Source organism: Paenibacillus eucommiae, from assembly GCF_017874215.1.
GTDB classification, from domain to species: Bacteria; Bacillota; Bacilli; order Paenibacillales; family NBRC-103111; genus Paenibacillus_AI; species Paenibacillus_AI eucommiae.
The window spans coordinates 173,015-220,691 of record NZ_JAGGLB010000014.1; the positions used below are offsets into that span (position 1 = coordinate 173,015).

40 protein-coding genes (1 of these 40 only partly in view) are annotated in these 47,677 nt (G+C 47.2%); 28 read left to right on the top strand and 12 right to left on the bottom strand.

From position 1 onward, the window contains the following. The 9 genes from J2Z66_RS20580 to J2Z66_RS20620 form a co-directional block, all read left to right on the top strand. Nucleotides 1-28, top strand: the 3' portion of a protein-coding gene (locus tag J2Z66_RS20580) for a YitT family protein (RefSeq protein ID WP_245375697.1). The gene continues 848 nt to the left of window position 1, outside the view; 28 of the gene's 876 nt are visible here — the last part of the coding sequence; its start codon lies beyond the left edge, outside the window; its stop codon occupies nucleotides 26-28. A gap of 110 nt (nucleotides 29-138) precedes the next feature. Continuing rightward, the gene (argC, locus tag J2Z66_RS20585) at nucleotides 139-1,188 is read left to right on the top strand and encodes an N-acetyl-gamma-glutamyl-phosphate reductase (RefSeq protein WP_209973837.1); all 1,050 of its coding nucleotides are present in this window, start codon (nucleotides 139-141) and stop codon (nucleotides 1,186-1,188) included. Between the two features lie 54 nt (nucleotides 1,189-1,242). Next, a complete protein-coding gene (gene argJ / locus J2Z66_RS20590; RefSeq protein ID WP_209973838.1) occupies nucleotides 1,243-2,469 on the top strand; it encodes a bifunctional glutamate N-acetyltransferase/amino-acid acetyltransferase ArgJ in 1,227 nt (408 codons plus the stop codon). Nucleotides 2,470-2,546: 77 nt separating this feature from the next. Beyond that, nucleotides 2,547-3,338 carry an acetylglutamate kinase gene (gene argB, locus J2Z66_RS20595; RefSeq protein ID WP_209973841.1) on the top strand — a complete coding sequence of 264 codons (792 nt, stop codon included), beginning with the start codon at nucleotides 2,547-2,549 and terminating at the stop codon, nucleotides 3,336-3,338. Nucleotides 3,339-3,393: 55 nt separating this feature from the next. Beyond that, entirely contained in the window at nucleotides 3,394-4,584 is a 1,191-nt protein-coding gene (gene argD / locus J2Z66_RS20600; protein WP_209973843.1) for an acetylornithine transaminase, read from the top strand. A gap of 16 nt (nucleotides 4,585-4,600) precedes the next feature. Further along, entirely contained in the window at nucleotides 4,601-5,557 is a 957-nt protein-coding gene (gene argF, locus J2Z66_RS20605) for an ornithine carbamoyltransferase (RefSeq protein WP_209973845.1), read from the top strand. A gap of 52 nt (nucleotides 5,558-5,609) precedes the next feature. Further along, nucleotides 5,610-6,848: an argininosuccinate synthase gene (locus tag J2Z66_RS20610; RefSeq protein WP_209973847.1), complete on the top strand. Its 1,239-nt coding sequence runs from the start codon at nucleotides 5,610-5,612 to the stop codon at nucleotides 6,846-6,848. Nucleotides 6,849-6,920: 72 nt separating this feature from the next. Continuing rightward, a complete protein-coding gene (gene argH / locus J2Z66_RS20615; protein ID WP_209973849.1) occupies nucleotides 6,921-8,336 on the top strand; it encodes an argininosuccinate lyase in 1,416 nt (471 codons plus the stop codon). A 180-nt stretch (nucleotides 8,337-8,516) separates the two neighbouring features. Next, a complete protein-coding gene (locus J2Z66_RS20620) occupies nucleotides 8,517-9,023 on the top strand; it encodes a hypothetical protein (protein WP_209973851.1) in 507 nt (168 codons plus the stop codon). Between the two features lie 1,093 nt (nucleotides 9,024-10,116). Here J2Z66_RS20620 and J2Z66_RS20625 read toward each other — a convergent pair. The 3 genes from J2Z66_RS20625 to J2Z66_RS20635 all read right to left on the bottom strand — a co-directional run bounded on the left by J2Z66_RS20625 (nucleotide 10,117) and on the right by J2Z66_RS20635 (nucleotide 13,474). Continuing rightward, a complete protein-coding gene (locus J2Z66_RS20625) occupies nucleotides 10,117-11,154 on the bottom strand; it encodes a DUF4097 family beta strand repeat-containing protein (RefSeq protein ID WP_209973852.1) in 1,038 nt (345 codons plus the stop codon). Continuing rightward, the gene (locus J2Z66_RS20630) at nucleotides 11,155-11,850 is read right to left on the bottom strand and encodes an HAAS signaling domain-containing protein (RefSeq protein WP_209973854.1); all 696 of its coding nucleotides are present in this window, start codon (nucleotides 11,848-11,850) and stop codon (nucleotides 11,155-11,157) included. Between the two features lie 154 nt (nucleotides 11,851-12,004). Next, a complete protein-coding gene (locus J2Z66_RS20635) occupies nucleotides 12,005-13,474 on the bottom strand; it encodes a VanW family protein (protein WP_209973856.1) in 1,470 nt (489 codons plus the stop codon). Between the two features lie 229 nt (nucleotides 13,475-13,703). Between J2Z66_RS20635 and ftsE the strand changes: the two genes are divergently transcribed. The 8 genes from ftsE to J2Z66_RS20675 all read left to right on the top strand — a co-directional run bounded on the left by ftsE (nucleotide 13,704) and on the right by J2Z66_RS20675 (nucleotide 21,311). Next, nucleotides 13,704-14,390, top strand: coding sequence for a cell division ATP-binding protein FtsE (gene ftsE, locus J2Z66_RS20640; RefSeq protein WP_209973858.1), 687 nt, complete (start codon nucleotides 13,704-13,706; stop codon nucleotides 14,388-14,390). Then, nucleotides 14,380-15,297, top strand: coding sequence for a permease-like cell division protein FtsX (ftsX, locus tag J2Z66_RS20645; RefSeq protein WP_209973861.1), 918 nt, complete (start codon nucleotides 14,380-14,382; stop codon nucleotides 15,295-15,297). The genes ftsE and ftsX overlap by 11 nt, the downstream gene beginning before the upstream one ends. 33 nt (nucleotides 15,298-15,330) lie before the next feature. After that, the gene (locus J2Z66_RS20650) at nucleotides 15,331-16,602 is read left to right on the top strand and encodes a murein hydrolase activator EnvC family protein (RefSeq protein WP_209973862.1); all 1,272 of its coding nucleotides are present in this window, start codon (nucleotides 15,331-15,333) and stop codon (nucleotides 16,600-16,602) included. A gap of 97 nt (nucleotides 16,603-16,699) precedes the next feature. After that, nucleotides 16,700-18,166 carry a S41 family peptidase gene (locus tag J2Z66_RS20655; RefSeq protein WP_209973864.1) on the top strand — a complete coding sequence of 489 codons (1,467 nt, stop codon included), beginning with the start codon at nucleotides 16,700-16,702 and terminating at the stop codon, nucleotides 18,164-18,166. A gap of 123 nt (nucleotides 18,167-18,289) precedes the next feature. Then, the gene (locus tag J2Z66_RS20660; RefSeq protein ID WP_209973866.1) at nucleotides 18,290-19,573 is read left to right on the top strand and encodes a PDZ domain-containing protein; all 1,284 of its coding nucleotides are present in this window, start codon (nucleotides 18,290-18,292) and stop codon (nucleotides 19,571-19,573) included. A gap of 209 nt (nucleotides 19,574-19,782) precedes the next feature. After that, entirely contained in the window at nucleotides 19,783-20,208 is a 426-nt protein-coding gene (locus tag J2Z66_RS20665; protein WP_209973868.1) for an SRPBCC family protein, read from the top strand. Nucleotides 20,209-20,210: 2 nt separating this feature from the next. Next, nucleotides 20,211-20,606, top strand: a complete 396-nt coding sequence (locus tag J2Z66_RS20670; protein ID WP_209973870.1) for an ArsR/SmtB family transcription factor — start codon at nucleotides 20,211-20,213, stop codon at nucleotides 20,604-20,606. Nucleotides 20,607-21,128: 522 nt separating this feature from the next. Beyond that, nucleotides 21,129-21,311 (top strand): hypothetical protein, encoded by a 183-nt coding sequence (locus J2Z66_RS20675; RefSeq protein WP_209973872.1) that lies wholly within the window; start codon nucleotides 21,129-21,131, stop codon nucleotides 21,309-21,311. A 275-nt stretch (nucleotides 21,312-21,586) separates the two neighbouring features. On the opposite strand, the gene J2Z66_RS20680 is transcribed toward J2Z66_RS20675, so the two are convergent. Then, nucleotides 21,587-22,375 (bottom strand): flagellar motor protein MotB, encoded by a 789-nt coding sequence (locus J2Z66_RS20680; RefSeq protein WP_209973874.1) that lies wholly within the window; start codon nucleotides 22,373-22,375, stop codon nucleotides 21,587-21,589. Continuing rightward, nucleotides 22,359-23,156, bottom strand: a complete 798-nt coding sequence (locus J2Z66_RS20685) for a flagellar motor protein (protein WP_209973876.1) — start codon at nucleotides 23,154-23,156, stop codon at nucleotides 22,359-22,361. Before J2Z66_RS20685 ends, J2Z66_RS20680 begins: the two co-directional genes overlap by 17 nt. Nucleotides 23,157-23,446: 290 nt before the next feature. Here J2Z66_RS20685 and uvrB point away from each other — a divergent pair, with 290 nt between their 5' ends. From uvrB to J2Z66_RS20700, 3 genes are all read left to right on the top strand, one after another. Beyond that, nucleotides 23,447-25,444, top strand: coding sequence for an excinuclease ABC subunit UvrB (gene uvrB / locus J2Z66_RS20690; protein WP_209973940.1), 1,998 nt, complete (start codon nucleotides 23,447-23,449; stop codon nucleotides 25,442-25,444). Nucleotides 25,445-25,490: 46 nt separating this feature from the next. Then, nucleotides 25,491-28,373 carry an excinuclease ABC subunit UvrA gene (uvrA, locus tag J2Z66_RS20695; protein WP_209973878.1) on the top strand — a complete coding sequence of 961 codons (2,883 nt, stop codon included), beginning with the start codon at nucleotides 25,491-25,493 and terminating at the stop codon, nucleotides 28,371-28,373. A 331-nt stretch (nucleotides 28,374-28,704) separates the two neighbouring features. After that, complete coding sequence (locus tag J2Z66_RS20700) at nucleotides 28,705-28,917, top strand: hypothetical protein (RefSeq protein WP_209973880.1); 213 nt, start codon at nucleotides 28,705-28,707, stop codon at nucleotides 28,915-28,917. A gap of 125 nt (nucleotides 28,918-29,042) precedes the next feature. Here J2Z66_RS20700 and J2Z66_RS20705 read toward each other — a convergent pair whose 3' ends face one another. The 6 genes from J2Z66_RS20705 to J2Z66_RS20730 all read right to left on the bottom strand — a co-directional run bounded on the left by J2Z66_RS20705 (nucleotide 29,043) and on the right by J2Z66_RS20730 (nucleotide 37,078). Then, nucleotides 29,043-30,011, bottom strand: coding sequence for a sugar phosphate isomerase/epimerase family protein (locus J2Z66_RS20705; protein ID WP_209973882.1), 969 nt, complete (start codon nucleotides 30,009-30,011; stop codon nucleotides 29,043-29,045). 66 nt (nucleotides 30,012-30,077) lie between these two features. Next, nucleotides 30,078-31,235 carry an MBOAT family O-acyltransferase gene (locus J2Z66_RS20710; protein ID WP_209973883.1) on the bottom strand — a complete coding sequence of 386 codons (1,158 nt, stop codon included), beginning with the start codon at nucleotides 31,233-31,235 and terminating at the stop codon, nucleotides 30,078-30,080. Between the two features lie 102 nt (nucleotides 31,236-31,337). Continuing rightward, nucleotides 31,338-32,231, bottom strand: a complete 894-nt coding sequence (locus J2Z66_RS20715; protein ID WP_209973885.1) for a hypothetical protein — start codon at nucleotides 32,229-32,231, stop codon at nucleotides 31,338-31,340. Nucleotides 32,232-32,264: 33 nt separating this feature from the next. Beyond that, entirely contained in the window at nucleotides 32,265-33,461 is a 1,197-nt protein-coding gene (locus J2Z66_RS20720; RefSeq protein ID WP_209973888.1) for a hypothetical protein, read from the bottom strand. Nucleotides 33,462-33,467: 6 nt separating this feature from the next. After that, nucleotides 33,468-33,725 carry an acyl carrier protein gene (locus J2Z66_RS20725; RefSeq protein WP_209973889.1) on the bottom strand — a complete coding sequence of 86 codons (258 nt, stop codon included), beginning with the start codon at nucleotides 33,723-33,725 and terminating at the stop codon, nucleotides 33,468-33,470. A gap of 80 nt (nucleotides 33,726-33,805) precedes the next feature. Beyond that, nucleotides 33,806-37,078: an FG-GAP repeat domain-containing protein gene (locus J2Z66_RS20730; protein ID WP_245375698.1), complete on the bottom strand. Its 3,273-nt coding sequence runs from the start codon at nucleotides 37,076-37,078 to the stop codon at nucleotides 33,806-33,808. Between the two features lie 225 nt (nucleotides 37,079-37,303). On the opposite strand from J2Z66_RS20730, the gene J2Z66_RS20735 reads away from it, so the two are divergent. Both J2Z66_RS20735 and J2Z66_RS20740 read left to right on the top strand, forming a co-directional pair. Beyond that, nucleotides 37,304-37,771, top strand: coding sequence for a GNAT family N-acetyltransferase (locus J2Z66_RS20735; RefSeq protein WP_209973891.1), 468 nt, complete (start codon nucleotides 37,304-37,306; stop codon nucleotides 37,769-37,771). A 119-nt stretch (nucleotides 37,772-37,890) separates the two neighbouring features. Then, nucleotides 37,891-40,437, top strand: coding sequence for a U32 family peptidase (locus tag J2Z66_RS20740; protein WP_209973892.1), 2,547 nt, complete (start codon nucleotides 37,891-37,893; stop codon nucleotides 40,435-40,437). Nucleotides 40,438-40,959: 522 nt separating this feature from the next. On the opposite strand, the gene J2Z66_RS20745 is transcribed toward J2Z66_RS20740, so the two are convergent. Further along, nucleotides 40,960-41,280 (bottom strand): hypothetical protein, encoded by a 321-nt coding sequence (locus J2Z66_RS20745; RefSeq protein ID WP_209973894.1) that lies wholly within the window; start codon nucleotides 41,278-41,280, stop codon nucleotides 40,960-40,962. 348 nt (nucleotides 41,281-41,628) lie between these two features. Here J2Z66_RS20745 and J2Z66_RS20750 point away from each other — a divergent pair, with 348 nt between their 5' ends. The 6 genes from J2Z66_RS20750 to J2Z66_RS20775 all read left to right on the top strand — a co-directional run bounded on the left by J2Z66_RS20750 (nucleotide 41,629) and on the right by J2Z66_RS20775 (nucleotide 47,177). Continuing rightward, nucleotides 41,629-42,717: an ABC transporter ATP-binding protein gene (locus J2Z66_RS20750; RefSeq protein WP_209973897.1), complete on the top strand. Its 1,089-nt coding sequence runs from the start codon at nucleotides 41,629-41,631 to the stop codon at nucleotides 42,715-42,717. After that, entirely contained in the window at nucleotides 42,710-43,426 is a 717-nt protein-coding gene (locus J2Z66_RS20755; protein WP_209973899.1) for an ABC transporter permease subunit, read from the top strand. The genes J2Z66_RS20750 and J2Z66_RS20755 overlap by 8 nt, the downstream gene beginning before the upstream one ends. Nucleotides 43,427-43,430: 4 nt before the next feature. Next, nucleotides 43,431-44,822 (top strand): GldG family protein, encoded by a 1,392-nt coding sequence (locus J2Z66_RS20760; protein WP_209973902.1) that lies wholly within the window; start codon nucleotides 43,431-43,433, stop codon nucleotides 44,820-44,822. Beyond that, nucleotides 44,819-45,748 (top strand): DUF4340 domain-containing protein, encoded by a 930-nt coding sequence (locus J2Z66_RS20765; protein WP_209973904.1) that lies wholly within the window; start codon nucleotides 44,819-44,821, stop codon nucleotides 45,746-45,748. The genes J2Z66_RS20760 and J2Z66_RS20765 overlap by 4 nt, the downstream gene beginning before the upstream one ends. 150 nt (nucleotides 45,749-45,898) lie before the next feature. Next, nucleotides 45,899-46,120, top strand: coding sequence for a hypothetical protein (locus J2Z66_RS20770; RefSeq protein WP_245375699.1), 222 nt, complete (start codon nucleotides 45,899-45,901; stop codon nucleotides 46,118-46,120). A gap of 34 nt (nucleotides 46,121-46,154) precedes the next feature. Then, nucleotides 46,155-47,177, top strand: a complete 1,023-nt coding sequence (locus tag J2Z66_RS20775) for a spore coat protein (RefSeq protein WP_209973908.1) — start codon at nucleotides 46,155-46,157, stop codon at nucleotides 47,175-47,177. Nucleotides 47,178-47,677: the final 500 nt, after the last annotated feature.

Sequence of the window (47,677 nt, forward strand, 5' to 3'; positions counted from 1 at the left end):
GGGTGAAGGCTTCAAGCGTCATGCTTAGCATAAGTGGATGTGATTGGAAATAGAATGGAAAAGGAATGGATTGAATTATTATGCTTTTCTATGTATAATAATGCATATATATAAAGGGGCGTATGGAGGGATTTTAAAATGGGATATGAGCTTAGAGCGGCTATTGTTGGAGCAACGGGATACGGCGGAGTAGAGTTAATTCGGCTGCTGCAGGCCCATCCTTATGTGAGAATTACTTCTGTTATTTCAACTTCGAGTGCCGGAGCTGCTATTGCAGAGGGATTTCCTCACTTGCATGAAATTGTGGTTGGCGTATTGGATGAATTGGACATTGATCTGATTGCTGGCAAGGCGGACCTGGTGTTTCTTGCGACACCTGCTGGAGTAAGCAGTGAGCTATCGCCAAAGCTGCTGGCAGCCGGACTTAAAGTTATTGATCTCTCAGGTGATTTCAGACTGAAATCTCCAGAGGTGTATGAGCAGTGGTATAAAAGGAAGCCTGCTTCCCAAGAGTATTTGGACCTTGCTGTTTACGGCTTGTGTGAAGCATTTGGCGAAGATGTACGGGGCGCAGATTTCATCTCCAATCCGGGCTGTTATGCAACATCAGCGTTGCTGGGACTTATCCCAGCGGTTAAGGCAGGCTGGATTGACCCGTCGACGATAATTATTGACGCCAAATCGGGTGTATCAGGAGCGGGCAGGGCAGTGAGCCTTGGCGTGCATTATGCAGAAGTGAATGAAAATTTCTCTGCATATAAAGTGAATAAGCATCAGCACATTCCGGAAATCGAGCAGACGCTTGGACGCATTGCCGGTCAAGAAATCATGACTACTTTTACCACACATCTGGTGCCGATGACACGCGGGATTATGTGCACTACGTATGCAAGTGTAATAGGTGAGAGATCGGAAGAGCAATTTATAGATCTTTATAAACAGTATTATGAAGGAAGACGTTTCGTCAGGGTGCGGCCGCAAGGAAAATGGCCAGCGACGAAAGAAGTTTCCGGATCGAACTTTTGCGATATAGGCTTTGCCGTGGATGAGCGAACTGGCCGGGTTACGATTATTTCGGTAATCGATAATGTGGTGAAGGGTGCAGCCGGGCAGGCGATTCAGAATTTAAATTTGATGATGGGCTGGGACGAGACGACTGGACTGCTTTTTGCCCCTGTTTATCCATAAATGCACCGGACATAGGACGGATTATTCATAGAGTAGGATAGGTGAAGTGTACAAATGAAGGATACGGGGAATTTTGTAGTTGTTCCTGAAGGCTCGGTTACGACGCCCAAGGGGTTTCGTGCAGGCGGCCTGCACTGCGGGTTAAAAAAGGTGGAGCGCCACGACCTGGGCGCGATTGTGTGTGAGGTTCCTGCGACAGCGGCGGGTGTGTATACGCTGAATGCTTTTCAGGCGGCGCCACTGCGCGTGACGCAGGAAAGCATCGCTGCAAGCGGCAAGCTGCAGGCGATGGTCGTCAACAGCGGCAACGCTAACGCGTGCACAGGCCAGCAGGGCGAGGACGATGCACGGGCGATGCGGGCTGCCGCCGCCGAGGCACTCGGCGTTGCCGAGCACCACGTGGGCGTCACGTCCACGGGGGTGATCGGCGAGACGCTGCCGATGGCGAAGCTGCTCAGCGGCATCGCGCAGCTGCCAGAGCGGGTGAAACCGGACGGGGGCGACGACTTCTGCCAGGCGATCCTGACTACGGATCTCGTGCAGAAGATGACGTGTGTCCGGCTTAACGTGAACGGCAAAGAAGTGCACATTGCCGGAGCGGCCAAGGGTTCGGGGATGATTCACCCGAACATGGCAACTATGCTCGGATTCATCACGACCGATGCGAAGATTGAGAGCGAATTCCTGCAGCAGCAGCTAAGCAGGATTACAGATAATACGTTCAACATGATTACAGTTGACGGAGATACAAGCACCAACGACATGGTCGTGGTGATGGCCAGTGGCCTGGCGGACAATGAGGCGCTGCATCCGGAGCATCCGGATTGGGAGGCTTTTGCCGCGGGTTTTCAATACGTTGGCGAGTATCTCGCCAAGGCGATCGCGCGCGATGGCGAAGGTGCAACGAAGCTGATCGAGGTCAACGTCGTTGGAGCGGAATCCGACAACGCAGCGCGGGCCATTGCCAAGACCGTCATCGGATCCAGCCTCGTGAAATCCGCCTGCTTTGGAGCAGATGCGAATTGGGGGCGGATTATCGCTGCAGTTGGGCGTGCGGGTCAGCCAGTGAACACGGAAACCGTGGATATCAAGCTGGGGGATATCAGCGTATTGGAGCAGTCCCGTCCTGTCCGTTTCGATGAGGAGCAGGCGGAAGCGTACTTGAAGGGTGAGCTAGTGAACATTCATATCCATTTACATATGGGCAAGGGTCAGGCAACCGCTTGGGGCTGCGACCTCACTTATGATTATGTGCGCATTAATGCCGCTTACCGTACGTAAAAAAGCATCTATGGATCTTATTTTGTCTTATTTTTGTGTTATTTCTGTTTATTTATTATAAAGGAGAGCCTCAAGCCATGAACAACAAATGCTTTGTGATGAAATGCGGCGGGAGCACATTGGCTGCGCTGCCGGAGAGCTTCTTCGCCGATATGCGTGAGCTTCAAGCGGAAGGTATCGTTCCGGTTATCGTGCACGGAGGCGGTCCGGCGATTTCGGAGACTTTAACGAAGCTCGGAATTGAGACCGAGTTTGTCCACGGCCTGCGCAAAACGAATGAAGCGGTGCTGGATGTGGTGGAGATGGTGCTGTCCGGGCAAATCAATAAGGAGATTGTGCGACGAATTCAGCTGGCCGGCGCTAAAGCGCTTGGTTTGTCTGGGGTAGACGGACATTTGATCGAAGCGCAGCCGGTCAGGAATAGCGACGAAGTGGGCTTGGTTGGAGATGTAAGCCATGTCAATGCCGGGTTGATTGAGGGTATTGTGGAAATGGGCTATATCCCTGTCATTGCCCCGGTAGGACTGGGTTCCGACGGAGGCCAGCGTTACAATATTAATGCGGATACGGCCGCGGGAGCCGTTGCTTCCCATTTAGGTGTGGAACAGATGATTGTTGTTACGGATGTTCCGGGCATTTTGCAGACGATAGATGGGGAGAAACGGGTGCTTCCTTCTGTGACAGTAGCGGAGATTGAACAAATGATTGCGTCAGGCGACATTTATGGCGGGATGATCCCGAAGGTTCGCGCAGCTATCCAATGCATCCAAGGTAAGGTGCAGGAGGTAGTTATCGTGAATGGCACGGAGTCTAATGTGCTGAGCAAGGTTCTTAAAGGGCAGAACATTGGAACACGGATTATCCGTTAATATAAGCAATTTATTTTATATATTTTTATTTATAAGCTGAAGGAGTGAAAAGAAGATGAGTGAACCGGAAAAAAGCTCACTGTTTCCGACCTATGCCAGATATCCGCTTACGTTTGTAAAGGGTGAGGGCAGCCGGCTCTGGGATGACACAGGCAAGGAATATATTGACCTGATGAGCGGAATCGCCGTTACAAATTTGGGTCACGCACCCAAGCAGGTGAAAGAAAAACTCATGGAGCAGCTCGATCAGATTTGGCACACGGGGAATTTGTTCCACATTCCGAATCAGGAGAAGCTGGCTACAATTCTGACGGATAATAGCTGTGCGGATGCGGTATTTTTCTGCTCGACAGGAGCGGAGGCGAATGAAGCTGCAATTAAGCTGGCCCGCCGCTATTCGCAAAAGGTGCGGAATTCCGGGCGTTACGAAATCATTACGTTCGAAATGTCTTTCCATGGCCGCACTTTGGCGACGTTAACTGCTACTGGACAGGAAAAGGTAAAGGAAGGCTTTCATCCGCTTCCAGAGGGCTTTGTATATGCCAAATATAATGATATTGAATCTGTTAAGTCGCTAATATCTGATAAAACCTGCGCAATCATGATAGAAATGATTCAAGGAGAGGGCGGTGTGCTGCCTGCTGATGAGAGCTTCATTAAGGAGCTTGACGAGCTCTGCAAACAGCAGGAGCTTCTGCTGATTGTTGATGAAATTCAGACGGGCTTAGGACGCACAGGCAAGCTTTTCGCTTATGAGCACTATGGCATTGAGCCTGATATTTTCACCCTTGCCAAGGGTCTTGGCAGTGGTTTTCCAATCGGGGCTATGCTGGGCAAGGCTGAGCTGGCTGAAGCTTTTAGTGCTGGAACCCATGGCTCTACCTTCGGAGGAAATCCACTGGCCACAGCGGCTGGAATCGCAACCTTGGAAACCCTGCTGAATGAGCAACTGCCTGAGCGTGCAGCACAGCTGGGAACCCACGTGACGGATACGCTATCCGCCAAGCTGGCAGGCAATCCATTGGTACAGGAAATCCGCGGCAAAGGCTTGCTAATCGGGATAACTTGCACTCAAGCGGGGGCAGACATCATTAAAGAAATTCACGAGGAAGGCGTCCTGGTAATTCCAGCGGGGCCGAACGTAATACGGTTGGCGCCAAGTCTGAACATACCGCAAGAGGACCTAGATAAGGGTCTTGACATTATTTGCTCCGTTTTGGCTAAGAAGGCCTCTGCACTAGTATAGAAAGGTAGGATGAGCAATGAACAATGCCGTGCAAGAAGAGATCGCCAACCAGCTTAAGGGAAGAGATTTCCTGGATTTGGGCGACTATTCGTCGGAAGAACTTGACTATTTAATTGATCTGGCTATAGATTTAAAAAGTAAGCAAAAAGCAGGAGTGCCGCATGCACTTCTTCAAGGAAAGTCACTTGGGATGATTTTTGAGAAATCCTCCACCAGAACGAGAGTTTCTTTTGAGGTTGGGATGTACCAGCTCGGCGGGCAAGCTTTATTTTTAAGCAAAAATGATATCCAGCTTGGACGCGGGGAAACGGTCTGGGATACGGCGCAAACGATGTCCCGTTACCTGGATGGGATTATGATCCGCACCTTTGAGCACAGCAAAGTAATTAATTTGGCACGAGGATCCACGGTACCGGTGATTAACGGTTTGACGGATTTATCGCATCCCTGTCAAGCTCTGGCCGACTATCAGACGATCCTGGAGAAAAAGGGCAAGCTGAAGGGGCTCAAGATAGCTTACATCGGCGATGGCAACAATATGACTCACTCCTTAATGATGGGTGCCTGCAAGTTTGGCATGGAATTCGCAACAGCTAGTCCTGAAGGGTATGCTCCCGATCCTGACATGATTCAGATGTCGCAGGAAATCGCGGATCAGACTGGCGGAAAGCTGCTAGTATGTACGGATCCACGTGAAGCTGTTGAGAATGCGGACATTATTTACACAGACGTATGGGCTAGTATGGGCTTTGAGGCGGAACAAAAAGAACGTGAAGTCGCCTTTAAGAACTTTCAGGTAAATGAAGCGCTTGTTAAGTATGCGAAGAAGGATTACTTGTTCATGCACTGCTTGCCTGCACATCGCGGGGAAGAAGTGAGTGAAGGCGTCATTGATGGCGATCATTCGATTATTTTTGACCAGGCGGAGAATCGTTTGCATGCTCAAAAGGCTGTCATGGCCGCGATTATGTAAGCAAAGGATATAGGAACGAAGCTATGTAAGCGAAAGAATGGAGAGAGAACGAATGGCTAAGGAAAAAATAGTGCTCGCTTATTCAGGCGGGTTGGATACATCCGTTATTCTAAAGTGGCTGAAAGAAACTTATGATGCAGAAATTATTGCTTTTACAGCAGATATCGGGCAAAAGGAGGAGCTGGACGGTTTAGAAGCCAAGGCGCTGCAAACCGGAGCCTCCAAAATCTATATCGATGACCTGCGCGACGAGTTTGCTGCGGATTTCATTTATCCGATGTTTCAGGCAGGCGCTCTTTATGAAGGGCAGTACCTGCTCGGCACGAGCATTGCACGTCCTTTGATTGCCAAGCGGATGGTGGAAATCGCCCGTGCTGAAGGCGCTACGGCCATTGCTCACGGAGCAACCGGCAAAGGCAACGACCAAGTGCGCTTCGAGCTTACAGCGGCAGCACTGGCTCCAGAGCTTAAGGTGATCGCACCTTGGCGCTCTGATGAGTTCCAAGAGGAGTTTCCTGGACGCGCGGAAATGATTGCTTATGCTGAGAAGCATAATATTCCGGTTCAAGCATCCGCGGCAAAGCCTTATTCCATGGACCGCAACCTGCTGCATATCAGCTTTGAGAGCGGCATGCTGGAAGATCCGTGGTTTGATTCCAGTGATGAAGCTAATAAGTCGATGTATGTGCTGAGCGTCGATCCGGAAGATGCTCCTGATCAAGCTGAGTATGTTGAGCTTGATTTTGTAGAGGGTAACTGCGTAGGGCTGAACGGCGCTGAGCTGACGCCTCTGCAAGTCATGGAAGCTCTTAATGAGCTTGGCGGTAAGCACGGCATTGGCCGGGTGGATATGGTAGAGAACCGCTTCGTTGGCATGAAAAGCCGCGGCGTTTACGAGACCCCGGGCGGCACGATTTTATTCTCCGCTCACCGCAAGATGGAATCTTTGACTATGGATCGTGAGGTTATGCACCTGCGTGATTCTCTGATCTCTAAATACAGCTCGATCGTATACAACGGCTTCTGGTTTGCCCCGGAACGACTGGCTATTCAAGCGCTGGTGACGGAAAGCCAGAAGAATGTAACAGGCACAGTGAGAATCAAGCTGTACAAGGGAAATGTGATCGCTGCGGGCGTGAAAAGTCCGGTCAGTCTTTACAACCCTGATATTGCGACGATGGAAGCAGATCCTACGAAAGCTTACAATCAAGGGGATGCGACCGGATTTATTCGTTTGAATGCACTCCGTTTAAAGGTAGCATCAGGCGTGGAGCAGACTTCCAAGAAGTAGAATACAACAGGCTTTCCTGAATAGGGAAAGCCTTTGGGCTGTAGATAAGGTTACAAAGAAGGAGAGATATTTGTGTCAAAGCTTTGGGGTGGACGTTTTACAAAACAAACCGATCAACTGGTCGAAGAATATACGGCTTCTATTACGTTTGACAAGGAGCTCGCAGAAGAAGATATTCAAGGCAGCTTAGCCCATGTGACTATGCTTGGGAAATGCGGCATCTTGTCCTTGGACGATGTGGAGAAAATCAAGGATGGCCTGCATTCCGTTCAAGGCATGATTCGCCGCGGCGAGCTTGAGTATGCGATCAGCGACGAAGACATTCATATGAATATCGAGAAGACACTGATCGATTTGATCGGGCCTGTGGGCGGCAAGCTGCACACCGGTCGTAGCCGGAATGATCAGGTAGCGACTGACATGCATTTGTACCTGCGCAAGCGGGTGGTCGAATTCGTCGGGCTGCTTACCAAGCTGCAGGATGCCCTGCTGGAGCAAGCGAAAAAAAACCTGGATACAATCATTCCAGGGTACACACATCTGCAGCGCGCACAGCCTATTTTATTTGCTCATCATATGATGGCTTACGTATCGATGTTTGGGCGGGATATAGAACGTCTGCAGGATAGCTATAAAAGAATTAATGTGCTGCCGCTGGGAGCAGGGGCGTTAGCAGGTACGACATTCCCGATTGATCGTCACTATGTGGCGCAGCAGCTGGGTTTTGACCGAGTCTATGAGAACAGCCTCGATGCTGTAAGTGACCGTGACTTTATTCTGGAGTTCCTTTCCAATGCTTCGTTCATCATGATGCACCTTTCGCGTTTTTGCGAAGAGATGGTGCTATGGTCGAGCACGGAGTTCGCTTTTATTGAACTTGACGATGCTTTCTGTACGGGCAGCTCGATCATGCCGCAAAAGAAAAATCCGGATGTCGCCGAGCTTGTTCGCGGGAAAACAGGCCGTGTATACGGCAATCTGTTCGGTTTGATGACAGTGCTTAAGGCGCTGCCGCTTGCTTACAATAAGGACATGCAGGAAGACAAAGAAGGTATGTTCGACACTGTGCGTACACTGCAAGGAGCACTGCAATTGTTTGCTACGATGGTATCTACCATGAAGGTTAATACGGAGCGTATGAGACAAGCTGTGAATCAGGATTTCTCGAATGCTACGGATATTGCCGATTATTTGGTGAATAAGGGCCTTCCATTCCGACAAGCCCATGAAGTCATAGGTAAAATCGTACTTTATTGCATTCAAAATAAAAAGTATCTTCTAGATTTAAGCATGGATGAATTCTCCAAATTCTCTTCGTTGTTCGATGATAAGATTTATAAGATTCTGCAGCCTGAGCATGTTGTTAATGCCCGCAATGTTTACGGCGGAACTGCATCCAACCAAGTCTCAGACGCGATCGCACGTGCCGAAGAAGTGCTTAATGAGTCCAATGAGTGGGTTACCACTTATCTTGAAAAAAGCAAGTAAACAAGCAAGTAAACAAGCAGCCCCAATAAGCCCTCTTCAGGATCTCAAAAAGGGTACTCCATAATGTTACTCTAAAAAGCCTATCGCGAAAGCGGTGGGTTTTTTGGTGGATATCAAGCCAGGTTCCCTTTTTTACTTCTCAGGTTGTATAATCGTTTGTAGGGAGGGATTCAATTATTTATGTTAGTAACCATGGGGCAAGAAGAGTTTGATTCATTGGATTATATTACGCTTGGATGGAAATGCATTGAGCCTACGATTATGCAGATCCGCGGGAAGAACGACACAATTAAGTCAGAGGTGTACGCGCAGCTAACTGAAGGTCAGAGGGCGCTGCTTATGTTCCGGGTACTGCATGATCATGCGTATAATTCTACAGCTGAATATTACTGCTGGATATCCCAGCTGCTGACGGAACCGAACACCTGGAAGGAAGTCAAGGCGGGCTTCCGTTATTTCGGCGATGATGCCATGCTGCAGATACTTGAGGAGACAGAAGCTTTTCTTAGTGGACGGAATCAGTCAGACCTTCAAGTATCCCCCCAAGATTTAGTCGATGACCCGCAGCTCAATGAAACCATTAGTATGCTTTATGCATTATTCAGTGGCTCGGCACCAGCTTCATTAAAGCGGGTAGGTGCCTATATCCGAAGCAACCCTGAGCAGTACGTGCAATTTCAGGCATAAAAGGTAGGAGTACCTTTCTTCTCGTCTTTTTTACAGCGGGATAGGCCATTAATATAGCCAAAGTGCTTTTTCTGAGATAAGTACATTCGTCCGACCAAGAAGGGCAGCCCCTAGTCATTTTGACTTTTGAGGCTGCCCTTTATTTATTTACATATAAGAAATTTTAATTAAGTTTCGGGGTGATGCCTGGAATGAAAAATTCCCGAATACACAGTGTAACTTTACAGTGGAAAAGTAGACGGTGTGACCCTTCATCCTCTGAGGAGTCAGAAAGGAAGCTCAGATTATCCTATCGCCACTATCCCTTTCCCTCAGAAAAGCAACTTCTGCTGGCAGTCCGTTATCCATTTGATCGTAGCAGGTTCGGCACTTGTAGCTGTGAAGGGATGTGGGTGGGGAGGATGAGCGCTAGTAGCAGCTTAGGAGCCAATCCACCGCCGAAATGAGCGTATGCCACTTAACGATGTTTTTCATCATTAAAACAAGAATTCCAGGTCAATCCGTCACGTTAAGGATGATTTTCATCGTTAAATGAGGTCGGATGGCCTCGCGGGGTGGTTAAAAGGGATTTAACGATATTTTTCATCGTTAAAGCAAGGATGTGGGGAGGAAGTGATGCTTTTTAACGTTAAAAACATCGTTAAAGCATCAACTCCTCTCAGCTGCGCGGGCTCTTCATCTCCAGCTCCTGCATCCGCTAGGAAATCTCCTCTAAACAAGAGAAAAACTCTTGCTGGCTGTCCGTTTGAGCTTGGTGTTCGTGTGATTCGTGTGATTTGTGCGATTGTAGCTAAAGAGAGGTAAAAGGTGTGGGAGGAAGAGCAAGAGCGTCCGCCTTTAAAGATTTGTTCCTACCTCCTCATCCATCCCATTCAAGGAACAAATCTTTAAATGCGGCTGGAGCCCACAGCCATTCCCTCCGCAACGCACCCAAATCGCGAACACGCTCATCAAAGGACACCACAAGGGACTGTTGACAAATTACCTTTTTGACGAAATTGACGTTTGAGAACCCGCATAAACACTGGGTATCTAAAAGTCATTTTTCGTAAAATTGGCTTTTGTCAACAGTCCCACAAGGCGTTGTTCTCATTTATTGGAATGTACCGACCTTTACACTACCCGTATCTGATTTCGCCGTTACTTCTGCTGTTCCGTTTCCGATGGAGCCTTTGACGCGGTGCTTGCTTTTTTCTTCAAAGTCTACTCCCGGGATTTCCAAGTTTACACTTCCAACGTCTGTGGTGAGGTAGAAGTTTGCATCATTAGGGGGTGTTAAAAACTGTAAGGTCACACTTCCCACATCCGACTGTGCTTCTACGCCATTTCCGACTTGGGGAAGAACGGCATGAATGGAGCCAGTATCTGTTTTTAGATAAACACGAGTTGCTTTTTGCTCGCCAGCGCTTGAGCCTTTCGAAGTTTCAATCTCGATTTTACCTGTGTCTGTTCTTGCATCTAATGAGCTCCAATTATTTTGGAGGGCAGCAATGATTTTGCCTGTATTTGTTTTCAGTCGAATTTCGCCCTGGGCGTCTTTGATTTCGATTCGGCCTACATCTGTTTGAAGGTCAATGTTATTTCCTTGAAAGCTGTTTATCGAAACAGAGCCTGTGTCTGTTTTTGCATTAAGCTTGTTAGCTTGCAGGTCTCCTAGCTGGATAGAGCCAGTATCTGTTTTGACTGTAACTTGCTCGAAAGCTTTTTTAGGCAAATAGACCTCGACCCGGAGCTTTTGCTCAGAATCGGTGAAGAGCCAGCTGCGTATATCTGCGATATTGACGCCGATATTAAACCAATTATTTTTTTGTTTGCAAGCCTGTACCTGCAAAGTTTGGTTGGAGGTTATTTGCGTGGTTAAATCGCATTCTTCAGCTCTTTTCTTACTGACCATGCCAAGCAAATGAACGCTAATATCGGAATTTTCAGCAGGAAGGAAGACTACGCCGCCTATGTCGGCTTCGATGATCAGATTATTGACGTCTTGCGCCGCTACATCCTTCTTGATATCTATACTTGTCAAGCCTGAAGTCAACGAGGTACCTTGCATGAGCACTGCTACACCGATAACCCCAACGATGACGCAAATGATCCCTGTGAGTACAATGATTTTTGCAGATAATTTCATCATTTATGCCCCCTTTATAATTTTTATATTGAATCGGATGTACTTGCCTGTCAGCTTAATGAATAGCTTGGAGAACCATACAGTAAACAGTGAAAATAATAAGCCAACTCCGAAAAGTGCAAGCATAGCAGCTCCAAGCAGCAGCATGTCATCCATGCTATTCGACGTAATGCTGCCGATTACTGCCAGTACCGGAGTGATAAGAAGAGCCGCACTGACGGCGTATAAGGCAATAATGACCCCGCATAAGCCGGCAAAGGGGCCTAGTACGAAAATCAGATTGAAGAAGCCTAGTGCAATACTGCTAATGATCGCTTTAAAACCAGACTCTGTCTTAGATGGATAAGGCCTTAAATCATGGCTGCCAGGTTCAGCATACGGGTTATATTGGGCATTGTAGTGCGGATCGAACTTGGGATTGGAGTAAGGATCTACTCTCGGGTCTGTCTTAGGAGCTGTGGCCTTGTCAAAGCGCGGCGCCGATTGTGGTGGAGCGCTTGGTGGTTGAGGCTCACGGGCAGCGTCCCAATTGGGCACCCGCGGATAGCCAAGCGATTCGGCAATTTCCTCTTCCAGCTTGCCGTTCTCTACCGCCTTTTGGAATAACTCTTCATACACAGATAATATATTTTGACGCTCTCTTTCGGGAAGTCCGCGGAGCCGATAGGCCAATTCTTTGAAATAGTCACCTTTACTCATTGTGAATGCCTCCTTTTTTTCGTTCATTTCCTTATACACTTAGCATAATCAAAAAAAGTCATAATGACCTAGTATCTAGAGTCATATGACCTGTCATAAGTTATAGAGTTATTTTCATAAGTAATAGGATATACGAAACAGTGACCGGGCAGGGCTATTGAAAAACGGGACCTTTAATACCATCTTCAATCATGGATTTGCCCGGCTGCTTAGCGCCAGATTGACCCTTCTCTACAGGTCCGTTATTGGTGGCAATAAGGACCGGCTCCGGCGAGTAGCGGTCTTTGGATATAAGCTCTTTCTTGATGACTGCTCCGTTTTCTTTGGTAATCCGGTAAGTTTCGACGACGTAGCCAGCTTTCCCTTTCATAAGCTTCTGGCTGGAGCCGCGTTTCAGTGCAGCATTATGCACATATTGAACCGGAGGCTGAAGGGTCTCTATAATTTTGGACTCAACGTCATAGGTTACTGCTGCAGGAATATCGCCAAAAAGCTTTACAGTCAGCTGTCTATCAGTAGTCTGTGTTCTAATAAGCAGGTACTTGCCTGTATTGTTGCGAAATTTAAAATTTATATAGCCATCTGCAAAAGTAGCGTCTTGACCCAGTGGCGCATAGCTGATTGGCAGAGAATGATTCCGTCGTTCTACAACCTCCAGACCTACCCGCAGTATTGCGTTGTATAAGGTTGTTGAAACCTGGCAGATCCCTCCCCCAATTCCGGGGGCCAGCTTGCCATTCACAATCACAGGTGCTTCCTGGTAGCCGAACTTGGCCTCGGTTTGTTTGATGAGTGCGGCATAGTCAAAAATATCTCCGGGCTTCAAAAGCATATCCTGAAGAGAAGCCGCGGTAGAGCGGATATTATGAATCCGGCCAGCACCACTGGCAGGGAATACGGTCGAGAACTCCGTGATTTTGCGGGCAATGCCTTGTTCCTTGAGTGAGTTGGCTGTAACTGGTGGAGGCTCTTCATACAACGTGAGCTGGATCAGTAAAGGCAAGTCAGCTTCTGTTAAAGTTCCAACTTGCGGTACAAGCGCCTCCAGCTTCTTTTGAAGCTCCTGGATATGGATCCGCTGGGCATTGTGCTCTGGGACATAGAGGATACTGTCATTGTCTAAAATAACACGCTTCGCTTGAACCGGCTCGTTCTTATAAACCTCCTGCCAGTTCTGTTTGATTGCTGCTGACAGAGCCTCGGTATTGATTGAATTGGCCAAATCATAGCTGTCTTTTCTCATCTTCCATCTGGCTGCTGCCCGGCTTACGATTGAACCCTGCTTCAAAGGCGCCAGCTTCGCTTCCAGCTCGTTTGCCTTATTGACCAGCCCGAGCTCGCCAAGAGGAAGCTGTTTGTTCGCCACTGCATCAGAGGGGGATCGAAGCAGCACCTGCCGCTGACGCAGGAGCTCAAGCTGCTGCTGCCACTGCCGATCAAATTCAGCGTAAGGCATACCGCCAACCGGCCAGCCAGAAATAGTAAAGCCAGCGGGCAGTTTTTGCTGCGAGCCATACACATAAAGTGTGCCAGCCGCTGCTATCAGGATAAGAGCTATAATAATGAGTCCTGCGATGAGGCCTTTTATTGGCGTAAGCTTATTGAAGCTCAAAGTGAATCTCATAGGGGAATCTCCTTACATACAAAGAGGTCAGGCGTAGACCATTCAGAATGCCTGTACTTCTATGTGTATCTAATCTAGTAAACAAATATGACTAATCCAGTTGGGTTGGGGTATTCTGCAAAAAAGATGATATAATGAGAGAAGTTGCTGAAAATTATGGCTTTGTAAAGGATTTTAAGTGTTTGTGTCGAACTACTAATAGCTATCTATAAACTTAGGATGTGATATTGTGATCGAAATGCAGGACGTATGGAAGACATATCCCAACGGCACGCACGCATTGCGCGGAGTCAGCGTTAAAGTGAATCGTAATGAATTTGTGTACGTTGTTGGTCCTTCCGGCGCCGGTAAGTCTACTTTTATGAAGCTTATGTACAGGGAAGAGCGTCCAACCAAAGGGCATATTTTTGTAAACGGATTTAACCTGGAAAAGTTAAAGCAGCGAAAGATTCCATATGTTCGCCGAAATATAGGTGTTATTTTTCAAGATTTCAGACTTCTTCCCAAACTTACTATATTTGAAAATGTTGCTTTCGCTATGGAAGTCATTGAATCTCCGAAGAAGCATATCAAAAAGCGTACTTTGGAGGTTTTGGAGCTCGTCCGGCTGCGTGATAAGGCAAGCTCACTGCCATCACAGCTCTCTGGAGGCGAGCAGCAGCGTGTTGCTATCGCCCGGGCCATCGTCAATAATCCTGCGGTGATCATTGCTGATGAGCCAACAGGCAACCTGGACCCTGAGACGTCATGGGGGATCATGAAGCTGATGGAGGAGATTAACTTTCGCGGGACAACGATTGTCATGGCCACACACAATAAGGAGATCGTTAACACGATGCGCAAGCGCGTTATCGCTGTAGAACAAGGCGTTATCGCTCGTGACGAGATCCGGGGGGAATACGGCTATGAAGATTAGTACAAGCTTGCGCCATGTGCGTGAGGGCTCCAAGAATGTAATCCGTAACGGTTGGATGACTTTCGCTTCGGTAAGCTCCATCGCCATTTCTTTGTTCATTCTGGGCGTGTTTCTCCTTTTAACCTTAAACGTCAACTATATCGTCGATCAAATTGAAAGACAGGTTGAGATTCGCGTCTATTTGGAGGTTAACACCCCACAAGAGCAGATTGATACGCTCAACGCAGAGATGCAGGCAATTCCGCAAATTAAATCCGTGTTGTTTGTATCCAAGGAAGAGGGATTAGTTTATTTGAGGGAAAAGCTTGGGGAAAGCGGCAAGGACCTTCTGGACGGTTTTGAAGGAGAAGAAAATCCGCTTAACGATTCATTTACGATTGAAGTTGATGATCCCAAGGTTGTTGCTACTGTAGCTGACCAGATCAGCAAGCTTAATGAAGGTAAAGATCCACAGCCAATTTACAAAGTTAACTATGGAAAAGGTACAGTAGAGACGATGTTCAAAGTAACGGAGATAGCCCGTTATATTGGTTTTGGTATTGTCGTTCTGCTTTCTTTAACCGCAGTATTTCTGATTGCGAATACGATCAAGGTAACCATCTTGGCCAGACGCAGAGAAATTGCCATTATGAAGCTGGTTGGTGCAACGAATTCTTTTATCCGTTGGCCATTTTTCATTGAGGGTGCGCTGCTTGGCTTCTTCGGGTCACTGATTCCTATTGTTGCTCTGCTTGTAGGTTATTGGTACCTAATGAATTTAGATGGATTGAATATGAATTTAATGATGATTGAGCTTAAGCCTTATAACGAGATTAGCTGGATATTAACCTTCTTGCTGCTCGGAATAGGGATGGTTATAGGAATTTGGGGAAGCTTGCTGTCCGTCCGGAAATTTTTGAAAGTATAATAGATTTGTTTGAGTGAGAGGGAGGCTGCGTTGTTGAAAAAGCGGATTTTGCCTTTATTGCTAACATTAGGAATCGTGAGTTTACTGCTGCTGCCTTATTCGAGCAGTGCAGCTTCAACTTCATCTAAGATTGATCAGCAGTTGGCCGAGTTGAGAAAGAAGCAAGCCGAAGCGAAGAAAAAAGCGAATGAGGTTGAGAGCCAGATTTCTGAGGTGAAGTCAGAGAAAGAGCAGGAAACTCAGGATATGAATGTGCTGATTGACCAGCTCAATGATGCAGGCAAGAAGCTGGCTGATCTTAATAATCAGATAGACACGGTATCTGTTGAACTGCAGGACAATGCCCAGCAGCTTGACGATGCAGTGGAGCGCGTGGAGAGTCGTGATCAAGTTCTTAAATCCCGTCTCCGGCTTATGTATATGAACGGATCAGTTTCTTATATCGATGTGCTGCTTAGTGCTACTAGCTTCTCTGATTTTCTGAACCGGCTGGAAGCCTTGAAATCTATCGTAAATCAAGATAAAGAAATTCTCGAAGCTAATCAAAAAGACCGCGACACCGTTGCCGTAAAAAAGCAAGAAACCGAAACACAGCTTGTGTTGGTTCAACAGCTTTATGCGCAAGCAGATGAAGTACGCAAGGAATTGCAAGTGAAAGAGAAAGAGAAGGAAGTCAAAATCGCCTCTTTAACGAAGAAAGAGAAGGATTTAGAGGGTATTACGGAAGAGAATGAGAAGATGCTCATCCAATATGCCGCTCAAGAAGCAACCTTGCAGGCCAAAAAGCGGGCCGAGGAAGCTGCTGCCGCAGAAGCCAGGGCTAGAGCTAAGGCGAAAGCCAATGCCAAGAATAATGCAAAAGGCGGCTCAAGTGCAAGCGTGAGCAATCCTTTTAGCTACAGCGGCGGTAAATTTGGCTATCCATTGGCTGTTAAAGCGCCATTAACTTCTGATTTTCAAATACGCGTTAATCCTGTAACTGGCCAGAAGAATGAGTTTCATAAAGGGATTGACCTTGGAGCGCCCAAAGGAACAGGAATACTTGCCGCAGAGGACGGTGTAGTCATTGTTGCTTCTTGGTGGAGCGGCTACGGCAATGCTGTCGTTATTGATCATGGCAATGGCGCATGGACGCTTTATGGACATATCCGCAACGATGGTACTCTTGTGAAACAAGGGGATACAGTAAAACGCGGGCAAAAAATAGCCGAGGTTGGTTCAACCGGCCAGTCAACGGGCTTTCATCTGCATTTCGAGGTGAGAATCAACGAGAAACCTGTCGATCCTAAGCCTTATTTGAGATAGCGCTTATCTTCATATTGATGTACTAAAAAACAAGCGACTTGTCATATACTAAACAGACGAGCTCATTTTGGGTTAACTAAAGGTGGTGTAGCTAGCTGTGCAGTTCAAAGGACGCACTGTACTTGCATTTATCATTTTGGCGATGTTTGCAAGCAGTATATTGACATTAACGATAGTAAACCCGATGTCCTGGAGTTTTAAAGAGAAGGCCGCAGGCAGTGCTGTTGCTGCAGGACCATCTTCAACCTCCACAACGTTAACGAACAAAGATTTAAGTAAAATTTCCAAAACCTATCAGTTGATCGAGAATCAATTTCTCAGTCAAGTCGACCATGACAAGCTGGTCAATGGTGCGATAAACGGGATGCTGGAGGCACTTGACGACCCATATACAGTGTATATGGATCAGGATGAAGCCGCGCAGTTCGATGACAGTATCTCATCCTCCTTTGAGGGTATCGGAGCCGAGGTTTCCCTGGATGACGGTAAAGTTGTGATTGTGACGCCAATTAAAGGCTCTCCTGCTGAGAAGGCTGGCATCCAGTCGCACGACATGATTCTTTCAGTAAACGGTGAAAAGCTGGACGGGCTTACCTTAAATCAAGCGGTTATGAAGATCCGCGGGCCCAAAGGAACGCAAGCCAAGCTAGAAATTGTTAGACAGGGATCTGGAGATCCGGTACAGGTCATAGTTGTACGGGATGAAATTGATGTCGAAACCGTATATGCGGAAATGCTTCCGGGTGATATCGGCAAGATCGAGATTCGCCAATTTTCCTCAAATACAGCGACCAGCTTTGAGAAAGAGCTCAAAGCGCTGGAGTCCAAAGGTATGAAAGGGCTCATTATTGATGTTCGAAATGATCCGGGCGGGTTATTGAATGTTGTCGTAGACATCGTCAATCCGTTTGTGGCCAGCGGTAAGGCAATCGTACAGGTTGAGAATCGCAATGGACAGCGTGAGCTTACCAAGTCGACCGGAACAGGCAAGGATTACCCGGTTACTGTGCTTGTAAACAAAGGAAGCGCAAGTGCGTCAGAGATTTTGGCGGGTGCTTTCCAAGAGGCTGTGGGCAGCAAGATCGTCGGGGAAACCAGCTATGGGAAAGGGACCGTACAGGTTACCTTTTTGAAAGAGATGGGCGATGGCAGCAATATTAAGATGACGGTTTACAAATGGTTAACTCCTAACGGAAACTGGATTCATAAAAAAGGTGTTGTGCCCGACATAGCGGTTGAACAACCAGCCTATTTCAAAGCAGCGCCGCTTACTAAGAAAGTCACTTTAAAGACAGATACGGCCAGCGACGATGTGAAGAATCTTCAGCTGATGCTAGCGGGTCTTGGCTTTACGGCCGACCGTAGTGATGGATATTTTAGTGAGAAAACGGCTCAAGCTGTAAAAAACTTTCAAAGTGTTAACGGCTTGCCAGTAACCGGGGAAGTGGATACGGTAACAGCTAATAAGCTGGAAAAGGCGATTTTGGCTGAAATCAGAGACCCGAAAAACGATCTGCAGCTGAAAGCCGCGGCTGAAGCTTTGCAAAGCCAGATCAACAAATAAATTTGACTACATGATTAGAATAACAGCTGGTCAAGCAGGAAATGAAACAAACAAGTCGAATGACTAGTAGGGAGGCTGCTGAAGCAGCCTTCCTATTTCTTTCTAGAGAAGGAGCAACAATCTATGGACTTATTCGCCCATCTGCTGCACAGATTTTGGCTCGCGGGGCTGCAATTGTTGATCAATCCTTTTTATTATATAGGCATTATCTTTATTATTTTGCAGTACCGCAAACAAATTCAATTGGAACGAAAGCTGTTCCATACCCGTCTTCACTCTTTGCTGGATGAATCCTGGCGGACACTGCTCTGGGGATTAATAGGCGGATTTTCCGTTTCAGTAGTGATGATGTTTGTTGGCGTGAGCCTTCAGCAGGAGGCTATTATTCTTTTATGGGTAATCTCACTTCTTTTAATATTGGCACGGGTGCGGTTTTTCTGCTTAGCCTATTCAGTCGGTATATTGGGTATCGCCCATGCCATACTGTACGTCATTCCAAAAGCTGGCGACCTTCCAACGGTTGGTCCCGTTATTCAGTTGATCGTAGATATGGATATTCCTTCATTGCTTGTGCTGGTTGCTGTGCTTCATATATTGGAAGGCTTGTTAATAGCCTGGCAGGGAGCTAGAATGGCAAGCCCTTTATTTCTGGAAGCGAGAAGAGGCAGAATTATTGGCGGCTATCAGTTGCAGAACTTTTGGCCAGTACCTTTGTTTATGCTGGTGCCGCTTCAAGGGGGAAGTACAGATTCACTGCCATGGAACACACTTTTGGGAGTTGATTTTGCCTCAGGCTGGAGCTTTATGGCGTTTCCAGTAATGATAGGTTTTACAGCACTTACAACCTCTAGATTGCCTGTAGACAAGGCGCGTTCAACCGCCAGCTTGCTGGTGCTGTATGGACTAATCCTTTTTGGTTTTGCAGTGGCAGCCCATTACTGGTCTCCTATGGTTGCTGTGGCGGCTATCCTCAGTATAGCGCTTCATGAAGCAATTATATGGTTCAGTGAGTGGCAGGAATCCAAGAAAACTCCGATGTACGTGCATTCACCGCGCGGCCTTACCGTGCTTGCTGTAATACCTGGTAGTCCGGCAGCGGAGATGGGAATTCAAGTTAATGAAATAATTCATAAGATAAACGGGTATAAATTACTGAACAAGTCGGACGTGCACACTGCTATGCAGATTCATTCAGCCTTTTGCAAGCTGGAGGTGGTGAATCGGCAGGGAGAAATCAAGTATTTGCAGAGGGCTATATTCTCTGGAGAGCATTATGAGCTTGGCATTATTCTGGCACCCGATCAGGAAGCTATGTATTTTGTCGGGATGAAGCCAGCCCATCTTTTCACCTATCTACGCAATAAATTCATCGATTTACGATCGAATAAATCCGGCAAACCTTTGTAGATAGTGGGATTCCCAGCAGGGAGCCATTTGATCTTGTTCAAGTATGCTAGTACTGCTAGTACTAGCAATTCACAAATTCTGTATTTGACACGAAACCATTTGGTTTCGTATAATGAAAAGCGAAACCAAATGGTTTCGTAAAAAGTTCGTAAGAATTTTCGTAAAAGGTTTCTGATTACATGGTTTTAATTTAAACTGGAGGAATGGACATGGATCATCAATCTCAAAATACGCTGCCTGACATCCGCAAGACACTAGTGCTGAATGCTCCGATTCAAAAAGTTTGGAACGCTGTCGCCACATCGGAAGGTATTGCTGCCTGGTTTATGCCAAATGATTTTCAGCCTGAAATTGGGTACGAATTTCATTTAGAGGCAGGGCCATTTGGCAAGTCCCCCTGCAAGGTAACGGAGCTTGCTCCTCCTAATCGTCTTTCTTTTGAGTGGGGTAAAGATTGGAGTCTGACATTCGAGCTTACTGAATTGGAAGATAAGACAGAAATTACGCTCATCCATTCCGGTTGGGATATTAATAAAGCCACAGAGTTTGGAGAGTCCCATGAGATTGTGCGTGAGCGCATGAATCAAGGCTGGGGTGGACTTCAAAAATCTTTGGCCACTTATGTAGAGGCCTAACAATGGCAGAGCCCAAGCACGACGTTTTTCAGGCTATTGCCGATCCTACCCGCCGCGGGCTGCTGAAGCTTCTCGGCGATCAGGAGATGCCAGTCACCCTAATCAGCGGCCACTTTCCGATGAGCCGGACGGCTGTTTCCAAGCATTTGCGTATTTTGGCTGATGCGGGGCTGGTCAGAGAGCGGAAGGTCGGCCGGGAAACCCGGTACCGGCTTGATCCGGAGCCGCTTATGGAACTAAAACGATGGCTTGCTTACTATGAGCAATACTGGGGAAATAAAATGGCTGCGCTCAAGCTGTTCGTTGAATCAGACGATCCGGCGGGGGCTTTTGCTCCTGTACGGTTGGAAGCGGTCGAGCGGAAGAGCGATAGTAGCGGTCCGTCTCCCCCGAAATGAGGGTCCGCTGCACTTAACGATGTTTTTATCGTTAAAGTAGCAGCCCTTCATTCTTAGAAGAAGCGACAGCATCCTTGCCCGTTAGGAAATCTCCTCCAGCCAAGAGAAAAAACTCGTAAGGCAGTCTGTTAGAGTGTGGTATTCGTGCGGTTGTAGCTGAGAGAGGGGATGCCTGGAGTGAAAGGAGTTAGTCACATGGTGCAGCTTTACAGTGATGAAGTGATCGGTGTGACTGTTCATTCACCAAGGGAATCAGAAAGGAAGCGCAGATTTCCCTATCGCCACTATCCCTTTCTCTCAGGAAGTAACATTTACTGGAAGTCTGCTTGTTGGTTTTGAGCGTGTGCTACTTTAACGATGTTTTTCATCGTTAAAGTAAGTCGTCCAGGTCAAACAGTCACGTTAATGATGATTTTCATCGTTAAAAGAGGCCGAAGGGCTTCTAAGGGTGATTAAAAGAGATTTTAACGATGTTTTTCATCGTTAAAGTAAGAATATGGAGCGGACCCGGTGCTTTTAACGATGAAAAACATCGTTAAAGTTCTGGTTGTGAGTGCTGGCGGGCCGTTCTTCATCCCCAGCGCCTGTGACCGCTGGGAAATCTCCACTAATCAAGAGAAAAACCCTTGCTGGCTGTCCGTTTGGCTTGGTGTTCGTGCGATTGCAGCTAAAGAGAGGGAAGGGGTGTGGGAGGAAGAGCGTTAGCGTCCGCCTTTAAAGATTTGTTCCTACCTCCTCATCGATACCATTCAGGGAACAAATCTTTAACAGCGGCTGGAGCCCACAGCCATTCCCTCCGAAACGCACCCACGTTACGAACACGCTCATCAAAGGACGCCGCAAGGCGTCTGTCTTAAGATATGACAAAAAGACATGGCAAGGTCGAGTCACTTTATGTGCACGCTATCTTAGCCAGGTCTTTTTATTTTTAAAAAATGCTGTAGTTTTAATACAATATTAACCTGAAAAATGATTATGATTTAAGGCTTTGTGGTCGTATCCTGCGTTGGATCGTTGCGAAGAACGATAATTTCAACTCTTCTGTTTTTAGCCCGGTTCTCATCGCTGTCGTTTGGTACTTTGGGCTTCGTGTCGCCATAGCCTGTTGTGATGAATTTGCTGTCATCCAGGCCTGCTGTATTTTTGAAATACCGCAGCACGGATAAAGAGCGAGCGCCGGATAATCCCCAGTTGTCTATTAGCTGCGAGCCGGATGACAAAGGAAGGTTATCTGTATGGCCTTCAATACTTATAGTAGAATCCAGAGTAGGAAATAAGCTTGCAAGCTTTTGCAGAATCGGGAAGGATGCCGGTTTTAAGTCGGCCTTGCCCAGATCGAACAGGAATAGATCATTTAAGGTAATAGCTACTCCTCTATTAGTGTTCGTGGCCGATACCTGGGTTTGCAGATTTTGCTCTTTAACATAGGTGTTTATTTTACGCAAAAGATCTTCAAGTTCTTTTTCCTTCTTGATGTTCTCTTGTTCTTCTTTATTTTCATTGGTCTTATCTTTGTCTTTATCTTCCGCGTCCCCGTCAATAGGAGTAAGCTGCCCACTTATGCCCTTCCCCTTCTCAAGGATGGAATCTCCGCTGGCAAATTGTAAGTTAAGGGTTTGGGATAACACGGTGTATTTCTCTACATCTATCTTGCTCATCGCATACATGATAATGAAAAAGACAAGCAGCAGCGTGATAAGATCAGCATATGTAATAAGCCAGCGTTCGTGGTTGACATGTTCCTCTTTCTTCTTACTTCTCCTCGACATCGTCTATACCTTCCTCTACCTTACTTTTCTTGGAGTCTTTGTCATGTAAGAAGGAGGCCAGCTTTTTCTTAATTAATTGCGGATTCTCACCAGCTTGCAGCGCGAGTATGCCTTCGAGCATAAGCTCCATCTCGGCAACCTGTTCCTTTCCGCGGATTTTGATTTTATTGGCAAGCGGAAGGTAAAGCGCGTTGGCGCTCATAACTCCATACAAGGTAGCGCAAAAGGCTACGGCAATTGCTGGTCCTAGGCTTCCGGGGTCATCCAGGCTCCCCAAGACGTGAATCAAGCCCATAACCGTACCGATAATTCCCATTGTTGGAGCGTACCCGCCAGCGGCTTCAAACACTTTGGCCATATTGTCAACCTGGTGTTCGATCGCATCCATTTCAAGCTCGAGAATTTGCCGGGTCAGCTCTGGATCTGTTCCATCAACGACCATCATGAGTCCGTCCTTGAGAAATGGATTCGGATGTTCCTGGGCTCTCTGCTCTAAAGCCAATACGCCCTCTCTTCTTGCAATAGACGCCATATCCACGACCTCTTCGATGGTTGCGCCGGGGTCCCGTTTGGCTTGCTTGAAGGCAATCCCCAATGCTTTGGGAACCGTGGCGAGGGTTGAAACAGGAAAACTAATAATGACAGCTCCAAAGGTTCCTCCAAAAACAATGACCATAGCGCTCGGCACGATCAAAGAATCAAGGTGCCCGCCATCCATCATATAGCCTCCAAGCAAGCCTGCAAGGCCTATAACCAAACCTATTATTGTTGATAAATCCACGTTAGTACCACCCCTAGTTCAGCATGAGAAAGAATAGGCAGATTAACTGCTTTATCTGGAAATATCAGACAGAGTATGAAATAATATATGTTCTGATATTCTAAAAAAACCGTGCGCAGGAAAGTTTTAATATTTGCATCGACGGATAAAAAAAGGTATAATAAAACGGGAACAAACATTCTTATGATGTTGAATATGTCGGATTACCTAATTTATTATCGGATTCGAACTTTAAAAAGTTTAGAGATAAGTTTTTTACTTCCTCGGTGTAGGTGATAATTATGAATGATATGAATGATATTGTCGTCAGTCAAAAGAAATTCGAGCTCGTATCGGATTTTACTCCCCAAGGGGATCAGCCTAGAGCCATAGAAGAGATTTTGGAAAGCATCCAACAGGGCAACAAGCATCAAACACTATTAGGGGCAACGGGAACAGGGAAAACGTTCACTGCCGCTCAAGTCATAGCTAAGTTGAATCGCCCAACGCTGGTGATCGCTCACAATAAAACACTCGCCGCCCAATTGTGCAGCGAGTTTAAAGAGTTTTTTCCCAACAATGCTGTTGAATATTTCGTCAGCTACTACGATTATTATCAGCCGGAGGCTTACATTGCTTCGTCCGATACGTTCATTGAGAAGGATTCCAGTATCAATGAAGAGATTGATAAGCTTCGCCATTCGGCTACAAGCTCTCTTTTCGAACGGCGGGACGTCATTATTGTTGCGAGCGTTTCGTGTATTTACGGCTTGGGATCGCCGATGGAATACGGCTCCCTGTTGCTTTCGCTGCGTGTAGGTATGGAGAAGTCCCGCAACGAGCTTTTGCATAGGCTAGTAGATATTCAATATCAGCGAAATGATATGAATTTTGTCCGCGGCACCTTCCGGGTGCGGGGCGATGTTGTTGAAATTTTCCCTGCTTCTCATGGCGAACACGCAGTTCGGGTGGAGCTTTTCGGGGATGAAATAGAACGGATTACAGAAATTAACGTGCTCACTGGGGAAATCATCGGAGAGCGCGATCATATTGCCATCTTCCCGGCCTCTCACTTCGTGACGCATGAGGATTCGATGAAACGGGCTATCGTCAACATTGAGCGCGAGCTGGAGGAGCGTCTTGCCGAGCTGCATGACAAAGGAAAGCTGTTGGAGGCACAACGTCTGGAGCAGCGCACCCGTTATGACCTGGAAATGATGCAGGAGATGGGCTTCTGTTCTGGTATTGAGAATTATTCAGGACCGCTGACCTTTCGTGAGCGAGGAGCAACTCCGTATACTTTATTGGATTATTTTCCTGAGGATATGTTGTTTATCATTGATGAGTCCCACGTTTCCTTGCCGCAGATCCGCGCTATGTACAATGGCGATAGGGCGAGAAAGGAAGTGCTGGTGGAGCACGGCTTCAGGCTGCCCTCTGCGCTAGATAACCGGCCTCTTCGTTTCGAGGAGTTTGAAGAGAAGATGACACAGATCCTGTATGTTTCGGCAACTCCAGGACCTTACGAAATGGAGCATTGTCCGGAGATGATTGAACAAATCATCAGGCCTACAGGACTTTTGGATCCTATTATTGAAGTCCGGCCTACCAAAGGTCAGATTGATGATCTTATTCATGAAATTCATGAGCGGATACGCAGAGACGAACGTGTGCTGGTGACGACTTTAACCAAGAAAATGTCCGAGGATTTAACGGATTACTTGAAGGAAATCGGCATCAAAGTGCGCTATTTGCACTCCGATATCAAGACGCTGGAGCGGATGCAGATTCTTCGTGATTTACGGCTCGGTACCTTCCATGTCCTGATTGGTATCAACCTGCTGCGGGAAGGACTGGATTTACCGGAGGTCTCATTAGTAGCCATTCTCGATGCCGACAAGGAAGGCTTTCTGCGGTCGGAACGTTCACTCATTCAGACGATAGGGCGGGCGGCAAGAAACTCGGATGGCCGTGTCATTATGTATGGGGATCGGATCACCGATTCCATGGAGAAAGCGATTCGCGAGACAAACAGGCGGCGTGAGGTACAGGAAGCGCATAATGAAGAGCGTGGGATTACACCGATTACGATCGCCAAGAAAATTCGTGATGTGATTGAGGCAACGAAGGTAGCTGAGCAGAAAGCCGATTATTTGACGGATATCAAGGGAGCGAAGATGTCCAAGAAGGACCGCGCTTCATTAATTGAGCGTCTCGAGGCGGAAATGAAGGAAGCCGCAAAAAATCTGCAGTTTGAGAGAGCTGCCGAGCTGCGTGATGCGGTTTTGGAACTTAAGGCGGAAGCCTAGCTTGGCGATTTCCGATAAGTGAGATTTGGAGAGGATGGATTTCATAGTGGCCAGAGAGAGTATCATCATTAAAGGAGCAAGAGCTCATAATTTAAAAAATATAGACGTTACGATTCCGCGTGATCGTTTCGTTGTGCTTACCGGGCTAAGCGGATCGGGGAAGTCTTCTTTAGCCTTTGATACGATCTATGCAGAGGGACAACGCAGATATGTCGAGTCCCTATCGGCGTATGCCAGACAATTCCTGGGACAAATGGACAAGCCGGATGTGGATTCCATTGAGGGTTTATCACCGGCGATTTCGATTGATCAGAAAACAACAAGCCGTAATCCGCGTTCTACTGTGGGTACAGTTACGGAAATATATGATTACCTACGTCTTCTTTTCGCCCGGGTTGGACGACCGCATTGCCCTACACACGGAATTGAAATTACCTCCCAGACCGTAGAGCAAATGGTCGACCGTATTATGGAATATCCGGAACGGACAAGACTGCAGATTCTGGCTCCGCTTGTGTCAGGCCGTAAGGGAGAGCATGTCAAGCTGCTCGCTGATATTCAAAAACAAGGCTTTGTCAGAGTTCGGGTCAATGGAGAAATTATCGAACTTTCTGAGAAAATTGAACTGGAAAAAAATAAAAAGCATACGATTGAAGTTGTGATCGACCGAATTGTAGTGAAGGATGACGTCCATGCCCGGCTTGCCGATTCGTTGGAAACAGCGCTGAAGCTTGCTGATGGCAGGGTTCTGGTCGACGTTATGGAGAAGGAAGAGCTGCTGTTCAGCCAAAATCTGGCTTGTCCAGAATGCGGCTTCAGCATCGAAGAGCTCGCTCCGAGAATGTTTTCATTTAACAGCCCTTTCGGAGCTTGCCCGGAATGCGATGGCTTGGGCAGTCAAATGATTGTTGACCCAGAGCTGCTGGTACCAAATAAGAGGATGTCGATCGAAGAAGGCGCCTTTGAAGCCTGGGCGGGAAGTACGTCCAATTATTACCCGCAGTTTCTGGCGGCAGTATGCTCGCACTATAAGATTCCCCGGGATGTACCCATCTCTGAAATTACAGATGATCAAATGAAAATATTGCTGTATGGGACTGGCGGGGAGAAAATCCGCTTCCGCTATGAGAGCGATATGGGCGTCACCAAAGAAGCGCTCGTTCCATTCGAAGGGATTATCCGCAACCTGGAGCGGCGTTACCGGGATACATTCTCCGAAGGTATTCGTGAGCATATCGAATCTTATATGAGCTCTAAGCCTTGTCCCAAATGCAAAGGGCAGCGTCTGAAGCCCGAAACGCTGGCTGTCACGATCAATGGCAGGAATATTGCTCATTCTACAGCTTTGTCCATTGGAGAGGCACAGGAATGGTTTGGGGGCCTTAAACTCACTGATAGAGAGCTGGCAATTGCCCAATTGATTCTCAAAGAAATTAATGCAAGACTAGGCTTTCTCGTCAACGTTGGACTGGATTACCTGACCTTGCATCGTGCTGCTGGGACATTGTCCGGAGGCGAAGCGCAGAGGATTCGTCTTGCTACCCAGATCGGCTCAAGCTTGATGGGCGTCCTTTACATTCTGGATGAGCCTAGTATTGGGCTGCACCAAAGGGATAATGCCAGACTTATTCAGACGCTTGAGCATATGCGCGATCTTGGAAACACGCTAATTGTCGTAGAGCACGATGAAGATACGATGATGGCCGCCGATTATATCATTGATATCGGACCAGGAGCAGGGATTCATGGAGGTCAGGTGATTGCTCAGGGTACTCCGCAAGAGCTGATGGAGGACTCCAACTCTTTAACCGGCCAGTACTTAAGCGGTAAGAAGTTTATTGCCATTCCTCCAGAGCGGCGCAAGCCTAATGGTAAATGGCTGGAGATCAAAGGGGCCAAAGAAAATAATTTAAAAGGCGTTTCGGTGAAAGTACCGCTAGGTATATTTACCTGCGTTACAGGAGTTTCGGGTTCAGGCAAGAGCACCTTGATCAATGAAATACTGTACAAAACCTTAGCTAAAGAGCTTAACGGAGCCAAAGTGCGCCCTGGAGAGCATAAAGAAGTGCTTGGACTTGAGCATATCGATAAAGTAATTGAAATCGACCAGTCGCCAATCGGAAGGACACCGCGTTCCAATCCTGCAACATACACGGGAGTGTTCGACGATATCCGTGACTTGTTCGCATCAACAACCGAAGCCAAAATCCGCGGTTACAAGAAAGGCCGTTTCAGCTTTAATGTCAAAGGCGGCCGCTGTGAGGCTTGCCGCGGAGATGGAATCATTAAGATAGAAATGCATTTTTTACCTGATGTTTACGTACCCTGTGAAGTATGCAAAGGTAAGAGGTACAATCGCGAAACTCTGGAAGTGAAGTATAAAGGGAACAATATTTCCGAAGTTCTTGGGTTGACGATTGAAGATGCTGTCGAGTTCTTCAAAAATATTCCGCGCATTCACCGTAAAATGCAAACACTGCTGGATGTTGGCCTTGGCTACATGAACCTGGGTCAGCCGGCCACTACGCTATCCGGTGGGGAAGCACAGCGTGTGAAGCTCGCTGCTGAGCTCTACCGCCGCAGCACAGGCAAGACGATATATATTCTTGATGAGCCCACGACCGGGCTTCATATTGACGATATTGACCGTCTGTTGAAGGTGCTGCACCGTCTTGTAGACAATGGAGAAAGCGTGCTTGTCATTGAGCATAATCTGGATGTAATTAAAACAGCAGATTATATCATCGACCTAGGACCAGATGGAGGCAACCGTGGTGGAGAAATTGTCGCCGTCGGTACTCCAGAGGCAGTAGTTAAGGTAAAGAAATCTTACACTGCACAATACTTGAAGCCAGTACTTGAGCGTGATCGCCAGCGTTCAGAAGATTACGATAAGCGGCTTAAAGTGTTGGAGGACGCTGTAGGATAAGAAAGAACCGTCAGGGAGCATTGAATCCCTGATGGTTTTTTGTGAACCGTTGGAGGACAGTGCGATAGGGCCGTAAAGCCTGGCAGGATCGATTTAAATACGGGCCCAGCATGTTCCGCGTAATAAATATTCGATAAAATGGATATTTTATACTTGTGGAGAAGATTAGAAAATCACGATTCATCCGTGAAATATGTACAGCTAGGACGAGAATTTCTTAAAAAGGTGACAAACTTGTTACACATGCCTTGAATCGCTTGCATAACAAAGCTAATCAAGCTAACATAGAGGTAAAATGATATGGTACGAGATACGAAGAGGAGGTCTCTCAATGTTTTTAGCGGAAGAGGCGGAAAAAACCAGCACATATACAGGTACATTTACAATGTTCGACCCTTTTGTTCTGCTTTTCACAATCGTTATTGCAATAGCTTGCATTAGGCTTCTATCCGCAAGAAGAAAGAATAAGTTTGCAATTGGCTTTTCAGTTGTTGCTTTATTAGTCTTTTTGCTGATGGACTTTGTGATGATATCGGGTTGGTAGTTCTTAGAGACGCAAGTCCTTATAAATGTGTAACAAAAAGCCAACAGCTTCCGCAAATGCGGCGGTTGTTGGCTTCTTTTTTTGAGCATCTGGACTTCAATCTTCAAGTTTTCAATGTGAGGCTGTTACACCCACCACATTTCTCCAAGTGGCTCCTTGATAAGAAGCTGCTGCAGGTTCTGAGCGGCTTTGCTAAAGCCTTCTTCAACGGACATTAATCCGTCTTCATGTTCAATGCTTACTACGTAATCGTAGCCTACCAGTCGAAGCGCGCTGATGATATCTGCCCACGCTTTGAGATCATGCCCGTAGCCAACGGTACGGAACTGCCATGCCCGGTCAAGCATATGTGTATAGGATTGCATGTCAGTGAGGCCATAGCGGTTGACGTTGATTGGATCGATGGAAGTATCTTTGGCATGGAAGTGATGAATAGCTCCTGCACGCCCGAGAATGTTAATGGACTGCACAGGGTCAATGCCCTGCCACCACATATGGCTCGGATCCAGGTTAGCTCCTATAACCTCGCCTGCTGCTTCACGAAGTCTAAGCAAAGTGGCAGGGGTATGTACGGAGAATCCGCCATGCAGCTCAAGGCCAATTTTGACCCCGCGGTCAGAAGCGTATTTGCCGCTTTCAGTCCAATAAGGAATAACTTTATTTTCCCACTGCCAGCTCAGTATTTCCTGGAAATCGTTCGGCCAAGGAGCTACCGGCCAGTTCGGATATTTAGCATCCTCATGGTCGCCTGGGCAGCCTGAGAAGCAATTGACTACAGGAACTTCCAGGCGCTGAGCCAGCTCTACGGTTTGGAGAAAGGTATTATGATGCTCTTGAGATATTTGCTTTTGTGGATGAAGTGGGTTGCCATGACAGCTTAGAGCGCTAATCGTAAGGCCCCTTGATTCTACAGCCTGTTTAAAGGCTTTAAGCTTTCCAGCGTCAGCAAGAAGCTCTTCGGGCTTACAGTGAGCATTGCCAGGATAAGCGCCTGTTCCGATCTCAACTGCATCAAGACCCTTGGATGAAATATAGTCCAGCGCTTCCTCAAAGGGCTTACCCGCGAAAAGTACCATAAATACGCCTAATTTCATTAACCTACACCTCCAGAAATGGTAAAAAGAACGCGCGATCATTTCAAATTATACCATTGTTTCCAGTTAAAAAGAAGGGAGGTTCAGCAGACCGCGATAAATCCGCAGCACAGCTTCATGATCCGGGCTATAAATGATTACAGCCAGGGTAACAAGGGCCTGCGTGCAAAAGCAGCGGAAATAGAAATAAGTCTTGGAAGACTTCTTTTTGTTGACGGTCGAAAGCTGAAATAAATTTTCCAGAGCTAACAGAAGGCCATGATAAACGCCCCATAAGAGATAAAGCCATGAGAAGCCGTGCCACAAGCCAATGAGCACCATAATGAGCAGAGACAAGCCTGCCGCTGTAAGGCGGGATGGTGTTTTCCGGGAAAAGAACATGAAGATATGATCGCGGAAAAAATCTCCCAGAGTAGCATGCCAATTACGCCAGTATTGAGTTAAGGTAGGAGACAGGAACGGCCGTTTGAAATTTTCCGGCATGGTGTAGCCCATCAGTCGCCCAAAGCCAATAGCAATGTCCGAGTAGCCTGAGAAATCGAAGTAGATTAAAGCATAAAACCAAATCATCAGGAAGATGGATTGGTGGGTGTGCAGATCATTTTGAAGCACATCGTTAAAAACGCCAGTCATCCAGGTGACAAGTACAATTTTTTTGAATAGCCCGAGGACGATACGCTTTATGCTATCTTCGAACAAGGCTGCGTTTACTGTGTAAGGTTTCTTGCTGTCAGCCATAAAATCACGGAATTTGAGAATGGGGCCAGACGTAAAGGTAGGAATAAATAAAATATAATTGCTGTAATCCAGCAGGGGAACTTGTCCTTTTTTCTCAAAAAAGTAAGCAAAATAGTAAGCATCGATCACCTTCAGCACATTATAGATAAGCCCGAGGTAGATGATCGTGTCAAATAACGGATTTTGAAAAATACCCATGACGAAAAACCGGATACCGATGAATACAGCAGCCACATTAGCAAGGATCGCAAACAGGAACGTGGCTGTGCGCCAAAGTTTCGTGCGGCATAAATAAACAAAACCCAAATAATTAAGCAGCGTAAAAATCAGATAGAACACAAGCAGCTTCTTGCTGAACAATAGCAGGAAGCAGACGCTGAACAGCAGGGTAAGCACTCTTTTATTGTTAGGATAACGGCGGGTAAGCATAAGAATGACGACCATGCCGAGCATTGCCATTATTGCGTTCATGTTCAAATAAAACATAGCTGCAGTACTCCCTTGATTAGAATCCCTCGTAAATAAATAAGCCGTTTCCTGTAAAATACACAAGCACTAAGTAGAGCATGAGAAGGTAAGCTAAGATTTCTAAGGTTTTCTTAACGACTCTAGCCATGCGTCAACCTCCTTCGTAAACTGCGGTGCACCATCTGCGCGATTCAAATGAACAAGATCATGGAAATACTTAGCATCAAAAGTATCCATTAGATCAAGAATGGGGACGCTGCCAGCTTCCAGGCTGCTGTTGACGGCTTGTTTGAGCTCTGCGACATAAGGCGGATGCTTATAGTCAGGATGCCAAGGCATCCAGATGACACGCAGCGGCAGCTTGTGATCAGCGGCATAGGCGATGACCCAATCCAGGGCGTCCAGGTTTTTCTGGAAATCTTTAAGACGCATCCAGCCGAAGCGCTGGTCATAGTCATTCCATTTGTCCTTCATCCAGGCTTGGTCCTGTTGGCCGAAATAAAGCATCTTGTCGATCCATGAAGGCGTGTAGGCCAAGCTGCCATTGCTCAAATTTTTTACAAAATCCTCGCCGGTTTTACGAAAATAGTCGCGATACGTATATACATAGGGCTGATACCAAGGCTTAAACCACTGATAAGTAGCATCCGTTTCTAGGCTGTCAATCATCGTGTGCACATCTATGCCAATAACGAGCTGGTCTTTGATTTGATACAGATCTTTTTGCAAAATGCCCTGCAAATCAGTCAGCTTTCCATAGGATAAGCCCATCTCAACAAGCGGCGACGCCGATTTCTCTTCGATATACGCACCGGTCACTGACGAATTGCCGAAGAAAACCGGCCCCGAGCGGGACCAGCTGTGGTGGAATAGCGTTTTGGTAAAATCATTTTTGTAAAAGCGGCGGGAGCTCTCCATCGGATTCCAGAAGGAAATCAGCGCATTGGAAAGCAGGAGCACCGCCAGAAATAAGAGCACAAAGCTGTTCGCTTTAAGAAAAGAGAATAGTTTCAACGGATATCACTCATTACTTGGTTTGATAGGAGCTTACAGCGATTTCTCTTGCCAATCTGCATACTGCTCACGGAAAGTTGTCGGCCACTGCTCCTGATCCAGTCCATACTGAGCCAAGAAAGCGAACGCCCAGCGTTCTATGCCAAAGCCTACACAGCCAGTGACAGCGTTACGTTTGCCCATTTTGATGTTAAAGGCATTGCCGAAGGTGTTGCTATGAAAATTAACGGAGCTGCAGGCGATTGATTTATTTTGATAAGGAACCGTTAAGCGCAGCTCGTATTTCATTTCCTGATTGCGCTGGAAGGAGGCCTTCACTTGAAAATCATTGGTAAAGAAAGGATCGTTAGCAATCTCCAGCAAGCTGTCAACTTCCCATTCAACGGCCAGTTCCTTCAAATATTCAATGGATTTCAAGCGGTTTTCTTTGACAAAGTCAGGCTTACCGACAAAAATAATTTCCCTCATCGAGAAATCGAGCAGACGGCCGAAATCACTGTGGTTTTTGGATTCGAAGCGGTGGCATTTGGCAATGGCGGTAACGACGATCCCGTCTCCTTCCAGCGTTTCGTCCTGCAGGCCTTCGTAGCAGTGATAACAGGTAGATGGATTCATAACAAAATTCGGCTGCGGCATATTCTTGTCAAGCTCAAGGGCTTGATCTTTATTCCAACCTCCAGCTTTACGAATCGAATCTGAGAAGGCTTCAATCACATCCAGATCCTCACGAAGGTGGGTCAAGAAATGAATATGCTCCGGAAATGAAGTGAAATGGTTCGTTTTATTTAAGGTTTCGCAATGGATAACGGCAGGGTAAGACTCCTCCTGCATGCCTTCAAAGCGTTTGGCAATCTTGTTCACGAAGGAAAAATCTAGAAAGCGCATCAGGCTGGAAAACGGCTCGCGAAAAATGAAAAGGCCAGGCTCAAGTACCTTGATAGCCTTGCTGTCGATCAGCTCGGAAATGATATCTCCTGTGTAAGGAGTAGTGATCTTGTTTTCAAACAAAATATTTTCTTTAAAGCCGAAATCTCCTTTGGAAAAACGCTCAATCAGGCGGTTAACACGTTCGGACACTACATCGCTGCCCAACGGAGATTCGTGCTCGATATGGATAAAGCCGTCCACAATCCGAATATCGCGAATATGCTCATCGACGAAGGCGGAGGCATATTTCAGTTGTCCATGCTGGCTTTCAGCTAAACGCTCAAGAGAAATTACACATTCCATGATCGGTTACCTCGCTATCTTGTTAGAAATGAAATCGGCTATTTCACGAACCGTGTTGAGCGGATAGAGCATCAGATCCTGGTTGGTTACCTGGACGTTGTAGGTTTTCTCGATGTGAGCAATTAGCGCAGTAGCGCCGATGGAGTCAATATATCCGTAATCGAACAAATGAACATCCAGGTTAAAATCGTCGTCGTCAGCCTCAATCTCATAACGCTCACGGATATGCTGCTCCAACTGCTGCAAAAATTCCTCATTAGACATGGATGAAGCCTCCTGTATGGATGGGATAGTGGGTAATTGGGTGTTACTTGGCTATTATGAATGGCAGTGGTAAGCTGCCCTTACTTCTCAGCTCTGCGGACTGTAATACTTGTTATGTCTCCGTAATGAGTAACTGTGTATGTTTGCTCGTTGGCGTTATGCTCAATTTTCAGATCTGAGCTGCCTTGATCAGATTCTAAGCTTTCAATAACAAGGGCTTCCGGGCTAAAAAGCTTGATCTGCTGCATGCCAGCTGAAAGCAGGTCAATGCGCAGCTGGTCACTCTCCCGGTGCATCGTAAACGGTACATTGGAGCGGAGCAAATGCAGGCTTGCATCGCTTGGCCCGATATGCAGAGAAACCATTTTTCCTACGCCGACATAGAAGCTGTTCTCCCGTTGTAAATATATATCGGAGTTTGTATGCAGCGAGTAGGAGTAAAGCTTGGTTCCTTTCTCAATCTCCACACCCAAAGTGCTTTTGTAAGCCCCGGCTTGCTCCGGCACTTGACTTAAATCCGGAGTAATCCGTAAATCCCAATGTGGATTATCAGGTGCCAAACGGTCCTTCAGCTTATTCCACAAATACACAGCCCAAGGACGGCTTACTTTGACTTTGCTTTTCATGGCGGTAAGCAGAGCTTGGGCCATTTGCGTTTCAGTCATAAAGTTATATTCTTCCTCAGTCCGCAGCTTGTCAAAATAATCGGCAAACTTGCTCAGATTGGCGATTTTATTGGAATTCGGAAAATGATACTCAATATGCTCGAAATAGTCAATTGGCATATCAAGCGCGGCCATGGATCGAAAAATATCCGTGGTTGGACTCGGACCATCAAGATGCAGCACCGGAGTTGGTGTATGGACGAGCATAGGTGATGCAGACTTGCTATCCTTATCCTGCAGCAGGAAGGGCAACGACCAGATATGCTCTGGTCTAGAGATCACTGGCGAATGGGCAGGGAAAAAGCCAAAGTTATACCAGATGCCTTGCTCCTGCTCACTGCGCAGCGTCTGTCGCGGGTCCAGATTGTTAACGCGCCATGTATGTTGGTTGGTTCCCGGGTTGTTCCAGGGAATTCCAAGTGTCTCGAACGCTTTCTTGTGCAGAGAGAGTTCCTTAAGCTCCTGCTCACTGGTAAAGAAGTTATGCACGAAGACGTGCGGATTCAAATCCAGGAAATTGTCTTTCGCATAAGCAATAAATTCCTTCAGCTCTGACTGGAAAGGAAAATGCGGGCTGTCGATCGCTATAGGAGAACCAAACTCTACGCTGCCTACGAGCAAATCGTCTTTTCCATCATGGTTGATATCATACCATAGCGGAACTGAATTATGACCAGCCACCAGGGCTTTATTTCCCACCTGGTTGAGGGTTGCTCCTTCGAGGGGACCCTTACCCGTCCAGGAGCCATCGGCTTCCTGGATATAGAGCAGCAGGTCCCCTTCGTTGCTGCCTACCACAATATCCGGTCGGCTGTCCCCGTTCATGTCGCGCACCGCAGGCGCGGCATAGCGCCTCAAGCCGGGCAGCTGGAACAGCTCCCTGCCCGCCTCATACCGCAGGCCATCGCTGCCGCTGATGCCCTCGAACAAGTGCACGCGTCCGTCGCCATCGCCGACGACGAGATCGAGCACGCCGTCGCCGTTCACGTCGGCGACGACCGCTGCTGCAGGGCCCTGCACCTGCAGCTTGCCCGTGCCTGCGCTGAGCTGCACAGGCTCAGCGAACTTGCCGCCGCTGCGCCCCGGCAGCAGGAGCACAGCGCCGGACTCGTCGGAAGCGACGAGGTCCGGCAGGCCGTCGCCATTCACGTCAGCAGCGTGAATGGCGGCGTAAGGCTGGAGCTGGACAGGAGTCCCCGACTCCAGCTCCAGCTTGCGGGCCTCGCCGAAGGTGTCCGGCGGGGCTGCTCCTTCAGGCAGCGGCTCGCTTGCGTAAGTCGCTGCGTCAGGTCCCAGATTCGTGTAAGCATACACGAATCCGTCGGCGCTGCCGGCGAGCAGGTCGAGGCGGCCATCGCCGTCGATGTCCGCGAGCGCCGGGAACGCGCGGTAGGGCAGCTCGATCGCGCTGGCGAGATCGCGGTACGGCAGGAAGGTGGCGAGCCGCAGCGGCTGCCCGCCGCTCAGCAGGTGCAGGCCGCTGCTGTAGCCCGAGCCCGGCAGCTCGCCGGCGAACTGAGGCTGCTCGTTGGTTCCGCTGTTGAGCTGGACGGTGAGGCTCTCCCGCCATTGCCCCCAATAGAACGAGGAACGCACGAGCGTGAAGGACGGGATCTGATTGTAACTTTTGAGCAGCTCCGCCCACTGAATGCCATCCATCTGACCTATAGAAGGCAACGCTTCAAAATGATTCTGAAAAGCCATAGCAGGCCGGCCATTGGGTCCGAGCACCTTTTTGATGCTGTAGCCGTGCTTCAGCTTGGACACAAAAGCGGTATACTCACTGCGGAACAAGGAGTTCGCCGCGGAAAAGGCAAAGTTGAAATAAGGCTCAAGCGGCAGTGCTCTTTTATTAAAATAAGCGGTTCCGGGCACGCTTGGAGCTTTGCTGTCATAACGCTCGGCCAGCTGGGCAAAGCCCTGGTTCGGGTCCATACCGCTTTCCATGTCATAGCCAGTCGGGAAATAACGGTTCGGCATAAAGCTGCTGCTGAGTAAAACCGTTCCGGCACCTACTTGATTAAGCGAGCAAAGCGCAAGACCATCCAAGCCGACAAGCGTGTTGGCTGTAGAAGGCACCAGACCGTATCCCCAATCAAAGCCGGGAAGCTCCTCCATGGTGTTCCTTTTGAAATAGCTCTCGGTAAAAAGCTTGAACACCTGCTGCATACCGCCAATATTCGCATCCGCCTCCGGAAAAACGAATCCAGGAACACCAGAGACCGGCGGCACGGTCACAACCTTCTCCGCTCCCAGAAAATCAGCCGGGAAAGCAGTGGCAAAGCCATTTTCGAGAAATAAATGCCCGCCCTGTTTAACAAAGCTGATCAGCATATCCCTATAAGCTTCACTATTACCTTCACTATTACCTTGCTGCATACCTTCACGAACGGTGGAAAGCTTGCCCTCCTGGAGTAGAGCGGGATCCAGGTAGACGGCATCGTAGGCGCGCAGCTTTTTGAGAGTAGCGACAGACAGACTCAGCTTCTCCACATCCAAATTAGCTTGAAGTGACTGCTCGAAATTTTCGAAGGCAGAGGTATCCAGGCTGTCCCCATTAGTTACATAGAGCAGACTGACCTTATCTTCCTTCTGTATAATAAATAGAAGCGAAACGGCAACAAGCAGTAAAATGGCAATAGCAATAAGCAGCTTTTGTACTAGAACTCTTGATTTATTAAAAGACAAAGGAATCCCTCAATTATAAGTGTAGGTAACTATCCTCGCCATTATAGCATTTATGCCCTGGTTTGTTAACTTTCGAGGTGGACAATGCTCATTGGGTGACGGAAAGTACTTGGAAACACCTTGACGCCTAGGGGGAGTGGTTATATCATCAATTGTATTACCGAATTATATAGCAAATTAAATCACCAATGAAGAAATTACTTAGGAATTCTAGGAGGAAACCGCATGCCTGATATGCTTGTCAAATTGTATGAATTACCTGCGTCAGGGCCCCTTGTTCAGAAATTAAGCGAGTCCGGAATTGAGATCAGAAGGGCGCTTGCACCGGAAAAACACGTCGTTGTCGAATGGGTCAGGCAAATGTTCAATGAAGGCTGGGCAAGTGAATGCGAGGTTGCTTTCTCCAGACTTCCAGTTTCATGCTACATTGCCGTCGAGAATAAGAAGATTCTTGGGTTTGCTTGCTATGATTCCACCTGCAAAAACTTTTTCGGACCCACAGGTGTTGACGAGACTTACAGAGGCAAAAGCATTGGCAAAGCGTTACTCCTGGAGAGCATGCATGCGATGTCGGGAGAAGGATATGCATATGCGGTGATTGGCGGTGCTGGACCCATTGATTTTTATGCTGGTGCTGTAGGTGCAGTAGAAATCGCGGGTTCTGTCCCTGGCATATATCGTGGTTTACTATAATTCTAAACAATTTCAATACAATTTAATACGGTAATTCAAATTTTCGATTGGCTTCCCTCCCGTTATTTCTGTTACACTAAAGAGAAGAACAGAATTGTCAATGGAAAGGAACACCCCTAATGCATACAATACGCAGGGAAGATATAGAACTGTTAGCGCCGGCCGGTGATTGGGATTGCCTGAGGGCGGCAGTCGCGAATGGTGCGGATGCCGTTTTTTTTGGCGTGGAGAAATTTAACGCACGGGCAAGAGCACATAATTTTCTGATGGACGAGCTGCCAGAGATTATGTCTTTCCTTCATTTATATGGAATAAAAGGCTTTTTAACCTTCAATATCCTCGTGTTTGAGGAGGAGCTAGGCGAAGCGAAGAAGCTGATTGAGGCCTGCGTGGACGCAGGTGTAGATGCGGTCATTGTTCAGGATCTTGGTCTTGTGAAAATGATTCGCGAAATCTCCCCCGATTTCCCGATTCACGGATCGACACAGATGACGATCACCTCGCCGGAGGCGGTTGAATTCACGAAGCCTTTCGATATTGAGCGTGTCGTGCTCGGGCGGGAGAATAATCTCAAGCAGATCAAGCAGATCGGAGATCAAGCCAAGCTGCCTATGGAGGTATTCGTACACGGAGCATTGTGCGTCTCCTATTCGGGGCAATGCTTGACGTCCGAAATGTGGGGCGGACGCTCCGCCAACCGCGGGGAATGCGCGCAGGCCTGCCGCTTGCCGTATGATTTGATGGTTGACGGCGTCCAGAAGCCGATGGGTGATGTTGCCTACCTGCTGTCGCCGAAGGACCTTGCGGCATTGGAGATTGTACCGGAGCTGATTGAAGCAGGCGTCAGATCCTTCAAGATTGAAGGCAGGCTGAAAAGCCCTGAGTATGTCGCCAACGTTGTAAGCAAGTACCGCAAGGCGATCGACCGTTATTTCGACGGGCAGAACGAGCGGGCGTCCAAGGAGGAGCTGCGTGAGCTGGAGCAAAGCTTCTCGCGCGGATTTACGTTTGGCTTCCTGAAAGGGACGAACAATAAGCTGCTAGTCGAGGGGACCTACCCGAAGAGCCGCGGGGTGTTTGTCGGACGTGTGCGGCAGATTTTGCGCGACGGCGTCATTTGTGAGCTGGAAGCTCCGCTGAAGCGGGGAGACGGCATTGTATTTGATGCTGGCGACCCGACGAAGAAGGAGGAAGGCGGCCGGATCTATGATCTTCGCCGTAAGGGCGAGAAGCTGGAAGGCGAGGCCGAGGGCGGTCTTATTGAGATCGTACCAGGGCGTAATGACGTGGACTTGAATCGTCTGCATGTCGGCGATCGGATCTGGAAGACCAATGATCCGCATCTGGATAAGCGTTTAAGACAAACTTATGAGACCGACAAGCCTTACAGAACCTTTCCGGTCAGCGTGAGGATTACAGGCTCAGCAGGCCAGCCGCTTAAAACCTGGTGGACCGATACCAAGGCAGGCCATACCGTATTTGCAGAGTCCGAGCTTATGCTCGTTCAAGCCGAGAAAAGGCCTATGGATGAAGCCTTATTTCAAGAACAATTCGGCCGTCTCGGCGGTACCATATATGAGCTCGATAAGCTGGAGATACATTTGAGCGGAGATTTAATTGTACCTATGCGCGAGCTTAATAGTATCCGCCGCAAAGCGGTGGAGCTGATGGAAGAGCAGCGGCAGAGACCACGCGTCTATCAAAAAAATGCGGTTGAAGTGTACCAAGATACACCAGCCTCTGCAGCCTCTGCACCTTCCGCAGTCTCTGGATTCTCGGCAACTACAAGTACAACAAGCAAGGAGCAAGCCAGGCTGACGGCGCTCTGCCGTACTCTGGAGCAAGTGCATGCCGTGCTGGAGACTGATGTAGAGTTTATTTACGCTGACTTCGAATTTATTAAGCAATTCCCTGCAGCTGTACAAGCCGTTCATGCTGCCGGGCGGAAGATTGCGCTAGCTACACCGCGTATTCACATGCCTGGGGAAACTGGCTATTTCCGCAACATCCTGGCTCTGAAGCCGGATGCTGTGCTTGTACGCAATACAGGTGCTGTGTACTTCTTCATGAAGCACAGATGGGAGCATCCGGGTGATTATCAGCCAGAGCTTATCGGGGACTTCTCCTTGAACTTGGCAAACCATAAGGCAGTTTCCCTGTTTCTTGAGTCAGGGCTTAATAAGGTTACACCTTCATATGATTTAAACATTCAACAAATGGTCGATCTGCTTCGTCGTACAGACACATCGAAGCTGGAGGTTGTCATTCACCAGCATATGCCGATGTTCCATACCGAGCACTGCGTTTACTGTACCTTCCTTAGTGAAGGGACGGACTTTACGAACTGTGGCAGACCGTGTGAGGAGAAGCGTGTCTCTCTTCAGGATCGTGTCGGTATGTCTCATCCCGTCCGTGTGGACGAAGGCTGCCGGAATACGGTATATAATGCAGTTGATCAATCCGGTGCGGAATATTTGAGCCATTTCATGGACCTTGGGGTTCGTTCCTATCGGGTAGAATTTCTAGAGGAATCGGCGGAAAAAGTACAGGAAGTGCTAAAGCTTTACCGTCGTGCACTGGAAGGCCGGATCAGCGGCACCCAAGTATGGAAATCGCTCAAAGCGACCAATCAGCTTGGTGTGACACGTGGACAGCTAGTGAACTAACAATTAATCGTGCAATTAAAGCGTGAAATTAAACCGAGCAGCCAGAGAAGAGCAGCAGTTATGCCGCATCCCTCTGGCTGCTTTTTCTTCGGGACGTAACTGGCATAAAATACAATATTAAGAAAAAATAAACTTTCTATTGTTTAAACACTGACTTGGGGTGGGGATGTTACCAGGAAATTATTTTTTCTGACATAAGTACAATGGCCGGAACGTTTTACTTTTAGAAATAATTTTTCTGACATATGTACAAAGAACAGAACATGAGATTTTTGGATTTTTACATTGCTTTTTTTGACATATAAGAAAGTTTAAGTGCTTTACAGTGTTAAAGTATGGAATTGGGCCAGCCTTCTAATTGCGGAAAGCCAACCCTCCACTAATCAGAAAGGAAGCTAAGAAAGCTCATCCTATCGCCACTATCCCTTTCCCTCAGGTATGCAACTTCTGCTGTCAGTCCGTTTGAGCGTTAGTAGCGGCCCACCCTCCGCCGAAATGAGCGTGCACTAGACTTAACGATGTTTATACGAAAATAGGACTATTTTCATTCTTGGTGGTGACGTAGGCTACGAACGTCATGGATGGTTTTTCATCGTTAAAGCAAGGATGTGGAGCCGACCTGATGCTTTTAACGATGAAAAACATCGTTAAAGTAGAAGATCCTTCCCGGCTGCGTGCGCTCTTCTTCCCCAGCGCCTTTGAATGATTGAAAATATATTCCAACCAAGAAAAAAACCTTGCTGGCTTTCCGATTGAGCTTGGCGTTCGCGCGATTGTAGCTAAAGAGAGGGAATGGCTGTGGGCGGAAGAGCGGTAGCGTCCGCCTTTAAAGATTTGTTCCAACCCCCTCATCCATTCCAATCAAGGGAACAAATCTTTAACAGCGGCTGGAGCCCACAGCCATTCCCTCCCTCCATGCACCAACGTCACGAACACGCTCCTCAAAGGACGCCGCCAGGCGTTATTTTCAAAGGGGAGAATTGATCATTGGAGCTAACAAAGATAACTCAGGGGACTACTGTATCCATTGAAGTATTAGATGAAGTATTGGGAAAATTTCAAAGACGATCGTTCACATTTCTGACACATATTTTTAATCTTATATTCAGATTCATTTAATGTAGGTTTATTCTTTGATCGTTATATTGAGTTTGATTATAGCTCTTTAGAAAGAATGGGAGGGTTCACAAGGTGCTCGAAGTGAAGCAGGTCAGTAAGTTATACGAGAATCAACGCGGTGTACACAATATTGATTTTTCCATGCAGCGCGGCGAGATCGTCGGGTTTTTGGGACCGAACGGGGCCGGGAAAACAACTACGATGCGAATGATAACCGGATATCTGAATCCAACACATGGACAAATTCAGGTGGACGGGCTGTCTATGGCTGATCACCCGAAGAAGGCACGGAGAAAAATTGGGTATTTACCAGAAACGCCACCCCTTTACCCAGAGATGACGGTACAATCTTATTTGAATTTTATTGCCAATTTGAGGGATGTGCCAGTCAGAGATCAAAAGAAACGGATTAGTGACGTCATCGGCAAGCTCGGCTTGGATGGGCGTGAACGTCAAGTGATTCGCGGTTTGTCCAAAGGTTACAAGCAGCGTCTTGGATTAGCCCAGGCGATTGTGCATGAGCCGGATCTGCTGATTCTTGATGAGCCTACTTCGGGACTGGATCCCAAGCAGATTATTGAGATTCGTCAGCTTATTCACGAGCTGGGGGAGAAGCATACTGTGCTGCTCAGCACGCATATTTTGCCGGAAATTAATGCGATCTGTAACCGTGTGCTAATCATCAATCAAGGACGTGTCGTACTCGACGAGCAGCCAGAAAATCTTGGCCGGACTATGGGCGAGACTTTTGAGGTTTCATTGGAAGTTAAAGGTCCGCGTGAGCAAGTTATTGAGCAGCTATATGGAATAGCGACTGTAGCATCAGTGAAGGTACAGGATGGGGAAGGCACCGCAGAGAAGACTGCTGAGGCGAACAGCGAAGCTATGAACGATAACGCCATTTATGCTGAGAGAGATGTTGCAAACGATGGTGTAAACCATGCCGCAAGCAGTGAAATCAAGGGTTCCGTGGATGGTACTTCCGAGTCCGTGAGACTTCTAGTTACTTCAGTTGAGCATACGGATATACGGGAAGCTCTATTTTATCGCATGGCTCAAGCGGGTTATCCGATTCTGGAGATGAAGCGTGAGAGCTTAAGCCTTGAGGATATATTCCTGAAGCTGACGACCGACGAGCCGGAGGTGGATGCGGATGCGTAGGATGTGGGCGATTTGCTCGAAGGAACTGCAGATGTACTTCTTTTCACCAGTTGTATATGTTGCGTTTGCTTTTTATGTATTGCTTTCGAGCTTTTTCTTTTATGTGAACTTTGTCAGCTCGCAACCCGCTATTGTAGATGCACGCTACGTTGTGGGCAACACGACTTTTATATTCTTGTTCATCATTCCTCTGCTTACTATGAGGTTAGTTGCCGATGAATTCCGTCAGGGTACTGACGAGCTATTGCTTACTTCCCCTGCCGGAATTGGTGAGATTGTTTTTGGAAAATATTTGGCAGCTCTGATCGTGCAGGTTCTGCTTGTTGTTATTAGCCTTATTTATCCGCTGATTATGTCAGGCTTTGGCACGCTGGATCAGTCTATACTTTGGCTTTCTTATTTAAGCATGTTTCTGCTGGGGGCGGCGATGATGGCGATTGGCTTATTCGCTTCCAGCTTGACGAGTAATCAAATGGTGGCGGGCATTGCGGGATTTGTTATTTTGCTGATGCTCTGGTTGATTGAATGGCTTAGCGATAGCTTTGGCGGGAAGCTCAAGGAGTGGATTGGCCAGTTTTCACTAACCAGTCATACCGTGAATTTGCAGAAGGGCGTGCTGCATGGCGGCGATATTCTTTTTTATGTGACGCTTGCTGCTGTCTTTATTGTTCTGAGTATTCAAGTTCTTGAAAGAAAGCGGTGGAGGTGAGCATATGAATAAATGGATACGTGGAACGAATGCGGTCGTATTCTCTGCTGCCGTCGTCGGTATTTTTATCATTCTGACGATTTTTCTTCACTCGATCAAAGGCTTTCAGCTTGATATGACCAAGAACAAGAGCTTTACCTTGTCTGATCAGACGATCAGTACGCTGAGCAAACTGGATAAGGACATTCATATCGTTGTATTTACCAACCCCAGTGTGGATCCCTATATAACTCGTCAGGTGACAGATCTGATCCAGCAATATAAGGTACGGAGCAGCAAGGTCACTTATGAGGAATTTGATATGCTCAAGCAGCCTTCCAAGGCTAAGCAGTATGGAGTGGATGCCAATGGGACCGTGATTTTCGAGAGCGGAGATCAAAAGAGGGTTGTTAACTTCTATGAAGTATTCATAGCGGGAGAGCAGCAGGACGGCTCTTACCGGTTCAGCGGAGAAGAGAAATTTACCCAGGCATTAACCAGTCTGACCTCTACTGAAAAACATAGTGTGTATGTGCTTTCAGGACATGAGGAAATTCCTTTGAACCAGTTGACTGCTTTGAGCGCCAGCCTGGAGGGAGCTAATTATGTCGTCAAGGATCTTAATTTGTATCGCGAGGGAAAGATTCCAGATGACGCCGAAATGCTGCTTTTGTTAGGACCACAAACAGATATAAACGACAAAGAGGCTGAGTTGATCAACGCTTATCTGGACGACAAGGGCAAAATATACTTAGCGCTGGGCTTTAACAAGGATATGAAGACGGCCTGGAAAAATATTGACGGCATCATGAAAAGGTATGGTGTCAACAATGAACATGCAGTTGCGATCGAAGAAAAGCAGACTTCGTTGTTTGATCCGCTAACGATCATTCCAGAGTATGGGACACATGAAATTACGCAGAAGCTTGCCGATTATAATTTGTTAACGAACATGGCCCTTGCCATACCATTGAATGCAGATGCGGAAAATGCAGACTGGACCACTACGGCACTGCTGGATACAACTGCAGATGCTTACGGTGAGACGGATATTGCTTTATTAATGCAGTCCCAGACCAAGCAGGATGATAAGGATATTAAAGGTCCACTTCATTTAGGTTATGCTGTAGAAAATAAAGAGAAGCAGCCGAAAGCTGTCATTCTTGGAAGCTCAACCTTTCTGATGGATCAAGAAATTTTGACACAGGGCAATAAAGATTTTGCGTTGAATAGCATTGGCTGGCTTCAGGAGCAGACGGATCAGGTTACGATTCGGCCTCGTGAAGGTGAGGCTTATCAGGAAGCACTCATTACTTTGGGGCAAGCGAATACGATATTTTACACTACGCTTGTAGCTTTACCGCTCTTGTTCCTGCTATTTGGGGGATTTGTCTGGTGGAGGAGGAAACGCGGATGAAGCGGCTAATTCCTACTATTTTGCTGGTGATTGTCTGTATCGGAGGGTTCTGGTATGCCTCTAGTCATGACTTTTTCAGAGAGAAAATAGAAGAGCCACAAGTGCTGCTTCCTGTTAAGAAAGAAGAAGTACAATCGGTTAGCATACAGACAACAGAGAATCAGATTGAGCTGCAGAACAAGGAAAATGGCTGGTTTATGGACAAGCCGTCCCCGCTGCCGCTGAATCAGAATCAAATTAATAGCTGGATCGATACGTATGGGATGTTAACTTCGGATGCAGTAATTGAGGAAAACGCTGCAGATCTTTCTGTGTATGGATTGGATAAACCCTCACAGGTATATAAGGTGACGATGAAGGACGGCTCAGTTAACGTGCTGCAGGTAGGAGAGTCGCTCCCGATTCAAGGCTATCTATATGCTAAATTAGAGGGCACATCTACTGTATATCAGGTCAGCGAACAAAGTATAAGCTCTTTGAATAAGAAAGCCTTCGATTTTATGGATGCAAGTCCGGTTAAATTCGATAATGATCAGGTGCAGGGTATTAAGTTCACATGGAAGGGCAAGAGCTGGTCCTTAACGAAGACGGATAAGGATACTACAGCAGCCGGAGCGGCTTGGAAGCTGGGAGAGAAGGAGCTGGCAGGCTCAGATGCTGCAGTGCTGCTTAATCAGTTGACTTTCCTTTCTACGGCCGAAGCGGCTAAGCCTGCTGCAGAAATTTCTTTGGAAGCGGCCGAGTTGAACGTGGAAATAAGCTTATCTGCTGAAGGTAAGGAAACGACAGAGAAGTATCAAGGCAAGCTTGATGCAGACCCTGGAGAAAAGCTGTGGCTAGTGAAGCAAGGCGGAGATTGGGCTTATGCCATTTCTACAGCCGATATTCAAGCGCTCGCTGATGCATTAGAGGAAAAAACAAAATAAAGATAAACAAAATAAGAAATAAACAGGTGCGAAAAAGCAGGAAAAGATGAGGTTCATCTTTTTCTTGCTTTTTTTTCTTTTTTGGATACATAAAAGGGAAATTTTTGGTAACCCTAATATTGTCAATACATGAAAGGAGGGAATCTGCATATGCAAAATCAAGGAAATCAGTCGCTTTCTGCCAAGGAATTTGCTTACATATCCGATTCGTTCAAGAACGAAGAGCTGCTTACCAAGCTTTGTGTGCAGGGTGCTGTAGAATGTCAAACCCCATCCTTAAAGCAAACCCTGGTTCAGCTATCTCAAGAGCGTCTACAAAATGCCAGCGTACTTACTAATGCCTTACAACAGCAGTCGGGGATTACCCACTAATTTGATAGTTACACACTTAGGAGGTGCATAGCACTTGTACCAGCAAAACCCATACCAACAACAAGGCTACGGCGGTCAGCATAATCAAGGATTGCAAAACCAAGCTCAACAAAGCCAAGGTTTTCAGAACCAAGTACAGCAGAACCAAGCTCAACATAACCAATCTCAACAAAACCAGTCTCAACTGAACCAAGGTCAGCAGCAAAATCAAGGCCAACAGGTTTACCTGCAGGAGCAGGACCTGGCAAATTTTGTTTTGTCCGAGCTAAAACGGACAGCCAGAGAATATACAACAGCGATTCTTGAATCAAGCAATCCGCAGGTTCGTCAGGCTTTCCAATTTTTGCTGCAAAAAACGTTACAGAATCAGGCTGTTTTGTACCAGGAAATTCAAAGTCTTAACGAATATGGACAGATCCCTAAGGCTCCGCAGCAAGAATTGCAGCAGGAACTGCAGAAGCAAAGTCAAGCAGCAGCGAAGCTGCAATCCTTTGTCCAGCAAAACCTTAGCGGAGGTCAGCAGGGCTGGCAGCAGCAGAATCAACAAAACCAACAAAATCAAAACCAACAAATTCATCAGCCAAGCTCGGTAATAGGCTCGAAGCCATCATTCCAGTCTGGTGCTCAGCCTCAATCGGCAACTTCGTTCCCGCTATCGGCTCAAGCTAATTCACACCAATCCCAGCAGCCTTTTCAACAACAGTCCCAACAGTCTCAACAATCCCAGCAATTACTGCAATCGCAGTATTCGCAGCAATCACATCAGATTCCGAATTCTCAGAACTCTCAAGGTTTCGGACAGCAGCAAGGAAGTAACTTCGAATCGGGATATGGGAGCGGCTCGGCTTTTGGGCAGAGCCAAGCGAATTCAACCGCTCATACTGGCAGCGCTGGGCTAAAATCAGGCCCAACTTTCTATGCAAGTTCCGCTTCGCAGTCAGAGTCGGATAAAGGTGCAGCACAATCTGCTTTCAGTGGACTTAGTGCACAAGCTGGACAAAGCAGTGAAAGCTCTGCCAGTCACAGTAAGCACGAGGGCAGCAAATACAGCTTCTAAAGTAAGCTGTATTTAAATCAGGCTAGAAGCCGTGGAGAGGTGTAATTGCTCTCTATGGCTTTTTTGTTGTCTTAAAGTGTAAGTTTTGAAGAAAGCAAGCCTGGGGTGGAATGAAGTCTGTAAGGAAATCCAAAATTTCATTGTATTCACTATCCCCTTCACTCAGAAACCAGGCGCCCGCTAGCTGTTCGTTTGAACGTGGCCCCGAATTGAGTGTGTGTTTTACTTTAACGATGTTTTTGATCATTAAAGCAATGTTTCCAGGTCAATCCTTCACGTTAACGATCAAAAACATTGTTAAAAGAGGACGGATGACCTCTCAGGCTGGTTAAAGGGGATTTTAATGATATTTTTCATCGTTAAATGAAGAATAAGGAGAGGACCCAGTGCTTTAACGATGAAAAACACATTAAGCATGCATTGAATCTGACATGAAATGTAATGAAGAATAATTTACTAAATAAGGTAAATTATGATGATCTTTTCATGGACAAAAACAA

Coding starts and splice junctions, on each gene's coding strand:
- J2Z66_RS20635 (WP_209973856.1), bottom strand. CDS start 13,474: ATGAGATTCACTTTGAGCTTCAATAAGCTTACGCCAATAAAAGGCCTC.
- argF (WP_209973845.1), top strand. CDS start 4,601: ATGAACAATGCCGTGCAAGAAGAGATCGCCAACCAGCTTAAGGGAAGA.
- argB (WP_209973841.1), top strand. CDS start 2,547: ATGAACAACAAATGCTTTGTGATGAAATGCGGCGGGAGCACATTGGCT.
- J2Z66_RS20660 (WP_209973866.1), top strand. CDS start 18,290: ATGGACTTATTCGCCCATCTGCTGCACAGATTTTGGCTCGCGGGGCTG.
- J2Z66_RS20735 (WP_209973891.1), top strand. CDS start 37,304: ATGCCTGATATGCTTGTCAAATTGTATGAATTACCTGCGTCAGGGCCC.
- argD (WP_209973843.1), top strand. CDS start 3,394: ATGAGTGAACCGGAAAAAAGCTCACTGTTTCCGACCTATGCCAGATAT.
- J2Z66_RS20630 (WP_209973854.1), bottom strand. CDS start 11,850: ATGAGTAAAGGTGACTATTTCAAAGAATTGGCCTATCGGCTCCGCGGA.
- argC (WP_209973837.1), top strand. CDS start 139: ATGGGATATGAGCTTAGAGCGGCTATTGTTGGAGCAACGGGATACGGC.
- argJ (WP_209973838.1), top strand. CDS start 1,243: ATGAAGGATACGGGGAATTTTGTAGTTGTTCCTGAAGGCTCGGTTACG.
- J2Z66_RS20705 (WP_209973882.1), bottom strand. CDS start 30,011: ATGAAATTAGGCGTATTTATGGTACTTTTCGCGGGTAAGCCCTTTGAG.
- J2Z66_RS20770 (WP_245375699.1), top strand. CDS start 45,899: ATGCAAAATCAAGGAAATCAGTCGCTTTCTGCCAAGGAATTTGCTTAC.
- J2Z66_RS20760 (WP_209973902.1), top strand. CDS start 43,431: ATGAATAAATGGATACGTGGAACGAATGCGGTCGTATTCTCTGCTGCC.
- J2Z66_RS20620 (WP_209973851.1), top strand. CDS start 8,517: ATGTTAGTAACCATGGGGCAAGAAGAGTTTGATTCATTGGATTATATT.
- J2Z66_RS20670 (WP_209973870.1), top strand. CDS start 20,211: ATGGCAGAGCCCAAGCACGACGTTTTTCAGGCTATTGCCGATCCTACC.
- J2Z66_RS20755 (WP_209973899.1), top strand. CDS start 42,710: ATGCGTAGGATGTGGGCGATTTGCTCGAAGGAACTGCAGATGTACTTC.
- uvrB (WP_209973940.1), top strand. CDS start 23,447: ATGAATGATATTGTCGTCAGTCAAAAGAAATTCGAGCTCGTATCGGAT.
- ftsX (WP_209973861.1), top strand. CDS start 14,380: ATGAAGATTAGTACAAGCTTGCGCCATGTGCGTGAGGGCTCCAAGAAT.
- J2Z66_RS20680 (WP_209973874.1), bottom strand. CDS start 22,375: ATGTCGAGGAGAAGTAAGAAGAAAGAGGAACATGTCAACCACGAACGC.
- J2Z66_RS20765 (WP_209973904.1), top strand. CDS start 44,819: ATGAAGCGGCTAATTCCTACTATTTTGCTGGTGATTGTCTGTATCGGA.
- J2Z66_RS20675 (WP_209973872.1), top strand. CDS start 21,129: ATGAAAAACATCGTTAAAGTTCTGGTTGTGAGTGCTGGCGGGCCGTTC.
- J2Z66_RS20610 (WP_209973847.1), top strand. CDS start 5,610: ATGGCTAAGGAAAAAATAGTGCTCGCTTATTCAGGCGGGTTGGATACA.
- J2Z66_RS20665 (WP_209973868.1), top strand. CDS start 19,783: ATGGATCATCAATCTCAAAATACGCTGCCTGACATCCGCAAGACACTA.
- J2Z66_RS20740 (WP_209973892.1), top strand. CDS start 37,891: ATGCATACAATACGCAGGGAAGATATAGAACTGTTAGCGCCGGCCGGT.
- J2Z66_RS20720 (WP_209973888.1), bottom strand. CDS start 33,461: ATGGAATGTGTAATTTCTCTTGAGCGTTTAGCTGAAAGCCAGCATGGA.
- J2Z66_RS20700 (WP_209973880.1), top strand. CDS start 28,705: ATGTTTTTAGCGGAAGAGGCGGAAAAAACCAGCACATATACAGGTACA.
- J2Z66_RS20625 (WP_209973852.1), bottom strand. CDS start 11,154: ATGATGAAATTATCTGCAAAAATCATTGTACTCACAGGGATCATTTGC.
- J2Z66_RS20710 (WP_209973883.1), bottom strand. CDS start 31,235: ATGTTTTATTTGAACATGAACGCAATAATGGCAATGCTCGGCATGGTC.
- J2Z66_RS20725 (WP_209973889.1), bottom strand. CDS start 33,725: ATGTCTAATGAGGAATTTTTGCAGCAGTTGGAGCAGCATATCCGTGAG.